Annotated in this window: 42 protein-coding genes and 1 riboswitch; of the genes, 19 read left to right on the top strand and 23 right to left on the bottom strand. The window is 71.6% G+C overall.

The window, feature by feature from the left end:
• The 4 genes from ABD250_RS06525 to ABD250_RS06510 form a co-directional block, all read right to left on the bottom strand.
• On the bottom strand, window positions 1–1,242 hold a 1,242-nt coding region (locus ABD250_RS06525), incomplete at its 3' end, for a solute symporter family protein (RefSeq protein ID WP_344391375.1).
• Window positions 1,242–1,532, bottom strand: coding sequence for a DUF485 domain-containing protein (locus ABD250_RS06520; protein WP_179524675.1), 291 nt, complete (start codon window positions 1,530–1,532; stop codon window positions 1,242–1,244). The genes ABD250_RS06525 and ABD250_RS06520, both read right to left, overlap by 1 nt.
• Before the next feature lie 279 nt (window positions 1,533–1,811).
• The gene (locus ABD250_RS06515; RefSeq protein ID WP_344391373.1) at window positions 1,812–3,449 is read right to left on the bottom strand and encodes a VWA domain-containing protein; all 1,638 of its coding nucleotides are present in this window, start codon (window positions 3,447–3,449) and stop codon (window positions 1,812–1,814) included.
• A gap of 109 nt (window positions 3,450–3,558) precedes the next feature.
• Window positions 3,559–4,305: an enoyl-CoA hydratase gene (locus ABD250_RS06510; protein ID WP_344391371.1), complete on the bottom strand. Its 747-nt coding sequence runs from the start codon at window positions 4,303–4,305 to the stop codon at window positions 3,559–3,561.
• 110 nt (window positions 4,306–4,415) lie between these two features.
• Here ABD250_RS06510 and ABD250_RS06505 point away from each other — a divergent pair, with 110 nt between their 5' ends.
• Together ABD250_RS06505 and ABD250_RS06500 are read left to right on the top strand one after the other, a co-directional pair.
• On the top strand, window positions 4,416–5,942 hold the full coding sequence (locus tag ABD250_RS06505; RefSeq protein ID WP_344391368.1) for a carboxyl transferase domain-containing protein: 1,527 nt from the start codon (window positions 4,416–4,418) through the stop codon (window positions 5,940–5,942).
• Between the two features lie 63 nt (window positions 5,943–6,005).
• Window positions 6,006–7,925, top strand: a complete 1,920-nt coding sequence (locus ABD250_RS06500; RefSeq protein ID WP_182659528.1) for a propionyl-CoA synthetase — start codon at window positions 6,006–6,008, stop codon at window positions 7,923–7,925.
• A 142-nt stretch (window positions 7,926–8,067) separates the two neighbouring features.
• Here the strand turns inward: ABD250_RS06500 and ABD250_RS06495 are convergent, their stop codons facing one another.
• From ABD250_RS06495 to pdxH, 3 genes are all read right to left on the bottom strand, one after another.
• Entirely contained in the window at window positions 8,068–8,424 is a 357-nt protein-coding gene (locus ABD250_RS06495) for an FKBP-type peptidyl-prolyl cis-trans isomerase (RefSeq protein WP_182658382.1), read from the bottom strand.
• Window positions 8,425–8,455: 31 nt separating this feature from the next.
• Entirely contained in the window at window positions 8,456–9,745 is a 1,290-nt protein-coding gene (locus tag ABD250_RS06490; RefSeq protein WP_182658383.1) for a citrate synthase, read from the bottom strand.
• 156 nt (window positions 9,746–9,901) lie between these two features.
• Window positions 9,902–10,567 carry a pyridoxamine 5'-phosphate oxidase gene (gene pdxH, locus ABD250_RS06485; protein ID WP_179524669.1) on the bottom strand — a complete coding sequence of 222 codons (666 nt, stop codon included), beginning with the start codon at window positions 10,565–10,567 and terminating at the stop codon, window positions 9,902–9,904.
• An 89-nt stretch (window positions 10,568–10,656) separates the two neighbouring features.
• Between pdxH and serC the strand changes: the two genes are divergently transcribed.
• From serC to ABD250_RS06470, 3 genes are all read left to right on the top strand, one after another.
• Window positions 10,657–11,781 (top strand): phosphoserine transaminase, encoded by a 1,125-nt coding sequence (gene serC, locus ABD250_RS06480; protein ID WP_182658384.1) that lies wholly within the window; start codon window positions 10,657–10,659, stop codon window positions 11,779–11,781.
• 168 nt (window positions 11,782–11,949) lie between these two features.
• A complete protein-coding gene (gene sepH, locus ABD250_RS06475; protein WP_182658385.1) occupies window positions 11,950–12,834 on the top strand; it encodes a septation protein SepH in 885 nt (294 codons plus the stop codon).
• A gap of 8 nt (window positions 12,835–12,842) precedes the next feature.
• Window positions 12,843–13,739, top strand: coding sequence for a DUF6928 family protein (locus ABD250_RS06470; RefSeq protein WP_182658386.1), 897 nt, complete (start codon window positions 12,843–12,845; stop codon window positions 13,737–13,739).
• Between the two features lie 13 nt (window positions 13,740–13,752).
• Here the strand turns inward: ABD250_RS06470 and ABD250_RS06465 are convergent, their stop codons facing one another.
• Both ABD250_RS06465 and ABD250_RS06460 read right to left on the bottom strand, forming a co-directional pair.
• A complete protein-coding gene (locus tag ABD250_RS06465) occupies window positions 13,753–14,586 on the bottom strand; it encodes an RNA methyltransferase (protein ID WP_182658387.1) in 834 nt (277 codons plus the stop codon).
• Window positions 14,587–14,598: 12 nt separating this feature from the next.
• Entirely contained in the window at window positions 14,599–16,068 is a 1,470-nt protein-coding gene (locus ABD250_RS06460; RefSeq protein ID WP_182658388.1) for an NCS2 family permease, read from the bottom strand.
• Window positions 16,069–16,143: 75 nt separating this feature from the next.
• On the opposite strand from ABD250_RS06460, the gene ABD250_RS06455 reads away from it, so the two are divergent.
• Complete coding sequence (locus ABD250_RS06455; RefSeq protein WP_179524663.1) at window positions 16,144–16,413, top strand: DUF2530 domain-containing protein; 270 nt, start codon at window positions 16,144–16,146, stop codon at window positions 16,411–16,413.
• A 60-nt stretch (window positions 16,414–16,473) separates the two neighbouring features.
• Here ABD250_RS06455 and ABD250_RS06450 read toward each other — a convergent pair whose 3' ends face one another.
• Window positions 16,474–17,385, bottom strand: a complete 912-nt coding sequence (locus ABD250_RS06450) for a DUF3027 domain-containing protein (protein ID WP_344391904.1) — start codon at window positions 17,383–17,385, stop codon at window positions 16,474–16,476.
• A gap of 57 nt (window positions 17,386–17,442) precedes the next feature.
• On the opposite strand from ABD250_RS06450, the gene ABD250_RS06445 reads away from it, so the two are divergent.
• The 3 genes from ABD250_RS06445 to ABD250_RS06435 are packed head-to-tail and all read left to right on the top strand — an operon-like array spanning window position 17,443 to window position 20,235.
• Window positions 17,443–18,345, top strand: coding sequence for a glutaminyl-peptide cyclotransferase (locus ABD250_RS06445; RefSeq protein ID WP_182658878.1), 903 nt, complete (start codon window positions 17,443–17,445; stop codon window positions 18,343–18,345).
• Window positions 18,338–19,729, top strand: coding sequence for an MFS transporter (locus tag ABD250_RS06440; RefSeq protein ID WP_182609791.1), 1,392 nt, complete (start codon window positions 18,338–18,340; stop codon window positions 19,727–19,729). The genes ABD250_RS06445 and ABD250_RS06440 overlap by 8 nt, the downstream gene beginning before the upstream one ends.
• Complete coding sequence (locus tag ABD250_RS06435; protein WP_182616132.1) at window positions 19,726–20,235, top strand: DUF2771 family protein; 510 nt, start codon at window positions 19,726–19,728, stop codon at window positions 20,233–20,235. Before ABD250_RS06440 ends, ABD250_RS06435 begins: the two co-directional genes overlap by 4 nt.
• A gap of 9 nt (window positions 20,236–20,244) precedes the next feature.
• On the opposite strand, the gene ABD250_RS06430 is transcribed toward ABD250_RS06435, so the two are convergent.
• Window positions 20,245–20,646: a cold-shock protein gene (locus tag ABD250_RS06430; RefSeq protein ID WP_179524659.1), complete on the bottom strand. Its 402-nt coding sequence runs from the start codon at window positions 20,644–20,646 to the stop codon at window positions 20,245–20,247.
• 121 nt (window positions 20,647–20,767) lie between these two features.
• On the opposite strand from ABD250_RS06430, the gene ABD250_RS06425 reads away from it, so the two are divergent.
• Entirely contained in the window at window positions 20,768–21,049 is a 282-nt protein-coding gene (locus ABD250_RS06425) for a hypothetical protein (protein WP_182616131.1), read from the top strand.
• A gap of 178 nt (window positions 21,050–21,227) precedes the next feature.
• A riboswitch (cyclic di-AMP (ydaO/yuaA leader) is annotated at window positions 21,228–21,384 on the top strand.
• 11 nt (window positions 21,385–21,395) lie between these two features.
• Window positions 21,396–22,019: a transglycosylase family protein gene (locus tag ABD250_RS06420; protein ID WP_179524657.1), complete on the top strand. Its 624-nt coding sequence runs from the start codon at window positions 21,396–21,398 to the stop codon at window positions 22,017–22,019.
• Between the two features lie 140 nt (window positions 22,020–22,159).
• On the opposite strand, the gene ABD250_RS06415 is transcribed toward ABD250_RS06420, so the two are convergent.
• Entirely contained in the window at window positions 22,160–22,357 is a 198-nt protein-coding gene (locus ABD250_RS06415; RefSeq protein WP_179524656.1) for a hypothetical protein, read from the bottom strand.
• A 102-nt stretch (window positions 22,358–22,459) separates the two neighbouring features.
• Here ABD250_RS06415 and ABD250_RS06410 point away from each other — a divergent pair, with 102 nt between their 5' ends.
• The 5 genes from ABD250_RS06410 (at window position 22,460) to nirD (ending at window position 30,473) form a co-directional block, all read left to right on the top strand.
• Window positions 22,460–24,889 (top strand): helicase-associated domain-containing protein, encoded by a 2,430-nt coding sequence (locus tag ABD250_RS06410; RefSeq protein ID WP_344391355.1) that lies wholly within the window; start codon window positions 22,460–22,462, stop codon window positions 24,887–24,889.
• A gap of 90 nt (window positions 24,890–24,979) precedes the next feature.
• Window positions 24,980–26,647, top strand: a complete 1,668-nt coding sequence (locus ABD250_RS06405; RefSeq protein ID WP_179524654.1) for a DNA repair helicase XPB — start codon at window positions 24,980–24,982, stop codon at window positions 26,645–26,647.
• Between the two features lie 57 nt (window positions 26,648–26,704).
• Window positions 26,705–27,391 (top strand): DUF3239 domain-containing protein, encoded by a 687-nt coding sequence (locus tag ABD250_RS06400; RefSeq protein WP_179524653.1) that lies wholly within the window; start codon window positions 26,705–26,707, stop codon window positions 27,389–27,391.
• Window positions 27,392–27,536: 145 nt separating this feature from the next.
• Window positions 27,537–30,062 (top strand): nitrite reductase large subunit NirB, encoded by a 2,526-nt coding sequence (gene nirB, locus ABD250_RS06395; RefSeq protein ID WP_182616220.1) that lies wholly within the window; start codon window positions 27,537–27,539, stop codon window positions 30,060–30,062.
• A 30-nt stretch (window positions 30,063–30,092) separates the two neighbouring features.
• Complete coding sequence (gene nirD / locus ABD250_RS06390; RefSeq protein ID WP_182609571.1) at window positions 30,093–30,473, top strand: nitrite reductase small subunit NirD; 381 nt, start codon at window positions 30,093–30,095, stop codon at window positions 30,471–30,473.
• Window positions 30,474–30,650: 177 nt separating this feature from the next.
• On the opposite strand, the gene ABD250_RS06385 is transcribed toward nirD, so the two are convergent.
• From ABD250_RS06385 to ABD250_RS06370, 4 genes are all read right to left on the bottom strand, one after another.
• The gene (locus ABD250_RS06385) at window positions 30,651–31,781 is read right to left on the bottom strand and encodes a uroporphyrinogen-III synthase (protein ID WP_179524650.1); all 1,131 of its coding nucleotides are present in this window, start codon (window positions 31,779–31,781) and stop codon (window positions 30,651–30,653) included.
• Between the two features lie 77 nt (window positions 31,782–31,858).
• Window positions 31,859–33,289 carry an FAD-dependent oxidoreductase gene (locus ABD250_RS06380; protein ID WP_182659361.1) on the bottom strand — a complete coding sequence of 477 codons (1,431 nt, stop codon included), beginning with the start codon at window positions 33,287–33,289 and terminating at the stop codon, window positions 31,859–31,861.
• Window positions 33,289–35,403 (bottom strand): molybdopterin oxidoreductase family protein, encoded by a 2,115-nt coding sequence (locus tag ABD250_RS06375; RefSeq protein WP_182659360.1) that lies wholly within the window; start codon window positions 35,401–35,403, stop codon window positions 33,289–33,291. The genes ABD250_RS06380 and ABD250_RS06375 overlap by 1 nt, the downstream gene beginning before the upstream one ends.
• A gap of 35 nt (window positions 35,404–35,438) precedes the next feature.
• A complete protein-coding gene (locus tag ABD250_RS06370) occupies window positions 35,439–36,851 on the bottom strand; it encodes a nitrate/nitrite transporter (RefSeq protein ID WP_179524648.1) in 1,413 nt (470 codons plus the stop codon).
• A gap of 171 nt (window positions 36,852–37,022) precedes the next feature.
• On the opposite strand from ABD250_RS06370, the gene ABD250_RS06365 reads away from it, so the two are divergent.
• Window positions 37,023–37,589: a hypothetical protein gene (locus ABD250_RS06365; protein ID WP_182659359.1), complete on the top strand. Its 567-nt coding sequence runs from the start codon at window positions 37,023–37,025 to the stop codon at window positions 37,587–37,589.
• 43 nt (window positions 37,590–37,632) lie between these two features.
• A complete protein-coding gene (locus ABD250_RS06360; RefSeq protein WP_179524646.1) occupies window positions 37,633–38,784 on the top strand; it encodes a MalY/PatB family protein in 1,152 nt (383 codons plus the stop codon).
• 41 nt (window positions 38,785–38,825) lie between these two features.
• Here the strand turns inward: ABD250_RS06360 and ABD250_RS06355 are convergent, their stop codons facing one another.
• The gene (locus ABD250_RS06355; protein WP_259848311.1) at window positions 38,826–39,302 is read right to left on the bottom strand and encodes a MaoC/PaaZ C-terminal domain-containing protein; all 477 of its coding nucleotides are present in this window, start codon (window positions 39,300–39,302) and stop codon (window positions 38,826–38,828) included.
• A gap of 192 nt (window positions 39,303–39,494) precedes the next feature.
• Here ABD250_RS06355 and ABD250_RS06350 point away from each other — a divergent pair, with 192 nt between their 5' ends.
• Window positions 39,495–40,133, top strand: coding sequence for a biliverdin-producing heme oxygenase (locus tag ABD250_RS06350; protein ID WP_277817619.1), 639 nt, complete (start codon window positions 39,495–39,497; stop codon window positions 40,131–40,133).
• Between the two features lie 76 nt (window positions 40,134–40,209).
• On the opposite strand, the gene ABD250_RS06345 is transcribed toward ABD250_RS06350, so the two are convergent.
• From ABD250_RS06345 to ABD250_RS06320, 6 genes are read right to left on the bottom strand one after another with little or no spacing between them, the layout of a single operon-like run.
• Window positions 40,210–41,601: a hypothetical protein gene (locus tag ABD250_RS06345; RefSeq protein ID WP_182659357.1), complete on the bottom strand. Its 1,392-nt coding sequence runs from the start codon at window positions 41,599–41,601 to the stop codon at window positions 40,210–40,212.
• 1 nt (window position 41,602) lies between these two features.
• On the bottom strand, window positions 41,603–43,072 hold the full coding sequence (locus ABD250_RS06340; RefSeq protein ID WP_182659356.1) for a hypothetical protein: 1,470 nt from the start codon (window positions 43,070–43,072) through the stop codon (window positions 41,603–41,605).
• The gene (locus ABD250_RS06335; protein ID WP_344391345.1) at window positions 43,069–44,436 is read right to left on the bottom strand and encodes a hypothetical protein; all 1,368 of its coding nucleotides are present in this window, start codon (window positions 44,434–44,436) and stop codon (window positions 43,069–43,071) included. The genes ABD250_RS06340 and ABD250_RS06335 overlap by 4 nt, the downstream gene beginning before the upstream one ends.
• A complete protein-coding gene (locus ABD250_RS06330) occupies window positions 44,433–45,302 on the bottom strand; it encodes a heme ABC transporter ATP-binding protein (RefSeq protein ID WP_182610083.1) in 870 nt (289 codons plus the stop codon). Before ABD250_RS06330 ends, ABD250_RS06335 begins: the two co-directional genes overlap by 4 nt.
• Window positions 45,299–46,417, bottom strand: coding sequence for a FecCD family ABC transporter permease (locus ABD250_RS06325; RefSeq protein ID WP_425551870.1), 1,119 nt, complete (start codon window positions 46,415–46,417; stop codon window positions 45,299–45,301). The genes ABD250_RS06330 and ABD250_RS06325 overlap by 4 nt, the downstream gene beginning before the upstream one ends.
• Entirely contained in the window at window positions 46,414–47,514 is a 1,101-nt protein-coding gene (locus ABD250_RS06320) for a heme/hemin ABC transporter substrate-binding protein (protein ID WP_182659247.1), read from the bottom strand. The genes ABD250_RS06325 and ABD250_RS06320 overlap by 4 nt, the downstream gene beginning before the upstream one ends.
• Between the last annotated feature and the right edge of the window lie 197 nt (window positions 47,515–47,711).

The raw sequence follows: 47,711 nt of genomic DNA, 5'->3' as shown, positions 1-47,711 counted from the left end.
CATGGCGCCGATGCCCATGATGATGGACGCGACACCGATCACCACGACGGTGATCCGGGACACGCGCAGCTGGGCCTTCTCCGTGGCCTTGCCGTGCTTGATCACACCGTTGTAGATGTCGTGGGCGAACGACGCCGAGGCGGTGATCGCCAGGCCCGCGACCACCGCGAGGATCGTCGCGAAGGCCACCGCCGAGATGATGCCGAGGAATATCTCCCCACCCAGCGCGAAGGCCAGCAACGGGGCCGCCGAGTTCACGCCACCCGGCGCCGCCTCGATGACGTCCGATCCCACCATCGCCGCGGCACCGAAGCCGAGGACCAGGGTGAACAGGTAGAAGGACCCGATGAGCGCGATCGCCCAGGTGACCGAGCGACGGGCCTCCTTGGCGGTGGGGACCGTGTAGAAGCGCATCAGCACGTGGGGCAGGCCGTCGGTACCGAAGACCAGGGCGATCGACAGGGAGATGAAGTCGAGCTTGCTGGTCTCGGTGGCGCCGTACTGCAGACCCGGGCTGAGGAGGTCCTTACCCGAGTTGGCGACGGCCTCGCCGAGGAGTGCCGAGAAGTTGCCCCGCGCCGCCACCAGGACGAACAGACACATGATCAGCACGCCACCCACGAGCAGCACGGCCTTGACCATCTGCACGTACGTGGTGCCCTTCATGCCACCGACCAGCACGTAGACGATCATCAGGATCCCGACGGCCGCGACGACGATCGCCTGGCCGGTGGAATCGTTGATGTTGAGCAGCAGGGCGACCAGACCGCCGGCGCCCGCCATCTGGGCGATGAGGTAGAACAGGCAGACCGCGAGAGTCGCCAGGGCGGCGGCCATGCGGACGGGCCGCTGGTTGAGACGGAAGCTCAGCACGTCGGCCATGGTGAACCGACCGGTGTTCCGCATCAGCTCGGCGACGAGCATCAACGCCACCAGCCACGCCACCAGGAAGCCGATGGAGTAGAGGAAGCCGTCGTAACCGTTGATGGCGATGGCACCGGCGATGCCCAGGAACGAGGCCGCCGAGAGGTAGTCGCCGGCGATCGCGAACCCGTTCTGAGGCCCCGTGAAGGTGGAGCCACCGGTGTAGAAGTCCTTGGTCGACTTGGTCGACTTGGACGCCCGCAGCACCAGCGTCATGGTGACGACGATGAAGATGCCGAACACGACCATGTTGAGCAGAGTGGAGCCGACCTGCTCCCCCGGGGTGAGCTCACGGATGTTGATCAGCCAGTCGCCCATCAGGCCACCTCACCTTCCAGCTCGTGGCGGATCGCTTCCGCGCGGGGGTCGATCACCCGGTTGGCGAACCGGATGTACAGGAACGTGATGAGGAACGTGGTGACGAACTGCGCCAGACCGATGATCAGCCCCCAGGTGATGTTCCCGAAGACCCTGGTCGCCATGAAGTCGGTCGCGTAGACCGCCAGTAGCACGTACAGGAAGTACCAGACGAGGAAGGCGATCGTCATGGGGAAGACGAAGGCCCTGAACTTGCTGCGCAACTCCTGGAATTCCGGGCTGGAGTGCATCGCCTCGAAGTCAGCCGCTTCCGGGCTGCGTCGTGACGATCCTCCCACCGGGGGATCAGCTGGCTGGGACACGGAGGTCCTCCGTTTCAGTTCTCTCGAGCCACACCTCTGTAGTGATGCGCCTCACAGACTAGGACTGGAGAAGTGTGACACGGGACACAAGGGTTTGCCGAGGCCAATCCGCCCCGGGGGGCCGACGGAGGCAAACGCGGTGGTGACACCACCCCTATCGGGGGGCGGAGCCACCTCATCCGGGGGGGGTCGGCGCCGGCGTCGGGGTCAGGCACCGCCCCGTCGACCGACGGCGTCGGCGAACACCCGGACGATCTCGTCGGTCGTCTGCGCGACATGACTGCTCCCCCCGGTCACCCGGGCGATCTCGGCCAGGGTCTCCGGGTCGGCGTCGTCGAGCAGGCCGACGGTCACCACGATCACCGGCTCGGACGGGTCGACCATGCCCCGGAGTGCGAGGAGGAAGTCGTCCCGGGTCAGCTCCGACACCGTGTCGTCGGCCCCGTCGGAGATCACGATGATCGAGTTGATCATGTCGGGGTCGTAGCCCGACCGGACCGCCGCGTAGGCGTCGAGCACGGTCCGGTGGAGATCCGTCCCTCCGCCGACCAGCCCGGGGAGCGACGCCAGGGCGCCGGCCAGCGAATCGCGGTGGCTCCCCTCGGGGGTGGGGGCGTCGAGGCGGGTGAGCGGGGCGACCTCGCGGTAGGGGCGCCCGTCCAGACCCGCGTCCCCACCGAAGGCCCACAGGCCGAGGGCGGCGTCGTCAGGGAACCGCGCGAGTCCCGCGTCGGCGGTCTCGACGAGTGTCCGGATCCGGGTGACCCCGGTGTCCGCCATGGCGAACCCCATCGAGCCCGAGGTGTCCACCAGGACGAGTGACCGTCCGGGCATGGCGAGCAGCCGCCATCGCTGGAGTGCCCCGTGCAGGCGGTTCGGGTCGCGGACCACCAGGGCCTCGACCTCCCCGACCCCGGCCCCGCCGGCGAGCGGTGACCTGTCGGCGAGCCGGAACCCGTCCTCGGCGAGGCCGGACGTGAACCCGGGCGAGCCGGTGGCGGCACGCAGTTCCTCGGCCGCTCCGACGACCTCGTCCCTGCGCACCGGATCCTGGGTGGTGACGGCGAGGGGGTACCCGAGGAAGACGGCGCCGGTGCGCGGGGCGGTCAGGACGAGGCCCGCCTCCGGTGCGTCACGTCGGGCCCTCTCGGCGTTCTGCTCGCTCACGATCGCGGTGCCCCCTGCGACCGTCACCCGGTCGAGCAGCTCGCGGGCGGTCGGCGGCACGTCCGCGCGCCCCGCCCGGCCCTGCGCGAGCGCGGCCATGGAGGCGGCGAGCGCCTCCGGGGTCGAGCGCATCGACTCGACCTCGGAGGTCGCCGCGAGGATGGGGGCGTCCGCGATTCCGGACCGGACCGGGTCCCCCATCGCCAGTCCCGGCATCGCGAGCGCGGAGGTCCACGTGGGCATGTCCGGCGCGGGCCCACGCGAGGCGATGATCACCGGGGTCGACGCGATGGAGTTGAGAACTGTCTCGAACGGGATCTGGACGTCCTGGGAGACCTGTGCGAGCCGGATGGCCGAATCGGGGACCCAGATGTCCGGAAGGGCCTGCCGGGCGGCGACCCGAGCGGCCATGTCCGCGGACGAGACCGCCGAGACCTCGTACGAATGACATCCCCCCGCCTCGTCCGCGAGGGTCTCGACATGTGCGAGGATGTCGGGCTCGGCGGCCACGGTGACCTCGGCCGCGTCGACGCAGAACCCTCCCACCCCGGCCCTGGACAGGCCCGCGACCACGACCCCGACCACGAGGACCGCCGCCAGGAGACCCAGCCCCACCTGGACGACCCTGCGCGCCGTCGACCTCTCCCTCTGTGTCGACGCACTGTGCCTGGCGGCCATCCGCGGCTCTCCCCCTGTCAGTCTCCGGTCCCCGGGGCGTATGCCAGTCGCCACGTCGGCGGGATCCGGGCGCTGGAATGGTATCCGTCCGGGCCCGCTGACGGTCAGATCATCTCCCGCGGAACACGGGGGGCCTCTTCTCCTCGCGGGCGGCGCGCGCCTCGGCCATGTCCTCGCTGTGCCAGGCCAGCTGCTGCAGCTCGGTGTGCTCGTCGCGGGGCAGGAGCCGGGCGTCGTCGTCGTTGATCACGGACTTGATGTGCCGGAGGCTGAGCGGGGCGAACCGCGCGATCTCGGCCGCCAGCTCCATCGCGGTGTCCAGGCCGCCGATCTCGTTGGCCAGCCCGATCCGGGCCGCCTCGTCCGCCCCGACCGGACGAGCGGTCATGAGGACCGACCGCGCGTGCCCGCCCCCGACGACGTTGGCGAGCCGCTTGATCGTCCAGTTGTCCAGCGCGAGGCCCACCTTGACGACGGGGACGGCGAACACCGCGCCGGGTGCCACCACGCGGAGGTCGGCGGCCAGGGCGAGCTGGACCCCGGCGCCCACGGCGGGCCCGTTGACGGCCGCGATCACGGGGACCGGCACCGACTCCACCGCCCTGAGCATCCCCGCGTGGGCGTCGTAGAAGTTGAGGTTGTACACGCCGCCGGACAGATCGGCTCCCGCGCAGAAGGCCGTCCCCGCCCCCGTCACGACGATCGCGCGGACCGGGTCCTCGCCCTCTGCCGCGGCACCCGCGGCTTCGATCGCCTCCCGCAGGGCCGTGCACACCTCCGCGTCGAGGGCGTTGCGGGTGCTGTGCCGGTCGATGGTGACGACGGCGACGGAACCGTCCCTGCGTGTGTCGATCATGGCGGCGGGGCCTCCTGGTACGTCGCGGTCCGGTGCGCCGCGGGGGTACTACCCTGCACCCCGCGACCGACGATACCTGCTGGTGAACGCGCTCACCGTACGATGCGTCCATGGCGCGAACCGGAGCTCTGCAGATCCTCGACATGGTCCTCGACGACGGGTCGTTCCGGTCCTGGGACTCCGCTCCGCTGCGCTCGCCCCAGGTCGACTCGGTCCCGGGTTACGAGGCCTCCCTCGAGCGCGCGGCGCGGGACTCCGGGGTGGACGAGTCCGTCATCACCGGCGAAGGACGACTGCTGGGTCGGCGGGTCGTGTTCATCGCCTGCGAGTTCGACTTCCTGGCCGGATCGATCGGCATCGCGGCGGCCGAGCGGATCGTCTCCGCGATCGAGCGCGCCACCGCCGAACGCCTGCCGATCCTGGCCTCCCCGACGTCGGGGGGGACCCGCATGCAGGAGGGCACCATCGCCTTCCTGCAGATGGTCAAGATCTCCGCCGCCGTCGCCGGGCACAAGTCGGCGGGACTGCCCTACCTGGTGTACCTGCGCCATCCGACCACCGGAGGGGTGTTCGCCTCCTGGGGCTCGCTGGGCCACGTCTCCGTCGCCGAACCCCGCGCGCTGATCGGGTTCCTCGGCCCGCGCGTCTACGAGGCGCTCTACGACGCGCCCTTCCCCGAGGGCGTCCAGGTCTCGGAGAACCTCGCCCGCCGCGGGATGATCGACGGCGTGCTCCCTCCCGAGGGGGTCCGCGACCTCACCGCCCGGGCACTGCGTGTGCTCTGTGAGGACCCGCCGTCCGAGGACGAGCCGGCGCCGCCGCACGGTCCCGTCCCCGAGCCGGAGACCGACGACGCCGCACCGCCGGACGCGTGGGACGCCATCGTCCGCTCCCGCCGCGCCGACCGCCCCGGCGCCCGGTCCTTCCTGGAACGTGTCGCCCCGGACCGGGTCCCGCTCTCGGGCACGGGGCAGGGCGAGGACAGCGGGTCCCTGCTGCTGTCCCTCGCCCGGTTCCGGGGCCAGTCGGCCGTCGTGCTGGCCCAGGACCGTGACGCGGAGAACGAGACGAGCCCGCTCGGCCCGTCCGCGCTGCGGTCCGCGCGGCGGGGGATGCGGATCGCCGCCGAGGTCGGGGTCCCACTGGTCCTGCTCATCGACACCCGCGGCGCCGCGTTGTCCCGTGAAGCCGAGGAGGGTGGCCTCGCGGGCGAGATCGCCCGCAGCCTCGCCGATCTGGTGACGCTGCCCACCCCGACCGTCTCGGCGATCCTCGGCCAGGGCACGGGCGGTGCCGCGTTGGCGATGCTCCCGGCCGACCGGGTGTTGTGCGCCCGACACGGGTGGCTCGCCCCGCTCCCACCCGAGGGGGCGAGCGCGATCCTGTACCACGAGACCTCCCGGGCGCCCGAGGTGGCGCGGTCGCAGGGCATCACCTCGGCCGACCTCCTCCGCGCGGGGATCGTGGACGTGGTGGTACCCGAGCGACCCGACGCGGCGGACGAGCCGGACGCCTTCTGCGACCGGCTGGCCGACGCCGTCGCCGCGGCTCTGGTCGAGGTCCGGAGGCGTCCCCCCGAGCGGAGGTACGCGGAGCGGATGTCCCGCTATCGGGACCTCGGCCTGGGACTAGAGTGAAGCGCGTCACAGGCCGTCGGCGCTGATCGGGGGCTTCACTCCCGCACGAGAGGGGCTCACCCGATGTCGGACTCCACGACCTCGTCGACCTACGCCGAGGCCCACCGGCTCTCGATCACCGATCCCGACGCCTTCTGGCTGGAGGCCGCCGGGGGGATCGACTGGACCACTCCCCCCACCACGGCTGTCGACGGCTCACGGCCGCCGTTCTACCGGTGGTTCCCCGACGGTGAGCTCAACACCTCCTACAACTGCATCGACCGTCACGTCGAGGCGGGACGCGGGGATCAGGCCGCGTTCATCTACGACTCGGCGGTGACCGGGGCCAAGGAGACCATCACCTACTCCCGCCTGCTGGGGCAGGTCGAGGCCTTCGCGGGCGCGCTCGCGGCCGAGGGCGTGGGCCGGGGGGACCGGGTCGTCATCTACATGCCGATGGTCCCGCGTGCCGCGGTCGCGATGCTCGCGTGCGCCCGGCTCGGTGCCGTGCACTCCGTGGTGTTCGGGGGGTTCGCCGCGCCGGAGCTGGCCATCCGGATCGACGACGCCCGGCCGAAGGTCGTGGTGACCTCGCCCGGCGGGATCGAGCCCACCCGCAAGGTCCCCTACTTCCCCATGGTCGCCAAGGCCCTGGAACTCACCCGTCACTCCCCGGGCACCGTGATCGTGGCGGGCCGACCGGACCAGTTCCCGGACGAGACCTTCCCCGAGACACCGGGCACCACCTGGATCGACTGGGACCGTGCCGTCGAGGCCTCGGAACCGGCAGCACCGGTCCCCGTCAGGGCGACGGACCCGCTCTACATCCTGTACACCTCCGGGACCACGGGCCTGCCCAAGGGCGTGGTCCGCGACAACGGTGGCCACGCCGTGGCGCTGGCGTGGTCGATGTGGAACGTCTACGGGGTCCGCCCCGGGGAGGTGTGGTGGACGGCCTCGGATGTCGGCTGGGTGGTCGGACACTCCTACATCGTCTACGGGCCCCTATTGGTCGGCGCGACGTCCATCATCTACGAGGGCAAGCCCGTCGGCACCCCGGATGCCGGAGCGTTCTGGCGGGTGATCGCCGAGCACGGGGCCACCGCGCTGTTCACCGCGCCCACGGCCGTCCGCGCCATCCGCAAGGAGGACCCCGAGGGCGGCGAGATCGCCAAGTACGACCTGTCCGCCATGCGCACCCTGTTCTGTGCGGGCGAACGCCTGGACCCGGACACCTACCGGTGGGCCACGGAGAAACTGGGCAAGCCCGTGGTGGACAACTGGTGGCAGACCGAGACGGGCTGGCCCATCGCCTCCAATCTCCGCGGGCTCGAGCCTATGCCGATCAAGGCCGGGTCCCCGACGGTGCCCGTGCCCGGGTACGACCTGCACGTCCTGGACTCCCGGGGCACCCCCCTCCCCGCCGGGGAGGAGGGCAACCTGGCGATCCGGTTGCCGATGGCTCCGGGCACCCTGTCGGGCCTGTGGGACGACGACGAGAGGTTCATCTCCTCGTACATGTCCGTCTTCGACGGGTACTACTCCACCGGGGACGGCGGGTACGTCGACTCCGACGGGTACGTCTACGTGATGGGCCGGACCGACGACGTGATCAACGTCGCCGGACACCGCCTGTCGACGGGCTCCATGGAGGCCGTGATCGCCACCCATCCCGCCGTGGCCGAGGCCGCGGTCATCGGTGTGAAGGACGAGCTCAAGGGCCAGCGGCCGGTCGGCTACGTGGTCCTCAAGTCGGGTCAGGTCCGCGACCCCGAGGAGTTGCGCGCCGAGTTGGTGGCGATGGTCCGCGAGGAGATCGGCGCGGTGGCCACCTTCCGTGACTGCACGGTCGTGCAGGGCCTGCCCAAGACCCGCTCGGGAAAGATCCTGCGCAAGACGATGCGGCAGATCGCGGACGGTCAGGAGAACGTCACCGTCCCGTCGACGATCGAGGACCCGGCCGTGCTCGACGCCCTCGCACCGTTCCTCCGCCAGGAGGGGTAAGGGCGGGCCGGCCCCTCCACCAGGAGGGGTAGGGCGGACCCGCGGTCGCCCGCGCGCCGCGCGCGGGCCGGGCCAGGCGCACACGACGACGCCCCGCCCCCGAGGTGGGGGCGGGGCGTCGGGCGACTCGTCGGCCGCTTCGTCAGGCGTCGAGCAGGTCGATCACGAAGACCAGGGTCTTCCCTCCGAGCGGGTGCAGGGCCGCGGATGTGCCGTAGGCCTTGTCCGGCGGGATGACCAGCTGGCGGCGACCGCCGACCTTCATGCCCGGGATCCCCTCCTGCCAGCCCTGGATGAGGCCGTTGAGGGGGAACGTGATGGACTCGCCGCGATCCCACGAGGAGTCGAACTGCTCGCCGGTCTCGTAGTCGACACCGACGTAGTGGACGGTGACGTTGCCGCCGGCCACCGCCTCGGCGCCGTCCCCCACCGTGAGGTCCTCGCTGTGGAGGTCAGTGGGCGCGGGGCCCGTCGGCCTGTCGATCTCGGGCTTGTCCATGGTGTCTCCTCCTGGAGTCCGGTTCCCGGGCTCAGCGCTGGCTGATCGGGGTGAAGCTCCGCTCGGCCGGGCCGGTGTAGACCTGGCGCGGGCGGTTGATCTTGGTGGACGGATCCTCGCGCATCTCGCGCCAGTGGGCGATCCATCCGGGCATCCGGCCGAGGGCGAACAGGACGGTGAACATCTCGGTGGGGAAACCCATCGCGCGGTAGATGAGGCCCGTGTAGAAGTCCACGTTCGGGTAGAGCTTGCGCTCGACGAAGTAGTCGTCGGCCAGTGCCGTCTCCTCGAGCTTGAGCGCGATCTCGAGGAGGGGGTCGTTGCTCTGCGACAGCAGCGCGTGGGCGTGCTTCTTGGCGATCTGGGCGCGCGGGTCGTAGCTCTTGTAGACGCGGTGACCGAAGCCCATGAGCTTGACGCCGTCGACCTTGTTCTTGACACGGTCCATGTAGTCGGTGGCGTCCCCGCCCTCCGACTCGATCCGCTCGAGCATCTCGAGCACTGCCTGGTTGGCACCGCCGTGCAGCGGCCCGTACAGGGCGTTGATGCCGCCGGTGATCGAGGCGTACAGCGGCGCCTCCGAGGAGCCGACCATGCGGACGGTCGAGGTGGAGCAGTTCTGCTCGTGGTCCGCGTGGAGCACCAGCAGCATGTCGAGGGCGTCGGCGACCTCGTCGGTGACCTCGTAGTCCGGCCCGAAGGTCATGCGGAGGAAGTTGCGGACGTACCCGAGCGACGGATCCGGGTCGAGGGCGCCGTGACCGGAGCGGATGCGCTCGATGGCGGCGGCGAGCGTCGGGCCGCGGCCCAGCAGTCGGGAGGTGGCCAGGTCGACGGCCTTGGGGTCGTCGATGTCCAGGTCGTCCCCGTGCGTTCCGAACAGGCTCACGCCGGCGGAGAAGACGGGCATCGGGTGGGTGTCGCGCGGGAACGCCTGCAGCAACGGCATCATCTGGCCGGGCAGCGCGGTCTCCCCGAGCACCTTCTCGGTGAACTCGGCGAGCTGGGCCTCGGTGGGGTCCTCACCGTAGATGAGCAGGTAGGAGACCTCGAGGAACGAGGCGTTGTCGGCGAGCTGGTCGATCGGGTACCCGCGGTGGCGGAGGATGCCCTCGTTGCCGTCGATGTAGGTGATCGAGGAGGTACACGCGGAGGTGTTGACGAACCCGACGTCCAGCGTGGTCATCCCCGTCTTGGCCAGCAGCGAACCCAGCTGCACCGCGTCGCTTCCGCAGGTCGCCTCCACCACATCGAGTTCGAGCTCACCGCCGGGGTAGGACAGTGTTGCATTGCGGTCCGAACCGTTCGAGCCTGCGGTCACGCGATTCCCTCTCCGACGACTGGTCCCGGCGGCCATGTCCCGCCACGAATGTGCTGTGCCACACCCTACCGTGACGGTCGCCGTCACTTCGAAGCGTGCACCGGTCCGCTCCCCCCGGGCCCCGTCCACCGGGCGGCGTCGGGGCTTCGGCGGGCGTCAGGGCTGCAGTCGCCGGACCGTCCACCCCCCGTCACCCCGGAGGCACTCGACCCGGTCGTGGAACCGGTCCCGGCCCCCCTGCCAGAACTCGACGCGGTCCGGGCGGAGGCGGTACCCACCCCACCTGTCGGGCATCGGGATCTCCTCGACGTCCGCCAGGCGCTTCTCCGCGATCGCGTAGAGCGAGGTCAACTCCTCGACGGACTCCACCGGCTGCGACTGCTCGGACGCCCAGGCCGCCACCTGGGACCCCCTGGGGCGCGTACGCCAGTAGGCGAGGCAGTCCGCCCGGTCCAGCGGTCGGCACTCGCCCTCCACGTGGACCTGCCGTTCCACCACCAACCACGGGAACGTCGCCGACGCGTAGCCGGACTGCGCCAACTGCGCGCCCTTGCGCGAACTCGTCGTCGTGAAGAAGGTCAGACCCCGCTCGTCCGCCCCCTTGCACAGCACCGTCCGGGTCGACGGCCGGCGGTCGGCACCGACGGTGCCGAGCACCATGGCGTTGGGCTCGCGCACCCCCCGGCGCCCGGCCTCGTCCAGCCACGAGGCGAAGAGCGCGACCCAGTCGTCGTGCAGATCGCCCACGTCCAGGCTCGCGTTCAGGCCGTAGCCGACCCGCATCGTGTCGAAGTCGGCCGGTTCGAGTGCGGGATCCTCCATGACCCAGACGCTACTCCGGGCCCGACGCGCCCCCGACTAGGATGGAGCCGATTCGGAAATCCCACCACAAGGAACGGCACCCCAAGAGCATGAGCGATCAGCTGCCCACCATCCCCGCCGACCTCAAGCCCGCGGACGGGCGGTTCGGCTGCGGCCCGTCCAAGGTCCGCCCCGAGCAGATCGAGGCCGTCTCCGCCGCCGCCACCTCGGTGATGGGCACCAGCCACCGCCAGGCGCCGGTGAAGGACGTCGTCGGCCGGGTCCGCGAGGGACTGTCCTCCCTGTTCTCCCTCCCCGACGGCTACGAGGTCGTGGTGGGCAACGGTGGCACCACCGCGTTCTGGGACGCCGCGGCGTTCGGCCTGGTCCGCGAGAAGTCCCTCCACCTGACCTACGGCGAGTTCTCCTCCAAGTTCGCCAAGGTCACCGGCGGCGCGCCCTTCCTCGCCGACCCGATCGTCATCTCCGCCGAGCCCGGGTCGGCTCCCGAGCCCACCTCGGACCCGTCCGTGGACCTCATCGGCTGGGCGCACAACGAGACCTCCACCGGTGTGATGGTCCCCGTGACCCGCCCGGCGGGCTCGGAGAACGCACTCGTCGCCATCGACGCCACCTCCGGAGCCGGCGGGTTGCCCGTCGACATCTCCGACGCCGACGTGTACTACTTCGCGCCGCAGAAGTGCTTCGCCTCCGACGGCGGCCTCTGGGTGTCCATCATGAGCCCGGCCGCCCTCGAGCGCGTGGCCGAGATCGCGGCCACCGACCGTTGGTGCCCGGACTTCCTCTCCCTGCCCACCGCGGTGGACAACTCCTCCAAGAACCAGACCTACAACACCCCGGCCGTGGCCACGCTGCTGATGTTCGCCGACCAGATCGAGTGGATGAACACCCAGGGCGGGCTCGACTGGTGCGTCGCGCGGACCAAGGACTCGTCCTCGCGTCTGTACGACTGGGCCGAGGCCAGCGAGTACGCCACCCCGTTCGTCGCCGAGGCGGCCCACCGCTCTCAGGTCGTCGGCACCATCGATCTCGACGAGAGCATCGATGCCGCGAAGGTGGCCAAGACCCTCCGGGCGGGCGGCATCCTCGACACCGAGCCGTACCGCAAGCTCGGCCGCAACCAGTTGCGCATCGGCATGTTCCCGGCGATCGAGCCGGAGGACGTCACTCGGCTAACCCGCTGCATCGACCACGTGGTGGGCCAGCTCGGCTGACCCCCGACCGCGCGCCGCTCCGGGCGCCCGCCCACGGTTTTTCCGCAGCCCACCCGGCCCGTCACCGCGCCGGGTGGGCTGCGCTGACCTACCATGGGGGGAACGCCCAGGACCCGGGCACGCGCCGTTCCAGCCGCCCACGGGCCCACGAGGAGTCGAGGAGGCGGTATGCGGAAGCTGAGGATCATCGGGGTGGACGCCGACTCGTCCGTGGTCGAGTGTGAGCTCCCGGACTCGGGCGAGACGCTGGCCCTCCCCCTCGACGACCGGTTCCGCGCCGCCGCGCGGGGGGAGTCCGTGCCCCCGGAGGAGTCCCGGCGGGTGCCCGTGACGGGCACGTTACGCCCACGCGAGATCCAGGATCGTATCCGCCACGGCGCCTCCCCCGAGGACGTCGCCGCCGACGCCGGGGTCCCGATGTCCCGGATCGAGGGTTTCGCGGTCCCCGTGCTCCTCGAGCGCGCGAACGCCGCCGATCTCGCCCGCGCGTCGCATCCGGTCCTTCCGGACGGGCCGGCGCTCGACACGCTCGCCGACCGGGTCGAGTCCGCACTCGATCATCGTGGTGTGGACCCGGACGTCGTCGCGTGGGACGCCTGGCGCGACCGTGCCGGCGGGTGGATCGTGCGGACCTCCTGGCCTGCCGGCCTGTCGGACGACGCATCGGCGACCTGGTCGTTCGTCCCCGACTCCCACGGCGGGTCGGCCCGTGCGCTCGACGACGAGGCCCAGCGCATCCTCGACCCATCCCGCGCCACGGCCCTGCGCACCGTCTCGTCCCCTCCCCCGCTCCCCCCGGGCCCTCCTCCGATTCGCTCCGTGCCGACCCCGGTCCGACCCGAGTCGAGGGAACCCGACCCCGCCACGGTGGGGCGGACTCAGCCCCCGGCCGAGCCCGCCCCGGAGTCCGCATCGCCCGCTGCGGTGGGCTCCGTCGACGACCACTTCCTCCAGCACCCGCCGGCCGAACCCGAGCGCCGCACCACCCGCCGGCATCCCACCATGCCCTCCTGGGAGGACGTCCTGCTCGGTGTCCGCGGCAAGGATGACTGAGTCCTGTCATGGGCCACCACGTCGCGACCTTCTGGTACCTGGGCACCGATGACCCGTCCGCCCCCATCAGGTCCGGCCACCCGTCGGACCCCGGTTTCGCCCGGCGTCTGCTCTCCCGCCTCTACCCGACCGTCACCGTCGCCTCGCTGGGAATGTTCCCCCTCAACCGCTCGGCATCGACCGGTCCCGGGGAGGTCTACGTGGGGTCCTACCCCGGGTTGACCGTTCTCCAGACCCAGCTCGAGCAGCCCGTCCTGCCGTCCGCGACCGACGAGACGTGGCTACGCCTCGTCGAGGCACCCACGGTCCTGCTGTTCTCGCACGACCCCGACGACGGGGTCAGCGGGTTCGCCCGCTGGGAATCCGGCCGACTCGTGCGCTCCTTCGCCGGGGCCGACGACCGGATCGTCGAGGACGAGGGCATGCCTCTGCCGTTCGAACGGCCCTACTGGGCGGGTGAGTTCCCCCTGGACTCCGCGGCCGACACCCCGCTAGCGCTCCCCTTCGCGCCGTCGTCGCTACTCCACGCCGCCCACCGCGCCTGGCTGGGGTTCGATCTCTCCCCGGGCGGCCTCGACGTCCCCGTGCACGGGTTCGCCACCGACGGTCGGCGGGAGGTCCGCCAGCGCACCGCGCCCACGGGCGCCGCGGTCCACGTCGTGGGCTCTCCCGGTCGCGCCGAACTCCACGCCGCCACCACACGCGACGTCGGCTCCGGGGCCAGCGGCGGGAGCCCGTCCTCCCCCTACGCCGAGGACGACTACGAACGGGGGCCACTCGTCCCCGCGGTGGCGCGGGCCTCCTCCCCCGTCGCCGGAGCCGTCCGCAGGATCGCCGGGATCGTCGGCGACACCATGCGGCGCGCCGGCGGGGCCATGAATCGTCGTCTGGCGAACCGGCGGTGACACACCGCCACGGTCAGCCGCGCGACCGCTCGTAGAACGCCACCGCTGCGGCCGTGGCCACGTTGAGCGAGTCCGTGCCGGCCGTCATGGGGATCGCCGCCCGGACGTCACACGCCCGCATCGCGTGCTCGGTGAGACCGGGACCCTCCGCGCCCAGGACGAAGGCCACCTTGTCCGCGTCGACGGCCCGGGACAGCGGCACCTCCGCCGACGGGGTCAGCGCCACGGTGCGGAAGCCGCGCGCGGTCAACTGCCCGAGGGAGTGGTGCCAGGTGGTCGGGGTCCCCGGCAGGTGCGCGAACGGCAGCCGCAGGACATGCCCCATGGACACGCGCACCACCCGCCGGTAGAGGGGGTCCCCGGTGGCGGCGCCGAAGAGCACCCCGTCGACGCCGAGCGCCGCGCAGTTGCGGAAGATCGCCCCGAGGTTCTCGGGGTCGTTGACGCCCTCGAGCACCACGAGGGTCCGGGCACCGCCCACGACGGCGTCGACCTCGAGCGGCGTCGGCCGGTCGGCGGCGGCCAGGATGTCGCGGCTGGACCGGAACCCGATCACCTCGCTGAGCACGTCCTTGGTGGTGCGCAGGTACACGGCGCCGTCGGCGCGCTCATCGGCGTCCCAGCCCTCGGCGGTCGCCTCACGCCGCAGTTGCCGCAGGCGCGCGTCGGTCCCCAGCAGGACGTGCGGGCGGAACCGGGACAGCAGCATCCGACCCACCACGTAGGTACCCTCCGCGATCACCAGGCCCCTGCCGCCCGGCAGGTCGGGGCGACGGTCGGAGTGGTTGAGGTCGCGCAGATCGTCCAACCTGGGATCGGCGGGATCGGAGACGTCGACGACGAGCACTGCCCGCGCCGCTCAGGCCAGCAGGTCGGTGATGGGCCCGATCGCGAAGAACACGAGGAACGCCGCCGCGACCACCCACAGCAGCGGGTGCACGGACCGGGCCTTGCCGGTGGCGGTGGCCATCACGACCCAGGCCACGAACCCGATGCCGATGCCGTTGGCGATCGAGTAGGTGAACGGCATGGTGACGATCGTGAGGAAGGCCGGGAGCGCGATCGCGAAGCGCGTGAAGTCGATGTTGACGATCTGCGACATCATGAGTGCGCCGACCACCACGAGCGCGGGGGCCGCCGCCTCCACCGGGACGACCTCGTACAGCGGGGTGAAGAACATCGCGACGAGGAAGAGGGCACCGGTGACGATGTTCGCCAGGCCGGTGCGGGCGCCCTCGGCGATGCCGGTGGCCGACTCGAGGAAGACCGTGTTGGACGACGACGAGGTGAAGCCACCCGCCACGGCACCGACGCCCTCGACCACGAGCGCGGTCTTCATGTTGGGCAGATTGCCCTTTTCGTCCATGAGCCCGGCCTCCTTGCCCAGCCCCGTGAAGGTGCCCATGGCGTCGAAGAAGTTGGCGAGCAGCAGGGTGAAGACGAACAGACCGGCCGCCAGCGGACCGATCCGGACGAACGCGCCGAAGAGATCCACCTGCCCGATGAGGGACAGGTTGGGCAGCCCACCCAGGGTCTCGGGGATCCCCGGGACCGCGAGGTTCCACCCGGTGGGCGAGGGCTCACCGTCGACGAAGGACGGTCCGGCGTTCGCGACGGCCTCGACGATGATGGCCACGACGGTGGTGACCACGATGCCGATGAAGATGCCGCCGCGCACCTGCCGGGCCACGAGCACACCGCACAGCAGGAGCCCGAAGGCGAACACGGCGGTGGGCCACGAGGCGATCGACCCCTCGATCCCCAGTCCCACCGGGACCGTGGTGCCCGCGGCGTCGGGGAGTCGACGCACGAAACCGGAGTCGACGAAGCCGACCATGGCGATGAACAACCCGATGCCCACGGCGATCGCGGCCTTGAGGTCCGAGGGGATGGCGTCGAAGACGGCCTTGCGGAACCCGCTCACCGCCAGGATGACGATGATGATGCCCTCGATGACGATCAGCCCCATGGCCTCGGCCCACGTGACCTGCCTGGCGATGGTGACCGCGACGAGGGAGTTGATCCCCAGGCCGGTCGCGAAGGCGAACGGGTAGCGGGCGATCGCGCCGAACGCCACCGTCATCACCCCCGCGGTGAAGGCGGTGACGGCGGCGATCTCGATGATCGACAGCTGGTTGCCCTCGACGTCGACACCCGAACCGAGGATCAGCGGGTTGAGCACGATGATGTAGGCCATCGCGAATAAGCTGACCAACCCGCCGCGCACCTCGCGGGCCACCGTCGAACCGCGCTCACTGATCTTGAAGTACCGGTCGACGGCCCCGATCCGTACGGGGGACCGCGACGGGGCCCCGGCGCTCTGCGACATCTGGAGACCTTCCTGGCGGTGGGTGAGGAACCGTCATAGAGTAACCGGCCCCCCGCCTGCGGTAGCGTCGCGGTCATGACGGACAGCCCGGCAGAGCCGCAGGTGCCCCGGATCCCGGCCTACCTGCTGGACCCGCGGCCCGTCGTCCTCATCGGGACCCTCGCGTGGACGATCGCCCTCCTGGCCATGATGCTCATGGACGAGGTCGACATGCGAGCGGTGATCCTCTGCGCCGTGGGTGTGGGCGTGGGTGCGGTCGGCACACTCGTCTACGCGCTCCAGCGGCGTGCCGTCCTGCGCGGCAGTGCGGGCGCACAGGGCGGTCTCGACTTCGACCGCATCTGAGCTGTCGGCACCTGAGATGCCTGCGGGATCAGTCCTGACCGGCGGCGGGGGCCGGCGGGATCAGGGCTGGTCGGGACCGCCCGCCGGACCGGCCTGCCCCACCTCGTCGCCCTGCCCCACCTCGTCGCCCTGCTCAGCCGCCCCCCGCGCCCGGGCGGCGGTGGCCGCCAGTTGCTGGGGGAGCACCACCACGTCCACGGCGGCGTCGTCGTACGCCTCGGCCACCGGGGTCGCGGACTCCGTGGCCACCTGTACCTCGCTGTGGGCGCCGCAGCCGTACTGGAGGTGCACCACCTGCCCGTCGGCGGAGTACTCGTTCGCGCACACCCCGAACATCGTGCCGAGGGAGCCGGAGACGGGCACCAGGAAGCCGCAGGACCCGCAGTGGTGCTTGGCACCGCGTGCGATCTCGGTGTCCGGGCCGCGCTCGGCGGCCCATCGGGCGGCGGCGGCCGACCGGCCCTCCCGGCTCAGGTGCCGTGGCCTGCCGAGCCCGACGGGGCCGGCGACCTCGTCGAGTCCGTCGTCCCCTGTGAGGAGCTGTCCCGGGACCAGACGCTCGTCGTCGTCCGCAGGGGGCAGCAAATCACCCGCACCCAGATCGCCCGGGCGGATCCTCTTCTCCCACGGCACCCACTCCGGGGCCACCACCGAGTCGGGACCGGGGAGGAGCGAGATCTCGTCGACCGTCAGCTCGCCACCGGGGACCAGCGCCAGGACGCAGGCCCAGTACCACCCGCGGTATCCGGGGAGGTCCGAGGCGAACCGGTGCGTCGTGGTGAACGGCGCCTCGACCACGGACCCGCGGTGCTCTCCCACGCCGTCGGCCGCGAACTCCTCCACGGCGGCACGCGCCACGTCCACGCCCGAGGCCAGTCTCTCGCGCAGGGCCTCGTTGAAGCCCGAGGCCTGATCGGTGCTCACGGGGTCCGCCTCCTGATCCGTGCCTACCTCGGTGTTCACCCGACCCATTATGCGCGTCATCGCGACAGCGTCGCGGTCCGGCCCGTAGTACGGCATCCTTGACGCATGCGCAGCGTCCTCGGCACCCTCGGCCCTCTCGCGGTCTCCCTCTCACTCGTCGGCGCCGTCGCGGCGTGTACCGCGACCGGTTCCGACGACGCCGGGAGCGCCACGTCCCCCGGCGCCTCCCTCGCGTCGTCGAGCATGCCCTCCGGCTCCGGTTCCGGGTCCGGCGACGCGGCCGGCGGACAGGTGCCGGTGGGCCCGGCCGAGCCCCGGCCCGTACGGGGTTCGGTCGAGGTCGTCCGGACCCTGCCGCACGATCCTGAGTTGTTCACCCAGGGTCTGCAGGTGGTGGGCGACGAGATCTACGAGTCGACGGGTGAGTTCACCCGCTCGCAGGTGCAGCGCCGCCCGCTCGCCGGCGGCCCGCCCACCGTCTCCGTGCGGATGGCGGACGACGAGTTCGGCGAGGGCCTGGCCGTCACCCCGGACACCCTCTGGACCCTGACCTGGACCAACGGGATCGCCCACAACCGGGACCCCCGGACCCTCGAGGTGCGCTCCGAGGTGCCGTACGTGGGCGAGGGCTGGGGCCTGTGTCACGACGGCGAACGGCTGATCATGAGCAACGGCTCCGACCAGCTGACCTTCCGCGACCCCGTCACCTTCGAGCCCACCGGCACGGTCTCGGTGACCTCGGGGGGCACACCCGTGGTCCGGATCAACGAACTCGAGTGCGCGGACGGCACCGTCCTCGCCAACGTCTGGATGACGGACGAGGTCATCCGCATCGACCCCGCCACCGGCGCGGTCACCGCCATCTACGACGCCTCGGCGCTCGAGCGACCCCGGCCGGCCAGCCGGGAGGCGGTTCTCAACGGGATCGCCGCGCTCCCCGGTTCGGAGAACGTGCTGCTCACAGGGAAGTTGTGGCCGACGATGTACGAGGTGCGCCTCATTGGCTGACCGCTCCCCCGGGCCGACCCGTCGAGCCGCGGCCACCGTCGGCCGGGGCGTCCGGCGGGTCTTCCACGCCGACGGGGCCGACAGATCGGGCCTGTCGCAGCTGAGTTACGTCACCGTCGCCAACTTCGCGTGCGACGCGATCCTCGCCGTCGCCCTGGCCAACACGTTGTTCTTCTCCGCCGCCACCGCCGAGTCGCGGAGCAACGTGGCCCTGTACCTCCTCGTCACGGTCGCCCCGTTCGCGCTGATCGCCCCGGTGATCGGACCGGCCCTCGACCGGCTGCGGAGCGGGCGGCGCCTCACGGTGTCGTTGACCTTCACCCTGCGGGCGGTGCTCGCGGTGATCCTCGCGCTCAACTTCGACTCCTGGCTGCTGTATCCCCTCGCGCTGGGGATGCTCGTGCTGTCCAAGACCTTCGGCGTGGTCAAGGCGTCGATCACCCCGCACGTCCTGCCGCCGGCGCTCGACCTGGTCCGGACGAACTCCCGGCTGACGGTGCTCGGCCACGTGGGCGGGTCGTTGATCGCAGGGGCCCTCGCCGGAGCCGTGTCGTGGGTGTGGGGCTCCGACGCGGCCCTGTGGCTGCTCGCCGCGGTGGCGCTGGTGACGGCGTACATCGCGATGACCATCCCCGCACACGCCGAGGCCTCGCTCGACGAGGAGTCGGCGACCCTGCGCGTGGACCGGGGCCGCCCGCTCGTCAGCGGGCTCAAGGCCGTTCTCACCCGGCCGCTGGGCCGTCAGGTCCTGGCCAACCTCTGGGCCGTGTCGATGGTCCGGTTCATGACCGGCTTCCTCACCCTGTTCCTCGCGTTCGTGGCCAAGGCCCAGGAGAACGCCACCGCGGCGGAACAGGCCGGGATGCTCGCGATCGCCGGTGCGGCGGGAGGACTCGGCACCTTCGTGGGGAATGCCGTGGGCGCCCGTCTCCCCCTGGGCCGACCGGGCAGGATCACCACGACGGCGGCGGGCGCAGCGCTGTCGGCGGCGGTGGTCGCGGCGTTCCTCGGCAACATCTGGGCGGCGGCCCCCCTCGCACTGGTGGCGGCGGTGTGCAGCGCGCTCGGCAAGGTGGCGCTCGACGCGTCGATCCAGACGGACATCCCCGACTCCGCACGGTCCTCCGCGTTCGGCCGGTCCGAGACGGCGCTACAACTGGCGTGGGTCGCGGGCGGTGCGCTGGGGGTCCTCCTCCCGCCGGACTTCACTGTGGGCTTCAGCGTGATCTCGGTCGTGGGCGCCCTGCTGTTCGGCCAGTCGCTCCTGACCGCGCGCGGGTCCACCCTGGTACCGGGGCTCGGCGGCAACCGACCCAGGTTCCCCGGAGCGCCACGTGACCCCCGTGCATTCGGCGCGCGCCTGCTCGGCAGAATGGAGGAGTGAGCTCTTACAGCGATGCCCCCGCGTCCGGCACCCGCGTCCGCCCAGTCACCTGGGCGATCCTGGCGTGGGTGATCATCATGGTCGCCGCGATCGTCGGAGCGTGGCAGGGCTCCGCCTCACGTCACGGGGCGGTGCCGGCGATCACCGTCGCCACCGACCGCGACCACGTGGAGGTACTGCCGTTCGCCGCGACGGACCTCGACGGCACGAGCTACACCAACCCGGTGGGTGAGTTCACGGTCACCGGTGAACACACCCTCACGGTGCGGCTGCCGGTGGAACTGCGCCGCGCCACGCTCGACGTCTACGAGATCCGCGCGGACGGGTTCCGCGAATACACCCTCGAACCCGACGGCCCCGGCGAACTACTCATCCCGGTCACCCTCCCTGACGAGGGACGGATCGAAGGACTGGCGCTCCGCGCGGTCGCCCTGGTCTACGCGGCGGACGGCTCCGAGACGATCCTCAGCGGCGAGTGGTCCGTCGGGATCACCTACGCGGACTGAGCCGGCGGGTCACGCGTCCAGTTCGCGGGCGACGGCGCGGAGCACCGACGCCACGCGACCCGACACCTTGTGGTCGGGACGGTGGCCGCGCCGCAACTCGGGTTGGACGGTCGTCTCGAGGACCTTGATCATGTCCTCGACCATCCCGTGCAGCTCATCGGGCGAGTGCCGTGGGCCGCCGCGGGGGGCACGGTCCTGCACGACGGTGGGCTCCTCGTGGACGACCACCCGCAGAGCCTGAGGGCCACGCCGACCGGAGACCATGTCGAACTCCACGCGCTGGCGGGGCCGTAGCGTGTCCACCCCGTCGGGGAGCGCGTCCGACCGGACGTAGACGTCCTCCCCGCCCTCGTGGGACAGGAAACCGAAACCCTTCTCCGCGTCGTACCACTTGACCCTGCCACTGGGCACCGCGAACCACCTCTCCACACGATCGCGCACACGTGCGACCGACATCCACCACGAATGACTCGAGACTACCCTCGCCGAGGCGGTGGCCCGGCGCCCCCGCCGGGCCGGTAGCCTCCCCCGTGTGACCTCCGACGCCCGACCCCCAGCCGACGACCCCGACCCCTGGGCACCCCACGCGGCCGAGCCCGCCCCGGTCCGGCCCAGACGCCGCGGCCTGTTCATCGCGGCGCTGGTCGTCTTCGCCGTCGGTGTGGTGTTCACCGTCCTCGCCGCACTGACCCCGTTCGTCCTGGATCGGGACGCGCCGACCTTCCTGTACCTCGGCGCGATGGTGTTCACCCCGGTCGGGTTCCTCCTGGGGCTGCTGTACGCGATTCTCGGCTCCCGGCCGCCCAGGGTGTGACGGAACCCACCCTCTGGCGAAGTTCCAGGTAACAAGCCGATAACGTCACCTCCCGCCCTCCTGTGTGACCTGGTTTTATCTCAGAATGGTGACGATCCGGCATCAAGCCGCTACTGTTCGGGGCAGACTCGTCAGCGAGTTGGCATCGGACGCACCACCGAACCCCGCCCTGCGGCCGATGCGACATTGACCGTTACCGGGCGGGGACGGGGGACCCGATCAGGGCCCACCTCGGGCCGGCGACCACAGGTCGCCTTGGGGTCAAGCCGCCGCAGGCGGCCGGGCGCACCCGTCCGAACCCGACAGCTCACCCCGTAGGCACAGAGTGAAAAGGACTGACGCGTATATGACCTCGAACACCGGACGCCACCGCGCTGCCGCCACCGCCTCCGCGCCCAGGACGGCGGTGAAGGTCGTCCTCGCGGGCACCGCGTTCTCCGCCGCGGGGCTCGCCCTCGCCCCGGCCGCCAACGCGGCCCCGGACTCCGACTGGGACCGTCTGGCCCAGTGTGAGGCCGGCGGCAACTGGGGGATCAACACGGGCAACGGCTACCACGGCGGGCTGCAGTTCTCGCCGAGCACCTGGGCGGCCTACGGCGGCACCCAGTACGCGCCGACCGCCAACCAGGCGACCCGCGAGCAGCAGATCGCCATCGCCGAGAAGACCCTCGCCGGTCAGGGCTGGGGAGCATGGCCCGCCTGCTCCGCCAAGCTCGGCCTGAACTCCGCCCCGACGCCCCGCGACGTGGCCCAGCCCGCCCCCGCGCCGGCCGCCCCGGTCGCGCCGGCCGCTCCGGAGGCCGTCTCGGCCGCCGAGCACGTCGCGACGCTCACCGCGTTCGCCGAGGGTCGCGGTCTCGCGCTGCCGATCACGGACGGATACCAGGCCAACAAGGATCTCGTCGACGCCGCCTACGCCGAGAACCAGACCGCCGTGGACGGGTTCTTCGCCACCTACCTGGCCAACTGACCCCGGTCGACCCGAACGCGAGAACGGGCCGCCACTCCCTGAAGGGGGTGGCGGCCCGTTCTCGCGTCTACACCGTGCGAGCTACACCGTGCGAGCTACACCGTGCGAGCTACACCGTGTGCCCACGGCGTGCGGGGAGGTCAGCGCGTCGGCACGGACGTGTTGACCACGGTCTCCGGGTGGACGTAGTTCAGGCGCTCCTGCGGCAGGGGGAAGATCTCCTGCCCGAAGGGCGACAGCCCCCCCGCCACGAGCGCAGCTAGTTCGGTCACCGGGTGCTCGCCGAACGAGTCGTCGGGCCATCCCGGGTTGTCGTAGGTCAGTTTCTTGGCAGCCACGTGGTCAGTCTCTCACCTCGAGCCCGATCCGTCAGCAACCGGGTCGGATACCCCCGCCGCCGATACTCACCGCCGGCCGGATCTCACTAGGCTGGTACGGATATGTCGACCTCGCGCACCACGCCCCGACACCCCACCAGCGGTGAACCCGACTTCCCCGCCTGGCTGGCCGGCCTGTCCGACGACACCCTGGTGCGACTGTGCGAGCTGCGCGCGGACGTGGCCTCCCCTCCACCGGCCTCGCTCGGCGTGCTCGCCTCCCGCCTGCGGTTGCCGGCGTCGACAGCGCGCGCGATGGGCACCCTGACGTGGCCCGACCTCCTCGTGCTGGCCACCGCCGCCGCGCTCGGGGCCGATTCCGGCCCGGTGCCGATCGGTGCGGTGTCGGGCCGCCTCGGTGTCGACGACGACGACCCGGCGTTCCGCGCGGCCGTGGACACCCTCCGGGATCTCGCACTGTTCTGGGGCGACCCGGCCCACGCCCGGATCGTCCCGGTCACCGGGGCCGCCGTCGACGCGGCGCCCGTCGAGGCCCCCGTACCCGGGGAACCCGTCGGAGCCCACCTCGACACCGCCTGGAGTGGCCTGTCCGACCGTGCACTGGGCGTCCTCGGCGCCGTCGCCCGCGGCCGTACGCCGGTCGGAGCCCTCGGACCCGCCGCGTCCGAGACCGTCCGCGCGGCGGCCGGGGAACTGGCGGACGCCGGGTTGGCCTCGGTCACCGGGACCGCCGGGGGCGAGGTGGTGGTGCCCCGCGCCCACGCCCTGGACCGGGCCCGGCACGGAGCCCGTCCGAGCGGCTCGTCCCTCCTCGACGTGCCCGAGTGGTCGGCGCCCGGCACGTCGGCGCCCGGTACGTCGGCGCCCGGCACGTCGGCGAGTGGGCCCGGATCCGCGGGCGTCCCGACCGGGCGGAGAGCCGCCGCCAGGAGCGCCGCCGAGAGGAACGCCGCGGAGACGGCCGACGCCTCCGGGGGTGTGGCGGCGCTCGACCTCCTCCACAGGTGCGACGCCCTCCTCGCGGCGCTGTCCCGCCACCCGGCCGCCACCCTCAAGGCCGGCGGGGTGGGCGTGCGGGAACTCCGTCGTGTCGCCCGGGCCGCCGGCGTCGACGAGCCCGAGGTCCCGCTGCTGCTGGAGGTCCTCGCGGCCGCCGGCCTGATCGCCGTCGGCGACACCGACGTCGGCGAGACCGGTTTCGACTCGGTGTGGGCGCCCACGGAGGCCGCGGACGTGTGGTCCTCACGGGATCGCGCGCGTCGCTGGGCCGAACTCGTCCTGGCCTGGTGGTCGATGCCCCGTGCTCCGTGGCGGGTCGGTTCCGAGATCGAGGGCGGGGGCACGGTCCCCGCCCTCGGCGATCCGGTGGGCCCGCCCGCGGCGGGCGAGCGCGACCGGGTCCTGCGCGCCCTGTGCCGGCTCGACCCCGGGGCCGAGCCCGGTGACGACCTGCTGCCGGAGGTCGTCCGGTGGTTCTCGCCGGTGTGGTTCGCGCGGGCCGGGTCACGGACCTGCACACAGACCGTCGGCGAGGCGCGTCGGCTGGGCCTCGTGGTGGGGACCACCGCCACCAGCGCGGCCAGGATCCTGGTCTCCGTCCCCCCCGCCGCCGGTCCCCCCTCGGCCGACGAGCTCGAGCCGGTCCTGAGGGCGGCGCTCCCCGAACCCGTCTCCGAGGTGATCGTCCAGGCCGACCTCACCATCCTCGCCCCCGGGCCGCTCGTCCCGGAGCTCGCGGCGGACTTCGCGTTGCTCGCCGACGTCGAGTCCGCGGGGGCCGCCACCACCTACCGCGTGACCGAGACCTCCCTGCGCCGGGCGCTGGACTCGGGACGTACCGCCGCCGGGATCAGGGACCTGCTCGCCCGGACCTCGATCACCCCGGTCCCGCAGTCCCTGGACTACCTCATCGAGGACGTCGCACGGAGGCACGGCCGACTCCGGGCGGGGGCCGCGCTGTCGTTCCTCCGCTGTGACGACCCGTCGCTTGTGGCCCAGGTCCTGGGCTCCCCGGTGGCGGAGAGTTGCGCCCTGCGGTCCGTCGCCCCGACCGTCCTCATCTCCCAGGCCCGTCCGTTGGATCTCGTCGAGGCCCTCCGGGAGCACGGGTACGCGCCCGTCGTCGAGGACACCTCCGGCGCCGTCGTCGCACTCACCCGCCCGGTGGCCCGGGTCCGGGCCACCTCCCCCGGCCGCACCCCCCGGGTCCCGACGCGTACCGCCACCACCGGCGAGCTCCGTGCGGCGATCACGGCGATGCGCTCGGCCGACCGCGTGCGGTCGGCGCGCGGTTCCTCGGGTGACGGGTACACGGGTCAGGCCGCCATCGCCCGCCTGCACGAGGCCGCGGGGTCGGGCACCGCGGTCACGGTCTCCGTGGTCGACGCGCAGGGCCGCTCGACGTCGCGACTCGTCATCCCCGTCTCCGTCGCGGGGGGCCGGATCGAAGGGGTGGAACCCGATTCCGCCGAGGCCGTGACCCTGCCGTTGCACCGCGTGATCTCGGTGGCCGATGTGGACCCCACCCGCTGACCCCACCCGCCGGCCCGACCCTCCGTCGCGATTTCCGGGACACTGGAGGGTCGGACCCACGCGGGCCCGCGAGAACCGAGGAGAACCGAAGTGAGTGGTGGACCGCTGATCGTCCAGTCGGACAAGACCGTGCTGCTGGAGATCGACCACGACCAGGCAGGCGACGCCCGGCAGGCCCTGGCCCCGTTCGCCGAACTCGAGCGCGCCCCCGAACACGTCCACACCTACCGGATCACGCCGCTCGCCCTGTGGAACGCGCGGGCCGCCGGTCACGACGCCGAGCAGGTCGTCGACGTGCTCGTCACCTACTCGCGCTTCCCCGTCCCACAGCCGCTCCTGGTCGACATCGCGGACACCATGGCCCGCTACGGCCGGCTGCAACTGGTCAAGAGCCCGGTCCACGGTCTCACCCTCATCTCTCTCGACGCCGCAGTGCTCGCCGAGGTCAGGCGACACAAGAAGATCGCCCCGATGCTCGGGGCGGAGATCGACGCCGACACCGTGATCGTCCACGCGTCCGAGCGCGGTCGGCTCAAGCAGGAGTTGCTGAAGGTGGGGTGGCCGGCCGAGGACCTGGCCGGGTACGTCGACGGCGAGGCGCATGAGATCTCCCTGTCCACCGAGTCCGAGCCCTGGGAGCTCCGCGACTACCAACAGATGGCCGCGGACTCCTTCTGGGCGGGCGGCTCCGGCGTCGTCGTCCTGCCCTGCGGGGCCGGCAAGACCATGGTCGGCGCGGCGGCGATGGCCCGCGCCAAGGCCACCACGCTCATCCTCGTGACCAACACCGTCGCCGGTCGGCAGTGGAAGCGCGAACTGCTCGCCCGGACCACGCTCACGGAGGACGAGATCGGCGAGTACTCGGGCGAACGCAAGGAGATCCGCCCGGTCACCATCGCCACGTATCAGGTCGTCACCCGCAAGACCAAGGGCGTGCACCGGGCGCTGGAGCTCTTCGACTCCCGGGACTGGGGACTGATGATCTACGACGAGGTGCACCTGCTCCCGGCACCGGTCTTCCGGATGACCGCGGACCTGCAGTCGCGTCGCCGTCTCGGGCTCACCGCCACGCTGGTCCGTGAGGACGGCCGGGAGGGTGACGTGTTCTCCCTCATCGGCCCCAAGCGCTACGACGCCCCCTGGAAGGACATCGAGGCGCAGGGGTGGATCGCCCCGGCCGACTGCGTGGAGGTCCGCGTGACGCTGACCGAGAACGAGCGGATGATGTACGCCACCGCCGAGGCCGAGGACAAGTACAAGTTGTGCTCGACCGCCCGCACCAAGATCGCGGTGGTGAAGCAGATCCTGGCCAGGCACTCCGGTGCCCCGACGCTGGTGATCGGCGCCTATCTGGACCAGCTGGAGGAACTGGGGGTCGAGCTGGACGCCCCGGTGATCCAGGGTTCCACCTCCAACAAGGAGCGGGAGAAGCTCTTCAACGCCTTCCGCGCCGGGGAGATCTCCACCCTGGTGGTGTCCAAGGTCGCCAACTTCTCGATCGACCTACCGGAGGCGAGCGTCGCCGTGCAGGTCTCCGGGACCTTCGGCTCCCGGCAGGAGGAGGCCCAGCGGCTCGGGCGACTCCTGCGCCCCAAGAAGGACGGCGGACAGGCGCACTTCTACTCCGTGGTCTCCCGGGACACCCTCGACGCGGAGTACGCCGCCCACCGCCAGCGGTTCCTCGCCGAGCAGGGCTACGCCTACCGGATCACCGACGCCGACGACCTGCTCGGCCCGGAGCTGCCCGGGATCGGCTGAGCACACGGCCCGCCCTGGGCGTCCCACCCTCGCCGTGGCGCCTGGGATACTGGGTCCATGGCCTCCGATCGCACCTCCCGCGCCCCTCACGAGCAGTACCGCCTCGCCGACTTCCCCGTGGACGACGCCTGGGTCCGGAAGAACAACGAGAGCCTGGCCGAGGTGCGTCGTCTGCAGTGGTCCGCCGGGATCCTCGGGGTCGTCGTCCTCGCCGCCGGGACCGGGATGCTGCTCTACTCGGGCCTCGAACCGTGGGGCTGGATCATCGCCGCGCTGGCCGGCGTCTTCGCGATCGGGTGCCTGGCCATGATCGGGTACATCCCCCGGAAGATGGGATCCATGGCGCACACCTACGCCACCTCCGAACTCGTCCCGGCGATCGTCGCCGAGGTGCGACCGCGTGGGCTCACCCTGCTGGCCCTGGTCGACCGCGCCGTCGACCGGTCCGCGGGCTCGCTCCCCGCTCTGGCCGTCCGCAGCTGTGAGAAGATCCCGGGCCACGACGTCCGCGTGGGCACGCGGGTCCCCTGCGTCGCCGTGGTGGGCAACCGCAGCGCCCGCGGAGGTGACAACCTCTACCAGTTCATCTCCCCCATGCCCGTCGCCTGGGCCACCCCGGACGCCGCCGTGCTGCGGAGGCTGACCAAGGAGATCCCGGCCGGCGAGTGGGAGACCCTGCGCCAGAACCTCGACCGGGTCGGAGAGGTGTCGGCGTCTCCGGCCAACCTCGTGCCACTCGACTGAGAGCCCTCCCACCGCTCGACACCGTGGGCCTCACCCGACGCTCCTCCACCTGTGAGCAAGTCGTCACGGCACCGTGATCCGCCGCCACTGCGCGGAAACACGCGCTTTCTAGCCTGGTCGGCACAGGCTAGAAGGAGGTCTCCACATGACCGAGCACATCGTCGTCGTCGGACACGGAATGGTCGCCCACCGGTTCGTCTCCACCCTCGCGTCCCGGTGGGCCACCGCCGATCTCACCGTCACGGTGATCGGCGAGGAGACGGACCCGGCGTACGACCGCGTCGGCCTCTCCTCCTACGTCGGGGCGTGGGACCGCGAGTCGCTCCACCTCGAGGACGCCCGGCACGGCGCCGATCCGCGGGTGACCGTGCGATCGGGTCACCTGGTCACCGCGATCGACCGCGAGGCCGGGGAGGTCGAACTCTCGTCGGGCGAGCGGATCGCCTACGACACGCTGGTCCTGGCGACCGGCTCGCGGGCGTTCGTCCCACCGGTGCCCGGCCATGACCTCCCGGGATGTCACGTCTACCGCACCCTCGACGATCTCGACGGGATCCGCGCGGCCGCCGAACGCGCCGGGTCGGGCTCCCACGGCGTCGTGATCGGCGGTGGGTTGCTCGGCCTCGAGGCGGCCAACGCGGTGAGCCTGCTCGGGCTCACGCCGCACGTGGTCGAACGCAACGACCGGCTCATGCCACTGCAGGTGGACGCCGGTGGCGGCCATGTCCTGGCGTCTCTGATCCGTGAACTGGGGATCGAGATCCACCTCTCGGTGACCGGCACGGAGATCGCCGAGACGCCCGACGGGCTGACCGTCCGACTCACCGACGACGAGGGGGTCACCACGGTCGTCGACGCCGCCTTCGTGGTGTTCTCGGCGGGCGTCCGCCCGAGGGACGAACTCGCGCGGCTCTCCGGTCTGGACACCGCCGAGCGGGGCGGCATCCTCACCGACCTCGCGTGCCGGACCTCGGACCCGAACATCTACGCGATCGGCGAGTGCGCTGCCATCGACGGCACCTGCTACGGGCTCGTCGGTCCCGGGTACACCTCCGCCGAGGTGGCCGCGGCCACGATCCTCAGCGGCGAGGGGGAGTTCACCGGGGCCGACCTGTCCACCAAACTCAAGCTCCTCGGGGTGGACATGGCGAGTTTCGGCGACGCGCACGGCGTCACGCCCGGTTGCCTCGAGGTGGTGGTCAACGATCCCGTCGCGGGGACCTACTCCAAGCTGGTCATGAGCGACGACGCCCAGACCCTCCTGGGTGGGGTGTTCGTCGGCGATTCCGGGCCGTACTCGCTGCTCAAGCCACTCGTCGGCCGCACGCTGCCGTCCCCCGACCCGATCTCGCTCATCTCCCGCTCCACCGGTAACGATCCCGGGGTCGGGGTGGAGGCGCTCCCCGACGAGGCGCAGATCTGCTCGTGCAACGCCGTCACCAAGGGCGACGTCCGCGAGGCCATCTGCGGCGGCGCCTGCGACGTGGCCGACCTCAAGTCGTGCACCCGGGCCGGCACCTCGTGCGGCTCGTGTATCCCCCTGCTCAAGCAGGTCCTCGAAGCGGAGGGGGTCGAGCAGTCGACGGCGCTGTGTGAGCACTTCGAGCAGTCCCGGTCGGAGCTCTTCGAGATCGTCACGGTCACCGGGATCCGGACCTTCTCCGGTCTGATCGAGCGCTTCGGCCACGGGTCCGGCTGCGACATCTGCAAGCCCACCGTCGCGTCCATCCTGGCCTCCACCAGTTCCGACCACGTCCTCGACGGGGAACAGGCCGCACTGCAGGACACCAACGACCACTTCCTCGCCAACATCCAGAAGAACGGCACCTATTCGGTGGTGCCCCGGATGCCGGGCGGCGAGGTGTCCGCGGAGCAACTCATCGTGATCGGTGAGATCGCGCGTGATCACGACCTGTACGTCAAGGTGACCGGCGGTCAGCGCATCGACATGTTCGGTGCGCGCGTCGAGGAACTGCCGGTGATCTGGAAGCGGCTCGTGGACGCCGGCATGGAGTCGGGGCACGCCTACGGCAAGTCGCTGCGCACGGTCAAGAGCTGTGTGGGCACCTCGTGGTGCCGCTACGGACAGCAGGACTCGGTCGGGATGGCGGTGCTGATGGAGAACCGCTACCGCGGACTGCGCGCGCCCCACAAGATCAAGATGGCGGTCTCGGGGTGTGCGCGCGAATGCGCGGAGGCCCGCGGCAAGGACGTCGGCGTGATCGCCACCGAGACCGGCTGGAACCTGTACGTCGGCGGCAACGGGGGCGCGACGCCCAGGCACGCGCAACTGCTCGTCGGTGACCTGACCGACGAGGAGCTGATCCGCTACATCGACCGCACGGTGATGTTCTACGTCCGGACGGCCGAGCGGCTCCAGCGGATGGCGCCCTGGCTCGAATCGCTGGACGGCGGCATCGACCACCTGCGCGAGGTGGTGTGCGACGACTCCCTCGACCTGGCCGCCGAGCTGGAGGGTCGGATGGAGGCCCACGTCGCGGGCTACGTGGACGAGTGGTCCGCGGTTCTGGACGACCCCGACAAGCTCGCCCGGTTCGTGTCCTTCGTCAACGCGCCCGAGTCCCCGGACCCCACCGTCGAGTTCGAGGAGAAGGACGGCCGCAAGGTCCCGGTCCTCCTCGGCTCCCCCGCGATGCCCGCACGAGTCTGACCCAACCCGAACCCCCGAAAGGACACCGTCATGACCGCACTCCTGTCCCCCACCGAGATCGAGGTCTGCCCCCTCGAGCGGCTCATCCCGGGGCGGGGCGTCGCCGCCCTGCTGCCCGACGGCCGACAGATCGCCGTCTACCTCCTGGACGACGGCAGTGTCCACGCCCTGTGCAACATCGACCCGATCGCCCGGGCCGCCGTGATGAGCCGTGGTCTCGTCGGCGACCGCGGGGGGGTCCCCGTGGCCATCTCCCCCATCGGCAAGCAGGCCTACGCCTTGGAGGACGGGCGCGGGGTCGACGACGAGTCGTACGGACTGTCCGTGTTCCCGGCCAGGGTCGTCGACGGCACCGTCCTGGTCTCCACCGAGGCCGCGATCCGGCACCAGGGGAGCCGGCTCGCCGCGTAGCCGGGCGCACCGGATCGCCGCACGGAGGCGGCACCGCCGGAACCCACGAGAGACGTCAGGCGCCACCGCGTGGATCCACGTGGTGGCGCCTGACGTCGTGTCGCGTGCGCCAGGGAAGCCGCCTGACGAGCGGGGCCCCTCGACCGCGGGGCCGCAGACCGTGAGCCAGACCGTCAGCTAGACCGTGAGCCGGTACCCGCGTTTGACCACTGTGGTCACGAGTCCGGGGTCCCCGAGTGCCCTGCGGAGGCGGCCCATCGCCGTCTCCACGGCGTGCGGGTCGGCGCCGTCGCCGGGCAGCACGGCGAGGAGTTCCTCCCGGCTCACGCACTTGCCCGGCCGGTCCGCCATCGCACGCAGCAGTGCCAGCGGCGCCGGCGAGAGCTCGATGGGCCGACCGTCCATCAGGACCGCGGCCGCACACACGGTGAGTTCGTGGCCGGCCACCGTGACGGGCCGGGACCGCGCCACCAGCTCGTCGGTGACGTGCCGCATGAGCGCACCGAGGCGCATCCGGTCCGGCATCGACACGGGTACACCGAGGTCGACCAGCGGTTCGGCGGTCACCGGTCCCACACAGAGGGCGGCGACCGGACCGGACAGGGCGTCCAGCACGTCGTCGTGGATCCCCATCAGGTCGGCCCGCTCGAGCATCGACACCACGGCCGGGGCGGCGGTGAACGTCACCCCGTCGACGCCAGCCCGGGCGACGGTCCGGACGAGGTCGTCGAACGCCTCCAGGTCCTCGGGGAGCTCCCAGCGGTAGATCGGCACCACGATCACCTCGGCCCCCGCCGCGCGGAGCCCCTCCACCAGGGGGGCCATGGGATTCCAGTCCGAGCTCGCACCCTGGAGCTGCACGGCCACGGTGAGGCCGTCGACCCCGCGCTCCAGCAGCATCTCCAACAGTTCGGGGGTCGCCTCGCTCGCCGCCGACGCGTGTTCGCGCAGACCGGCGGCCCGGAGCGCCCCGGTGACCTTGGGCCCGCGCGAGTACAGCGGCACCCGTTCCATGAGGGCGTGCAGGTCCCGGGAGTAACCCCACTCCTCGCACACCTGCGTCCACCACCGGACTCCGGTCGCCGTGGTGAGGACCATGAGGTCGGCGGGAGCAGCGAGCACCTGGGCGGTGGCCGAGCGGACGAGTTCGTCCTCGGCCACGGGGATCATGCGGATCGCCGGCGCGTGGAGGACCGCCGCACCCCGGCGTTCGAGCAGAACCTTCTGTTCCGACGCCCGACGCGCAGCCGTCACCGCGACCGTGCGGCCCAGCAGTGGTAAGTCGTCGTTGGTGGTCACGATGTCCATCCTGCCGCAGTCGTGTGTCGTCCATGTTTCCCCGCCGTCGAGGCGGGGGGTGGGCGGATCACCGGGAAAGGGGTCGGTCACGCGCAGTCACGCAACCAACCGCAGATGCCGTCCACGGCGGCGGTGCACCCGCCGCAGCCGGTCCCGGCGCGGGTCCGCGTCGCCATCGCCGCCGCGTCCCGGTCACCCTCGGACCAGGCGTGGACGAGGTCGGCCTTGCTCACCCCGTTGCACCGGCAGACCACGGCCGCGGCGGGCATGGTCGACGGGGTGTCGGCGGTCGCGGCGCCGGCCCGGCCGAGCACCACGGACAGCACGTCGTCGGGGACGGGCAGGGCGTGTTCGTAGAGCTGGGTGAGGAAGCCCACGGGCTCGGGATGGCCCACGAGTACGGCGCCGGTGACCCGGGCGTCCACCACGTCCACCCGCGCGTACCGCCCGCGGGAGGGTTCGCAGACCATGGTCACCTCGACCCCCGGGTCGTGGACGTCCTCGGTGAGCTCCCCGAGCGAGACGACGTCGACCCCGAACGCCTTCAGCCTGGTGACCGCGACGCCGCCGAGGTACCGCGAGCCGGGGTCCGCGCCCGTGATCCGGGCGGACACCACGCCGGCCTGATCCCAGGCGGGACCGACCAGTCCGGTCACGCACCCGCGGTGTTCGGCGCAGTCGCCGATCGCGCTGATGGCCGGGTCACAGGTCCGGAGGGTGTCGTCGACGACGATCCCCCGGCCGACCTCCAGGCCGGCGGCCTCGGCCAGCCGGGTGCGCGGGCTGGTGCCGGCCGAGAGGACGACGGTCCGACACTCGATCCCGGTGCCGTCGTCGAGCCCCAGTGCGGTGCCGTCCCATCGCGCGGCCCGCGCACCGGTCACCACCCGGACGCCGAGCTCGTCCAGCGCGCGGATGAGCACGCGCCCGCCGCCGGAGTCCAGGTGGGAGTCCATCGGCCAGGCCCGGGGGTGGACGACGACGACATCGCGGCCCGACCGCGCCAGTGCGCAGGCCACCTCGAGACCGATGAAGCCGCCGCCCACCAGGGCGACCCGACCGGGGTGTTCCTCGAGGTGGGCGGTGAGTCCCCGGCAGTCCGAGGCGTCGCGGAGCGGGAACACTCCCGCGGCGAGCGCCCCGTCCGTGCCACGGACCCCGTCGATCGGCGGGATGGTGGCCTCGGAGCCGGTCGCCAGCACCAGGTGGTCGTAGGGGACGCGCTCGCCGTCGGCGAGCTCGACCTCCCGGGCCACCCGGTCTATCCCCTGCACCGAGGCGGACGTGCGCATCTCGATGTGGTTGCGGTCCCACCACCCGGTGGGCTTGAGCCGGGTGGATCCCGGGTCCCCCATCCCCCCGGCCACCACGTGCGAGAGCATGATCCGGTTGTACGGCGCCTCGGGTTCGGCGCCGAGGACGGTCACAGACATCGTCTCGGGATCCGGTTCGGCGCGCCGCAGCTCCTCGGCGAGCCGGGCACCGGACATCCCCGCCCCCACCACCACCACCCGCATCACGCGGCCTCCAACCGGACCGCGCACGCCTTGAACTGCGGCATGCGGCTGTAGGGGTCGAGTTCGGGCAGGGTCACCAGGTTCGCGCGGGCGGCCCCGGAGTAGTGGAACGGCAGGAACAGGGTGTCGGTCCGCATGTCCTCGTCGCACCGCACGAGCGCTTCGACCGCCCCGCGGCGGGACACCACCCGGGCGCGTCCGCCGTCGTCGAGCCCCACGGCCCGCGCGACGACCGGGTGCACCTGGACCCACATCTCGGGGTCGGCCGAGAGCAGCTCCGGCACCCGCCGCGTCTGGGCACCGGACTGGTAGTGCGAGAGCACGCGTCCGGTGGTGCCCAGCAGCGGGTAGTCCGCGCAGGTGTCCTCCGCGGGTGGGTCCACGGCGGCCACGGCGAAGCGGGCCCGGCCGTCCTCGGTGGCGAAACGGTCGAGGAACATGCGCGGTGTCCCGGCCGGGGTGTCGGCGCCGCACGGCCAGAACAGTGCCTCTCCGGCGTCGAGGCGGTCCCAGTCCATGGCCGAGTAGTCCGCCTTGCCCCCGGCGGAGGCGCGCGCCAACTCGTCGAACACCACCCGCGGGTCGGTCGGGAACCGATCAGGCCGCCGCCCGAGTCGGCGTGCGAGCTCGTTCCAGATCCACAGTTCGTCGCGGGCGCCCTCCGGCGGGGTGACCGAGCGGCGTCGACGCAGCACCCGGCCCTCGAGGTTGGTCAGCGTGCCCTCCTCCTCGGCCCACTGCGGGACCGGGAGGACGACGTCGGCGAGTTCGGCGGTCTCGGAGAGGACGAAGTCGGCCACCACGAGGGTGTCCAGCGATCGGAGCCGGGACGTGACCCGGTCGGCGTCGGGCGCGGAGACCACGGGGTTCGAGGCGTGGAGCAGCATCGCCGTGGGCCCACCGGGCTGCCCGAGCGCGTCCAGGAGCTCGAAGGCCGAGAGCCCGGGCCCGGGGATCTCCTCGGGCCCCACGCCCCAGACCGCGGCGACGTGCGCGCGGGCGGCCGGATCGGTGATCATCCGGTAGCCGGGGAGTTGATCGGCCTTCTGCCCGTGCTCCCGGCCTCCCTGCCCGTTCCCCTGGCCGGTGAGGGTGCCGTAGCCCGTGCCGGTCCGGCCCGGCAGGCCCAGTGCCAGCGCGAGGGCGATCACGGCTCCGACGGTGTCGGTCCCCCGTGAGTGTTGTTCGGCACCGCGGGCGGTGAGGACGTAGGCACCGGTGCCCGCGTCACGAGAGCCCGCCAGCAGTTCCACCGTGCGTTCGAGTTGGTCGGCCGAGACACCGGTGACGCGTTCGGTGCGGTCGGGCATCCAGTCCGCCGCGATCGCCCACGCGTCCTCGAAACCCGACGTCCGGGTGGAGACGTACTCGGTGTCCAGGTGTCCGCCCACCACGGCGACGTGCAGGAGCCCCAGGGCCAGCGCCGAATCCGTGCCCGGCCGCAGCCTCAGATGGATCCCACCGCCGTCGACGGCCCGGTGCGCGGTCGCGCTGAGGCGCGGGTCCGCCACCACCATGCCGCCGGCCGCCGCGGCCGTGTCGAGGTGCTGGACGAACGGGGGCATGGTGTCGGCGGGGTTGGCACCGATGAGCAGCACCGCCCGGGCGTCGTCGAGGTCGGTCACGGGGAACGGCAACCCCCGGTCCAGCCCGAAACTCCGGTTCGCCCCGGCCGCCGCACTCGACATGCACCAGCGGCCGTTGTAGTCCACGAGTCTGCTCCCCAGCGCGAGGCGGGTGAACTTGCCCAGTGTGTAGGCCTTCTCGTTGGTCAGGCCACCCCCGCCGAAGACCGCCACGGCGTCGGGGCCTCCCGAGGCCTGCGCCCGCCGGATGCCGTCGCTGACCCGGGTCAACGCGGTGTCCCAGTCGGTCGGCCGCAGGTGCCCGTCCACCCGGATCAGCGGCGTGGTGAGCCGATCCGGGTGGTCGAGCAACCCTGCCGACGTCCACCCCTTCCGGCACAACCCGCCCCTGTTGGTGGGGAACTGCTCCGGGGTGATCGTCGCCGGTCCGTCACCGGCGGACGGCGTCACCGACATCGCGCACTGGAGTGCGCAGTACGGGCAGTGGGTGTGTGTCGGCGGGCCGGTCGTCGTCAACGCGTGCACCATGTGTCCTCTTCGTCTCGATCGTCGACCGAGGCCGGTCAGGCCTCGGCGCCCACGGGGACCCGGGGCTCGGTGGGTGCCGCGGCGACCGCGTCGACCCCGGCGGAGGCCCGCATGTAGACGACGCGCGTGACGATCGCCGCCACCACGTAGAACACCATGAACACGAGGAACGCCGACGTGGCCGCACCGGAGGACTGGTAGGAGGTGCGCAGGGTCATGTTGATGAGGAAGCCGCCGAAGGCCCCGACCGCGCCGGCGACCCCGATGAGCGCCCCGGCGTGGGCCCGCGACCAGGACGTCCGCGCGGCCTCGTCCAGTCCGAGTGTGTGGCTGCGCGCCTCGAAGACCGACGGGATCATCTTGTACACCGAGGCGTTGCCCACCCCGGTGAGCCCGAAGAGCGTGAGGAAGGCGGCGAAGAACAGGACGAGGGCGCCACCGGCGAGCCGGCCGTCGTTCGACGCCTGGATGTTCGAGGTCACCACGAGCGCGACGGTGGTGACCGCCATCCCGCAGAAGGTCACGAAGGTCACCCGGGCTCCCCCGAAACGGTCGGAGATCCGTCCACCGGCCATGCGGGTGAGTGAGCCCAGCAGTGGTCCGAGGAAGGTGATCTGTGCCGCGTGCAGGGCCGCCTGGGCCGGCTCCTGGCCGTTGCCGGTGAAGGTCATGGTGAGCATCTGACCGAACGCGAAGGCGAATCCGATGAAGGATCCGAAGGTGCCGATGTACAGCAGCGACAACACCCATCCGTCCTTGTCGCGGGCCATGTCCTTCATGCTCTGCACATCCACCGTCTGGTGCGCGAGGTTGTCCATCTTCAGCGCGGCGCCGATCCCCGCGACGACGAGCAGGACGATGTAGACGCCGATCACCCAGTGCGGTGACCGGTTGCCGGCCAGTGCGATCACGATGAGCCCCACGACCTGGATCGTGGCCACGCCCAGGTTGCCCCCACCCGCGTTGAGGCCGAGGGCCCAGCCCTTCTCCCGCTGGGGGAAGAAGGCGTTGATGTTGGTCATGGACGACGCGAAGTTGGCGCCGCCGAGTCCGGCGATCGCGCCCACGACGAGGTACATCCAGAGCGGTTGGCCCGGGTTCGCCATGATCCACAGCATCCCGACCGCGGGGATGAGCAGGACGAAGGCCGAGAACATGGTCCAGTTGCGGCCGCCGAAGGTGGCGGTCGCGAGCGTGTACGGGATGCGCAGGAAGGCGCCGGTCAGCGTGACCACCGCGGAGACGAGGAACTTGTCGGGTGCGTCCAGTCCGTAGACGTCCTGGGGCATGAACAACACCATGACGGCGAACAGGGTCCACACGGAGAACCCGACGTGCTCGGCGAAGACCGACCAGTAGAGGTTGCGCATGGCGGTCTTCCTGCCGCCCGACTTCCACTGCGCGTCGTCCTCCGGATCCCAGTTCTCTATGACATGTGAGCGCGACATGAGGTCGACCCCCTCTCTCTCGTGACGTGGACACCCCCTCGGTGTCCTTGCGAACTGACCGTATGCACGCCCTGTTTCCCCGGCGCTACCCGGTATGACGTGATGGTCACGGTGTCCTCACGCCGGACGCAACCCGCCGTGAGGGGTCTGCCACCGTGGTGGACTGGGGTCATGTCACCCCGGTTCACACCCCGCGCCCTCGGCGCCGTCGTCACCGCCGCCGCCCTCGCCACGGGCCTCGCGCCCGCGGCATCCGCCCAGCCCACCGAGGCGTGGCGGGCGTCGTTCGTCCCTGGTCACGGCGTCGAACTGGCGCCCGGGCAGACCATCACCCCGGACCAGCCGGCGTTCTGGATGATCGGCGACCGGGTCCGACTGCTCTCACCGCACGGGTCCTCTCGCCCGCTGTTCTGCACGAACGACCGCGGCCACCCGTACGGGCGGTGTTGGCAGCTCGACCCGGACGGCGGCCTTGTGGAGCTGCGGCACAACAGCGTGGTCAACGACGTCTGGCACTCACTCTTCACGCAGACCGGGTCCACGACGTCGGCGTACACCGGCCTCTATGACCTCGCGCGGCGGATGGGCTGGATGACGACCTCCGGCGGGGTCTTCGTCCCCCCGCATTCCGGCGGCAGCCTCGCCGGCACCTATTCGACCACGATGCCGCTCTCCCCCCACGGTTCGAGTCCGGTGTGGGACGTGTGGGTGCATCCCGGGTACGTGCCCGGCAGCTGAGTAGCCTGGGGGTCCTGTGAACCCGGTCGAAAGGACCCCCGCCGTGCCGTTCCCCCTCGATGTCCCCGAGTCCGTCCTGCGCAGGCGCCGGAGCCAGAAGTGGGTGGCGTACCCGGAGGACGTCCTGCCGCTGTTCGTGGCGGAGACCGACGTCCTGCTGGCCCCGGCGATCCGGGAGCGTCTCGCCGCCGCCGTGGCCGACGGCGACACCGGGTACTTCGCGGAGATCGAGCGACTCGCCGGGGTGTGCGCCCGCTACTACTCCAGGTTCGGGTTCGACGTCCCGGAGGAGTCGGTGGTCCCCGTCAACGACGTCGGCGTGGGCGTCCGGGAATCACTCGCACGGATCCTGCCGGCCGGCAGCGGGGTGGTCTACACGCCGCCGGTCTACATGCCGTTCGGACCGTGGATCCGGCGCGTGGGGATGTCGCCCGTCGCGGTGCCACTGGTCGACCACGACGGCGAGGACCCGCGGCTGGACCTGGCGGGCATCGAGCGCGCCCTGGCCGACGGGGCCCGGGCCGTGCTGCTGAGCCACCCGCACAACCCCACGGGCGTCCTCCACTCCACGGCGGAGCTGGCCGGGCTCGCCGACCTGGCCGCCCGATACGACGCCGTGGTGGTCTCCGACGAGATCTGGGCGCCCCTGACCATGCCCGGGGTCCGGTTCTCCTCGTTCCTGGCCGCCTCCGACACCGCCCGCGAGGTGGGCCTGGCCATCTCGTCGGCGTCCAAGGCGTTCAACCTCGCCGGCCTCAAGTGCGCGTTCGTGATCAACGGCAACCCGGAACGATTCGAGGTGCGGCGCTCGGCACTGTCGGGCGCCGTGGGGCACTTCGGGGCGCTCGCCGCCGAGGCCGCGCTGACCGGGTCGCTGGACTGGCTGGAGAGCATGAACGCCGCACTGGCCGCGAACCTCGATCTGATGGACCGGCTCATGGCCGAGCATCTCCCCCGCGCCCGGTGGCGGCGGCCCGACGCCGGGTTCGTGGCGTGGCTGGACCTGCGCTCCTATCCCGGCCTCGGCGACGACCCCGCCGCGGCGTTCCTCGACGACGGCCGCGTGGCGCTGAGCAACGGCCCCGCCTTCGGCTCCCAGGGCAAGGGGTTCGCGCGCGTGAACTTCGCGTGCTCGGAGGAGCTCCTCACCGAGGCCTTCACACGGATGGGCCGCGTCGCCGCGGAGCGTGGCTGAGCACGGGGCACCGCACACCCACCTCACCCGGCTCACCCCGACTACCCCGCCTCCTCCTCCCGGGGGCGGGTGGGCCCGTGTCCACGGCGCCACAGGAACACCGTCATCGTGGCGGTCAGCACCACGGCCGCGTCCTGGTTGCGCATCTCCAGATCCATCGTCACCCGAGCTCTGGTCTCGTCCGGACTCACCTCCGTCACGTGTACCGAGCCGGTCACCGTGTCCCCCGGCCGGACAGGGGCCGTGAAGCGGAGACGGTCGAACCCCCGTCCGGCGATCACCGCCCACCTCGAGTAGACCGACTCGACGCAGAGCCGCTGGAGGACAGCCAGTGTGTGGATCCCGCTGGCGATCACACCGCCGTGGTGGCCGCCCGCGGCCGCCACGGGATCCGTGTGGAACCACTGCGGATCCCACTGCTGCGCGAAACCGACGATCTCCTCCTCCGTGAGGGTGAGATGCCCGAGCTCGAGACGATCACCCGGAGTCAGCTCGTCGGCGGTGACGATGGTGTCCACCCGATATCCCCTTCCATTCGACGACCGGCCTCCCGGGTAATTCCGCGACATCCGGATGCTCGCCTTTTCGGTCGGCACATTCCCGTCCGATCACCCGGCATTGTTCACGTTACTCAACATCAATACCGGTATGGCTATCCCCTTATTGTTGCCGTACTCTCTTTAGGCATACCTAACAAGCCCGGAGGACAAATGGAGACGATCATTTCCGCACCCCTGTCGAGAGCATTACACGACTCGACGATGGCCGCGCACGAACAGGCGGAGAACGCCTCGTTCATCACCCGCCTGATGAACGGCGAGGGCACGCCGGAAGGTCTGGTGGCACTCCTGCGGCAGTCACTCCCCGTCTACGAGGCCCTCGAGGACGCCTGCCGCCGGGCCGGCACCGACCCACGCCTGTCGGCCATCCTCGATCCGCGCCTCGACCGGGCCGACGCCCTGCGTGCCGACCTGGAGTCGCACCGCGCCCAGGGGCGCACCTACGACCTCCTGGTCCCCGCCACCGAGGCCTACGTGGCCGAGCTGCACGCGTGTGCCACCGACCTCGCCGCCCTGATCGGGCACCACTACGTCCGCTACCTCGGCGACCTCTCGGGCGGGCAGATCATCAGGACGATGGTGCGCCGCCACTACGGCATCGAGACCGGTCTGAGCTTCTACGACTTCGACATCGCCAAGCCCAAGGTCTACAAGGACGACTACCGGGCCGCGCTCGACGCCCTCCCGCTGAGCGAGGCCGACCGCGGAGCCGCGCTGGCCGCCGCCACCCGGGCCTTCGAGCTCAACCACCGGATCTTCCTCGATCTGGAGGCCCAGGGCGTTCGCTGACCGCCCGGGCCACCCGACGAGAAGCGGCCCCGACACCCCGGGAGGGTGTCGGGGCCGCGCCCGTTCCGCGGGTGACCTACATCAGGCTGCCGAAGAGGTTCGTCATACCCGCGAGCGAACCGCCACCGACGTTTCCGGTGTCGTCATCGTCGTCGTCATCCCCACCGGTGGTGAAGGTGATCGGCGCGCTGAGCTCCCACGGCGCGTGGACCGCGCCGGAGGCCGCATAGGTGTAGATGCCGTAGCCGCCCGTCTCCGACTTCGCGTCGGCCGAGTCCTTCGAGACGGTGAGGGTGGTGGTGAAGCTGCCGTCGGGGCGCAGTTCGACGGCACCGGCGGCGGCGCCCCCGATGACGGCGTGGTTCTCCGCGGCGAGGACCCACTTCTGCTCGACCACCTTGCGCGCCGCCGAGGTCCCGCCCGCGGACGGCTTCCACGCGTCCTCGAACTTGCCGAACACCAGGTAGAACCCGGCGGGCTTTCCGGCCAGCGGCGGGCGGACACCCACCACGGACCGGTCGTCGAAGCCGGTGCCGGTGATGGTCACCTGGTGGCTGCCGTCCGCGGCGAGTGTGGTCTCGGAGAGCTGGATCTTCGGGGTCCCGACGGGCACCTGGGTCTCGTCCTCGGTCAGGTCGTAGGTGACCTGGAGGGGCAGCGGGCCCTTGAGATTCTGGTCTCCGCCACAGCCGGTGTTGTAGTAGTGCGGGTGCACTGACGCCGGCACGGCCGCCAGCCACTCGGGCGTCCACGCGCCCCAGACGTTCGGCGCGGTGCAGGTCCGGTCCTGGGTCCCACCGTTGTGCTGCACTCCCGCGTACCGGGGGGACAGGGTGATGGTGCCGTCCTGGGCCACCTGGGCGGCACCCGGCCCGAACGACAGGACGGTCGTGCGACCGGCGTTGACCTCGGGAGTGGGGTTGCCGTTCATGTCGTTCGCCGCGCCGATGGTGACATCGGCGTTGAGCGTTCCGGAACCGTCGGCGTTGACGGTCAGCTTCGGATCGGCCAGGGTCTCGTCGGGAGCGTTGAGATTCGCCGGGTAGGCGTTGAAGGTGATCTCGCCGTCCCAGTCGATGGTGACGGTGCCGTCCGTACCGCGGACGCCCTCACCGTCGGAGAACGTGATCGCGTTGGGGGTCGCCTGCTGGCCCCCGATCAGACTCACGGGCATCGAGGTGGCCGGGAACGCCGCAGGTGTGTATTCGGCCTGCGTTCCCCCCGAGACCGACCCCACGAGAGCCGACGCGTCACCCGAGGCGTCGAGGATCCGCCACGGCCCGAAGATGCCCTTCTGCGCGTATCCGCTGATGCCCCAGACGAACGAGGCGTCCGAGACGGTGCCCGGGGTGACGTCCTGCGCCTGGGCCGCGGGGGCGGCGACGACTCCGGCGAGCAACGCGAGCGTCGCCCCCAGCATCGTGCCCCGTCGGCCGGCGAGCGCGAGCCGGGATCGAGAAGTCTTCACATCAGTCCTTTCGTCGAACTGTCTGGTAGAACAGCACTGCCGCGAGCGCGAGCAATGCGGTCCCCACCCACCACTGCCATTGGTGGGTGGGGTCTCCGGCCTTCTGGGAGGCGGAAGTCTGGGCGTAGACCACGTCGGCGCCGTGGAGCGGCGAGTTGGCCGCCACCGGGATCGTCGCCTGGTCTGCGAGAGCGGTCGACGCCGCGGGCGCGGGGCCACCTGTGGAGGGACTCGCGGAGGACGCGGGGATCGAGGCGAGCGTGCCGCCCACGGTGCCGGCGGTCATCGGAGAGTTGGAGGTGTAGTACTCCTCGAAGTACTCCTCGAAGACCTCGTCGACGGGGACCCCCTTGGCGGCCGGGGATTCGGGCGACACGCCCGGGTCCGCCCCCTCCCGCGCCGCCCTCACCGCATCGGGCTGGAGCGGTTTCCACGCCTCGTCCATCCAGGCGGCCGCGGTGTCGGCGACGTCGTCGCCCGCAGCGCGGAGGACCTGTTCGACCGTGTTGTCGAGTACCTGCCCCACGATTCCTTTCGACCCACCCGAGCCTCCGGAATTCGGCATTTCCTCGGGGTCATCCGGATTCCAACTCACCGCTATCGGGAGGGCGGGTTTCGCGCTGTCGGAGGTCCCGGTGGAATACCAGAATCCTCCCGATCCGGCGTCAGCGGCAAAGTCGACGAATTCAGCGGGGAATGCTCCCCAGTCATTCCCGTCTCTCGTCTGGGGATTCTCTCCCGGCTTGGCGGAATAGGGCACGCGGAGGTATTCGGGGGTCACGGAGAAACCCTTTTTCCCACCCAGTTCCACGCGATTCCGGGGGAGGTTCGCGACGACGACGGTGCGCGACGGGATCGGGACCGACACCTCGGGGTTGTCCTGGGAACTCCGTCGCCCACCCAGGGTCGCGGTGACGGTCGCCTTCGTGGGCGTGACGGTGAGGACCGGGTCGGTGACGCTGAGGAACACCAGGCCCGAGTAGTAGAGGACCGAGGCGGTGCCCCTCCACTCGATCTCGGCGGTGCCCGCCCCTGCGTCGACCGTCCCGGTGCCGTTGCCGAAGACCATCTCGAGTCCGCTGTACCTGCTCGAGGCGGCGTCACGGATCGGCGTTCCCGACTGGTCGGTCTGCGTGCCGGCCCAGGTGGCGGCCGCCGTGGCCCCGGTCGCGGATCGCTTCTCGATCGTGACGTCGCCCGACGTGGCTCTCCACGTCTGTTCGGTGATCGTCGCCCCGGACCCGGCGAGCGCCGACGAGCTGTCCCCGGCGGAGAGGAAGTTGAGCCCGGGGCCGTGGCTGGGCCCGGCACTCTGTCTGCTGAGCCCCCATCGGAACTCCGCATCGGTCAACTCGACCTCGGAACCCTGTGCGTGCGCAGCCGGAGTGCCCAGGAGCACGCCGAAGGCGAGCACCAGTGTCAGCGCCAGGGCCGTTGCCCGGCGGTGGGTCGATCGCAGGTGACTGGTCATCGGGGCTCCTCGTGCTGGACGACGGTCGTGGGGTGGTGGTTCACGTCGTCCTCGTGGACGTCGTCGGGCCCGGCGGGCCCGTCGGGCCCGTCAGCACCGTCGGGTCCGTCGTCGCCGTCGGCCATGGAGAGGACTCTTCGCTTGACGGCGACCGCCGCGGTGACCGACAGGGCCAGGGCCGCGAGGGCGAGGAAGACCCACCCCGCCGACCCGCCGAGTCCGGCGGCCGATGCCGTCGGGGATATGTCCGTCCGCACCGGGAACCGCTCTGCGGCCTCCAACCCCGAGCCAGCGCCCGCCGCGCGGATCTCGTGGGTCCCCGAGGCGATGTCCTCCGGGAGCACGAGCACTCCCGCGACCTCGCCGTCGACTCCTGCGAGGACGGGGCCGACGGCGGCGTCACCCTCACCGAGCACCACGTAGACCTGCTCGCCGGGCCAGAATCCCGCTGCCGCGAAGCCCATGGCACCGCCGGGCCGGGCGGCCTTGCGGTCGACCTCGATCACCGCGGTCACCGCCGTCGTGGTCCCCCCGGTCGCCGCGGCGGGCCCGCCGTCGGCGGGAGCCCCTCCCCCCGCCCCGGTGTCGCCGCCATCTGAACCACCCGCGCCCCCGGGCTGCTGCCCGGCGACCTGGGCCGTCCCGGCCGCGGCGCCCTGTGCTGCCCCGCTGGTGCGCGAACGGGGGGCGGCCCGTCCGGCCGCGGCCGGACGACCGGCCTGCGCACCGGAGGCGGGCGCGCCCGCCGCCGGGGCCTGCTCGACCGCGGGCGCCGCCTCCCCGTCCCGGAAGGTCACCGGGGTGAACGTCTCGTTGGCGCCGTTGCGCACGCCGTGCGCGCCCCACGTGAGGAAGCCGCAGGTGACCTTGGTGCAGTCGATGCTCTTGCCGCCGGCGCCGGTGAAGGTGGGGCCGGGGACCGTGAGGTTCACCCGGAACGACCCGTCCGACCCCATCGTCGCCTGGGCTTCTCCCGACGTCGACGAGCCGGGAAAGGCGACAAAGGCCTGGAAGCCCTGGTTACTGCGCGACTGCTCGTCGGGGACGTAGTCGTAGGTCCGGCCGGTCGCGCCGCCCTGGGACGGCCCCCACCCTGACCCGTTGACCCACCCGAAGCCGATGTACACGCCACCGAATCCGCCCTCGACGGCCTGGAAACCCGAGCCCGACACGGTGAACCCGGTCCGGCCCGAGGTCGACGCCACCGCCCCGCCCAGTGAGCTGGACGCCGTCAGTCGTGCGGCGGCGTTCGCCGGCGCGTCGGCGAGGACGGCGAGCGCCGACGTACCGAGCAGCGCCAGCGCCAGGACGGCGAGCATCCGCATCGCGGACGCCCGCATCGTTGATGACCGGGTGTGAATCACGTGAACTCCTTGACGAGGGCCGACCCGAGTGTCGCCGGGAACGCGGGCTCCGCCGGCGTCCGGGCGGTGCGGAATCGACGTCGATCCGGGGTGACCAACAGGTCCCCGGTGACGGGATGACGGTCGACGAGAACCGGCTGCTGATAGACCTCTTCCACCAGCTCGGCGGTGAGGACCCGGTCGGGTGGCCCCTCGGCACGGATCCGACCCCCGGAGATCATGACGAGCCGGTCGGACCACGCGGCGGCCAACTCCAGGTCGTGCAGGACCACCACCACCGCCCCGCCGGCGTCGGCCACGGTCCGGGCCAGCTCCAGGACGATCTCCTGATGGCGCAGGTCCACCGCGGCGGTGGGTTCGTCGAGGAGCAGCACTCCGGCCCGCTGGGCGAGCGCCCTCGACAGTGAGGCGCGCGCCTTCTCTCCACCGGACAGGGTCGGGAAGGTCCGGGACCGCAGCGAGGAGGTGTCGGTGGCGGCCAACGACTCCTCGATGATCTCCTCGTCGTCGTTCCCCTCGGGCAGCGCTGCCCAGGGGGCGCGCCCCATCGCGACGATCTCCCGCACGGTGAAGGGGAAGGCGACCGAGTTGGCCTGGGTGAGCAGGGCCCGGCGGCGGGCGAGGTCGCCGAGACGCCACCGGTGCAGATCGGTGCCGTCGAGCACCGTGCGGCCGGAGTCCGGGTCGGTGTCCCCCGCCACCACGCCGAGCAGCGTGGACTTGCCCGCACCGTTGGGGCCCACCAGCGCCAGCACCTCGCCTGCGTAGACCTCCAGGTCGACCGCGTCGAGCAGGGTCCGGCCACCGATTCGTACCGTGACGCGTTCGGCGGACAGCACCGGTACGCGTGACCCGGTGACGCTCATCCCCAGCCCCCTGCGGTGCGACGGGTGCGGTGGAGGAGCCAGAAGAAGAACGGTCCGCCGACGGCGGCCGTCACCATCCCCAGTGGCAGCTCCGCGTAGTTCACGGCGGTGCGGGCGAGCAGGTCGGCCGCCAGCAGACACACCGCACCACCCAGCGCCGACGCCGGAAGCAGCAGTCGGTGGCCCGGCCCGGCGATCATGCGGACGAGATGCGGCACCACCAGGCCGACGAACGCGACGATGCCGCAGAAGCTCACCGCAGCGGCCGTGAGCAGGCCGACCAGCAGGATCGAGAAGACACGCAACCGCTCCACGTTGACGCCCAGGTGGCGGGCCGGGCGCTCTCCGAGCGCGAGCAGGTCCAGAGGTCGCGCCAGACGCGCTGCCAGGACCAGCCCGAGCAACGCCAGAGGCGCCACCACCAGGACGTGCTCCCACCGGCTGCCGTTCAGGCTTCCCAGTTGCCAGAACACGATCTCCTCGCGGGCCTGGGTGTCGCCGAGGAACATGAGCAGCGCGAGCGCGGCTCCGGCGACGGCGTTCACGGCGATGCCGGTGAGGACCAGCGTGACCACCTCGGTCCTGCCGTTGCTCCGGCTGAACAGGTACACCGCGGTGGTGGTGATGATGCCGGCGACGAAAGCGCAGACGACGCTGGTCCAGGCACCGAAGGCGGTCAGCCCGAACACGATCGCCGCCGCGGCGCCCACGGCCGCCCCGGCGGACACCCCCACCACGCTGGGCTCGGCGAGCGGGTTGCCGAACGCGCCCTGCATGAGCGCCCCGGCCACCGCGAGGGCCGCGCCCACGACCATCGCCATGGCCACCCGCGGGAAGCGGACGCTCCACAGCGTGGCGTCGGCGCGGGGGTGGCTCGCGGCGGGCCCCAGGTCGATGCCGAGACCGCGGAGGAAGCCGGACGCGACCTCCGGCGCCGGTATGGACAGCTGCCCCGAGGCCGCGGCCACCACGGCCAGGACACCGAGTGCAGCCGCCAGCCCGGCGACCAGAAGGCCACCGGTCAGCAGGCGGTGGGTCCCGCCGGCCGTCCGTGCGGGTCGGGAACCAGGCGAGGGGCGCTCGGCCCGCTCGCGCCGCTCCGCTGTGAGCGTCACAGCGCGTCGGGGGCGTAGAGGGCCACCGCGAGCGCGTTGAGCACCGCGGGGGTCCTGGTGCCGAACGACAGCACGAGGTCGTCGTTCATCGCGACGACCCGCTGGTTCGCACCGGCCGGCGTCTGGGCCAGGGCCGGGAACTTCTCGAGCAGTCCGTCGACGCCACCGACGGACTCGAGCCCCTTGCTCATCATGACGATGACGTCCGGCTGAGCCGCGATGAGCCCCTCGTCGTTCGCCGGCTTGGCGCCCTTCCACCCGACCTCGGTCGACACGTCGTATCCGCCGGCCGCGGTGATCAACTCGTCCGCACCACTGTCCTGGCCGAACATGTAGTAGACGCCGGCGGATCCACGGGCGTAGAGGAAGACCGTGCGTAGCCGCGCGGTCTCGGACCCCGGCACGATCGAGGCGATCGACTCCTCGGTTTCCACGATCTTCGCGCGGGTGCGCTCCCCCAGTTCGCGCCCCAGCTCGGGCACGCCGAGCCCGTCGGCGACGGAGTGGGTCAGTGCCTCGACGTTGTCCGGGGACCGGTGGGAGTCGACGACGACGACGGGGATCCCTGCGTCACGGAGCTGCAGGATCACGTCCCACGGACCGAGCGAGGTGTCCGTGATGATCACACTGGGGTCGAGCGCGAGGATGGCCTCGGCGTTGAGCTGATGCCCGTCCTGCGTCACCAGGGGCCGATCGGAGATCTCGGGGAAGGCCGACGAGACGTCGCGGCCGATCACGTTGTCCCCCAGCCCGAGTTCGAAGACGATGCGGGAGAGCGCCCCGTAGACGTCCAGGGGCAGGATACGGGAGACGTCCGCGACCTCGACGACGGTTCCCTGGTTGTCCGTGACCACGGCCGGCAGCTGCGGAACCGGGTCGGTCGTGACGGGGTCGACCGGGTCGTCGACCAACTCCAGCGAGAGCTCGCCGGCGAAGGATCGCGGGTCCGCGGTCGCCGAGACCTCGGACGCCAGAGGGATCCCGGAGATCGTCTCGGGGTCGCCGCCGAGCCCGGTCGCGACCCCGCACGAGGTCAGCGTGAGAGCCAGGATGGCGGCGACGGCCAGCGGGAGCGAGCCTGAGCGCTGTCTGAACATGCGGCAACGATAGCACTGTAACCAAGGCGAGCCTAACCTTTGCAAGGGAAGGCTTACCTAAACACCGTATTCCCAGTGTACGGCGATTTCCGCGCTCGACTCCGATCCCCAGATCCTCGCCCATCCGGGACTGAGAACTCTAAGACCGTGCCTACGTTCGCGGCGGAACGACGAAAGGCGGCCGCCCCCGGGGGTTC

The sequence above is a fragment of the Dietzia cercidiphylli genome (assembly GCF_039531545.1).
Lineage (GTDB): Bacteria > Actinomycetota > Actinomycetes > Mycobacteriales > Mycobacteriaceae > Dietzia > Dietzia natronolimnaea.
This window is presented reverse-complemented; position numbering and strand designations above follow the sequence as displayed.

Bases quoted from the DNA above. Each gene is read 5' to 3' on its own strand.
- ABD250_RS06520 (WP_179524675.1), bottom strand. From the start codon at position 1,532: ATGCACTCCAGCCCGGAATTCCAGGAGTTGCGCAGCAAGTTCAGGGCC.
- ABD250_RS06515 (WP_344391373.1), bottom strand. From the start codon at position 3,449: ATGGCCGCCAGGCACAGTGCGTCGACACAGAGGGAGAGGTCGACGGCG.
- ABD250_RS06510 (WP_344391371.1), bottom strand. From the start codon at position 4,305: ATGATCGACACACGCAGGGACGGTTCCGTCGCCGTCGTCACCATCGAC.
- ABD250_RS06505 (WP_344391368.1), top strand. From the start codon at position 4,416: ATGGCGCGAACCGGAGCTCTGCAGATCCTCGACATGGTCCTCGACGAC.
- ABD250_RS06500 (WP_182659528.1), top strand. From the start codon at position 6,006: ATGTCGGACTCCACGACCTCGTCGACCTACGCCGAGGCCCACCGGCTC.
- ABD250_RS06495 (WP_182658382.1), bottom strand. From the start codon at position 8,424: ATGGACAAGCCCGAGATCGACAGGCCGACGGGCCCCGCGCCCACTGAC.
- pdxH (WP_179524669.1), bottom strand. From the start codon at position 10,567: ATGGAGGATCCCGCACTCGAACCGGCCGACTTCGACACGATGCGGGTC.
- serC (WP_182658384.1), top strand. From the start codon at position 10,657: ATGAGCGATCAGCTGCCCACCATCCCCGCCGACCTCAAGCCCGCGGAC.
- sepH (WP_182658385.1), top strand. From the start codon at position 11,950: ATGCGGAAGCTGAGGATCATCGGGGTGGACGCCGACTCGTCCGTGGTC.
- ABD250_RS06470 (WP_182658386.1), top strand. From the start codon at position 12,843: ATGGGCCACCACGTCGCGACCTTCTGGTACCTGGGCACCGATGACCCG.
- ABD250_RS06460 (WP_182658388.1), bottom strand. From the start codon at position 16,068: ATGTCGCAGAGCGCCGGGGCCCCGTCGCGGTCCCCCGTACGGATCGGG.
- ABD250_RS06455 (WP_179524663.1), top strand. From the start codon at position 16,144: ATGACGGACAGCCCGGCAGAGCCGCAGGTGCCCCGGATCCCGGCCTAC.
- ABD250_RS06450 (WP_344391904.1), bottom strand. From the start codon at position 17,385: ATGGGTCGGGTGAACACCGAGGTAGGCACGGATCAGGAGGCGGACCCC.
- ABD250_RS06445 (WP_182658878.1), top strand. From the start codon at position 17,443: ATGCGCAGCGTCCTCGGCACCCTCGGCCCTCTCGCGGTCTCCCTCTCA.
- ABD250_RS06420 (WP_179524657.1), top strand. From the start codon at position 21,396: ATGACCTCGAACACCGGACGCCACCGCGCTGCCGCCACCGCCTCCGCG.
- ABD250_RS06410 (WP_344391355.1), top strand. From the start codon at position 22,460: ATGTCGACCTCGCGCACCACGCCCCGACACCCCACCAGCGGTGAACCC.
- ABD250_RS06400 (WP_179524653.1), top strand. From the start codon at position 26,705: ATGGCCTCCGATCGCACCTCCCGCGCCCCTCACGAGCAGTACCGCCTC.
- nirB (WP_182616220.1), top strand. From the start codon at position 27,537: ATGACCGAGCACATCGTCGTCGTCGGACACGGAATGGTCGCCCACCGG.
- nirD (WP_182609571.1), top strand. From the start codon at position 30,093: ATGACCGCACTCCTGTCCCCCACCGAGATCGAGGTCTGCCCCCTCGAG.
- ABD250_RS06385 (WP_179524650.1), bottom strand. From the start codon at position 31,781: ATGGACATCGTGACCACCAACGACGACTTACCACTGCTGGGCCGCACG.
- ABD250_RS06380 (WP_182659361.1), bottom strand. From the start codon at position 33,289: ATGCGGGTGGTGGTGGTGGGGGCGGGGATGTCCGGTGCCCGGCTCGCC.
- ABD250_RS06375 (WP_182659360.1), bottom strand. From the start codon at position 35,403: ATGGTGCACGCGTTGACGACGACCGGCCCGCCGACACACACCCACTGC.
- ABD250_RS06370 (WP_179524648.1), bottom strand. From the start codon at position 36,851: ATGTCGCGCTCACATGTCATAGAGAACTGGGATCCGGAGGACGACGCG.
- ABD250_RS06365 (WP_182659359.1), top strand. From the start codon at position 37,023: ATGTCACCCCGGTTCACACCCCGCGCCCTCGGCGCCGTCGTCACCGCC.
- ABD250_RS06350 (WP_277817619.1), top strand. From the start codon at position 39,495: ATGGAGACGATCATTTCCGCACCCCTGTCGAGAGCATTACACGACTCG.
- ABD250_RS06340 (WP_182659356.1), bottom strand. From the start codon at position 43,072: ATGACCAGTCACCTGCGATCGACCCACCGCCGGGCAACGGCCCTGGCG.
- ABD250_RS06330 (WP_182610083.1), bottom strand. From the start codon at position 45,302: ATGAGCGTCACCGGGTCACGCGTACCGGTGCTGTCCGCCGAACGCGTC.
- ABD250_RS06320 (WP_182659247.1), bottom strand. From the start codon at position 47,514: ATGTTCAGACAGCGCTCAGGCTCGCTCCCGCTGGCCGTCGCCGCCATC.